This is a genomic window from Mesorhizobium sp. Mes31 (assembly GCF_024519675.1).
Lineage (GTDB): Bacteria > Pseudomonadota > Alphaproteobacteria > Rhizobiales > Rhizobiaceae > Mesorhizobium.
This window is the reverse complement of record NZ_JALJRL010000015.1, coordinates 1-55,162: the sequence shown is the minus strand read 5'-3', so window position 1 is coordinate 55,162 and position 55,162 is coordinate 1. Positions and strand designations below refer to the sequence as shown.

Below are 55,162 nucleotides of genomic sequence, written 5' to 3'. Positions count from 1 at the left end.
CCGAGCTGAAGAAGCTCCTGTCGGCGCCTGATCCGTCGCGGGCGCTGCTGTGGATGCGCCAGGCCGGCGTGCTGACCAGCGCGCTGCCCGAGAGCGAGAAATGGGGCATCGATGCCATCCATGGGCTGACCAAGGCCGAGAAGGATCTGGGCTGGGCGGCGGATCCGCTGCTCAGGCTGGAGGCGATCGTGCCCCCGGATGCGGCGCGCATGAAGACGCTCGCCGACAGGCTGAGACTGTCGACGGCGGAGGCTGAGCGCCTGCGCCACTGGGCGCTGGCCACTATCGTCGAGCCGAAGACGACCGAGGGTGAACTGGCGAAAAGGCTCTATCGCGGCGACCGGCAGGGCTTCGTCGATCGCCTGCGGTTATCGCTGGCCGCGGCCCGGGTGCGTGCCGTCGAGGACAATGATGCCCTGCTCGAAGCCGGCGGCTTTTCGCGCCTGCTGGCCTTTGCGCTCAAATGGGAAAAACCGCTGTTTCCGCTGAAAGGTGCCGATTTGACCGCGCTCGGCGCCGTTCCTGGGCCGAAGCTCGGCGAAATCCTCAAGAACCTCGAGGCGGAATGGATAGAAGCCGGATTTGCCCCCGATCGCGGCGCGTTGCTCGAACGTGCCGCGAAGGCGCTTGAAACTTAGAGCGGTTCGCCGTTTCACCGAAACGGCAAACCGCTCTAACTCTTTGTTTTGACGCAATTCCCCAAGGAAAGCGCTACGCGCTTTTCTCGGAAAAACCGTTCCACATTTTTCCTGGAATTGCTCCAGAGCCTGGCCGGACGGCCGTGCCTGCGGTCTGACGTCGCCGATCAGAACCACCATGACCGAGGCGGCGATTTGACCGGGCGAAGCATCGCTCGTCTACCTGATCGCTACGGGAGCCAGGGCCCGCGAAAGGCTTGCCTCGCCCTTGCCATAGACGGCGGCGTTGTAGTTGACCAGCGTGTCGGTACGGGCCGTATTGAGCAGATCGTTGGTGATCTGCGTCGCAGTAGCCTTGGTGAATTTGCTGCCGATGATCGCAGCGTATCCCGAAATGATCGGCGCGGCGAAGGAGGTGCCATAAAGGCCTGTCTTGTCTCCGGTAACACCGACCACAAGGAAGTGGCTTTGCACAAGCGTGTTCGAGCCGGCATAGTTGGAGTACCAGGCAAGCTGGGCCTTGTTGGATGTCGTGCCATTCGTGGATAATGCGCCGACGAAGATCGCCGAGGCTTTGCCAACCAAAGCGAGGTCGAGATAGTCCTGCTGACCGCCCGCGACACCGCCCACGGCAACCGCATCGTTGCCCGCTGCCTTCGAAACAACGGCCGTTCCCTTGGTGGCATAGGAGATGATGGAGGCTTCCTCGGGGCTCCATCCGATCTGGTTCGGGCGGTAGCCCGCTTTGGCGTACATGCCATAGCTCAGGTTGAGCACGTTCAGGCCAGGCGCCAGGCTGACGGCCGAGCTTGTTGAGAAGTCCTTCGACCTGATGGTCGCCAAGGGCGCGATCATGCCGGCTTCCTCGCGCGTCCATTCACCGTGGCGCTGGTTTTGAACCCCGACACCGAAATTGCCGGAGAAGCGCGACGTACTGGAGAAATCATCGACGATGGTAATCGTGACGCCCTTGCCCTTGTATCCCGCAGCCCAAGCGGCGCCAACGTCGGGGCTCATCCACCCCTGCACCACTTGTGTGCCCGCAGCAGGGATCGTTGCGCTCACGCATGTGGACAGGCCGCCGCCGTGGCACAGCGCGGCCATCTCGTCCGCATTGACCGCCTCCTGTGCCGACGCCATTGGCGCCGACAGGATGGTGAGAGCCGTAGCGATACCGAATTTCAAGCAACTACCTGACATGCTCTTACTCCGTTCAAACAAGAATCAAGACGGGCGATCGCGAATTTCGGGGCGAGATGATTTTCTCATTTGCATCCTCCCGGCGATCAGAAAGTAACACGGTAATTCAGCCAGAGGTGCTGGCTCTCCGGTTTAGCGTTAACCAGATATTTCAAGGTTTCCTCTGGCGCCATCTCGCTGGCCGCGAGCCGGCAATTGACGCTGTAGGTGCCCAAATCGCCGTAGTTCGCTTCGCAGGGCTTTTCGGTGAGCTTGCCGCCGAGGGTCGTGGTGAGCGACAAGGAAAGAGTGCTGTTCGGACCCGGATGCATCTGCGTGAGGAAACCCAGCTTGAGGCTGGGCTCGATGCGATATTTCTCGCCTTCTTCTCCGGTGCCAAATCCCCAAAGGATGCCGGTGTCCTGCGTGATCTGGGTCAAAAGGTCGACATGCATGTCGACCCAGTTCGCGTGGTACCATTGGGTGAACGATACCCAGCTTCCGTTCTGCAATTCATAACCGCCGTCGCCCAGGCCACGCGCGCGATCGCTGAGCGGCGAGCCTTGATGGACGTCGACCAGCGATGTCGTCATTTCCTGGGCAATCGCCGGAGACGCCGCAAGGAGCCCGTACAGCAGCAGCGCCGTCGTGCGGAAACTCACTCGATTGCCGGACCTTTCGCGCATGCGCGAAACACCTCGCCCCACCGATTCCGGACCAGTGCCTGGTGGCGACGGGCTTCTCTTGCAGCCCTACTGTAGCCGGATTATCCGCCCGACAGTGGCACGGGTTCGGTTACCGCAGTGTTTATTTTAGCCGATGCAAATATGATTTTTGGCCCCGCAGGGCCTGCACCGCGCCGCGTCGTTTCTGCGGCGCGCTTGCCCAGATCGCCCGCGACGGCATCGAGCGCCCATCGCGGGCGTCTCAGCCAACGTCCATTGTCTGCTGGTGCCCGTTTGCCGTAGCTGACAAGCCCAGGCCGCGCAAAACCTACGCGGCGTCGCGGACCTTCTCGATGCGCGAACGGATCGCCTCGATCATCGTCTCGCGGATGACCGTCTCGCCGTGCGTTTCGCGCATGTGATCGACGGCACGGCGCATGACCTCGGCCTCTTCGTCGGCACGTGTGTGCCAGTCACAGCCGGGAACGAGCGACCCGCAGTGAAATTCCTTCATTGGATTTCTCCTTTTTCCTCCGTGGAGCCTGGTCGGGGCTCCGGGTTTTTTGGCTCATGTCCAATTCCAGGGTTGGATCTTCGGACCACGAGCGGGCGGACAGCATAACACAGATGGGGTGGTATTGGTTGCGGTCAACGGCAAAAGGCGGAGCAGCGCTGCTCCGCCTTCTTACGCTACCCCAAAACAGGGCCAGAGATCGTCTCGTCCTGCTCGGGCGGACCGGCCATCACTTCACGATCTTGACTGCCTCGGCAACCTTGTTCTTGCCGCTCATGTCCCATGAGACTCTGACCTTTTCACCGACCTTCAGGCCAGGATTCTTGAAGGTCTCGGGAAGCGTAAAGGTAGATCCGTTATCGAGCACAAGGCTCATGGCCGTCGCGTCGAAGGTCTTGATCGTCCCGGTGGTGTGCTTGACGGCGGCGAATGCCACCGAACCGGAAGCGAGAAGGGCAGCCGCGGCAACCGAAACAATGATCTTGCGCATTGGAAAGTACTCCTGGAAAGAGCGGGCATCCTTTTGACGAGCATGTCCCGCATCATCTGGGCCGTCCGGTCGCGTCGGGTCGCGGCTCGCCTTGTCTTGGCGCAATTCCGAACGGGAAACCGTTTCGCACTTTCCCGGAATTGCGCTCTGGCGAACCGCCGGCGCTTCCCGACCCGGCCCGGCAGATAGGCCAGTCTTTTCAAGCGCCTATTAGACGAAAAAGAAATCTTTCGAGGCGGCGTGCGCCACATTCCATGCCCATTTCGGGCGAATGGGACATCAATGCGACCTCACATCCTGCTCACCGTTTTGTTACGGCCAGCGAACCTCGGGCGGCAGGCTGGACAGGATGGAGGCGACATTGCCGCCAGTCTTCAGGCCGAAGATGGTGCCGCGATCGTGAAGCAGGTTGAATTCGACATAGCGGCCGCGACGGATGAGCTGTTCGTCGCGGTCGCCGTCGGTCCAGTTCTCGTTGAAATTGGCGCGCACGAGATGACCATAGACGACGAGAAAAGAGCGCCCGACATCCTGGACGAAGTTGAAGTCGGCATTCCAGCCGCCTCTGTCCTCGCCCGAATGCAGCCAGTCAAAGAAGATGCCGCCGGTGCCGCGCGGTTCGTTGCGGTGCGACAGATAGAAGTACTCGTCGCACCAGGCCTTGAATTTCGGGTAATCGGCGACGGTGGCGTTCTTCTCGCAAGCAAACTGCATGGCGCGATGGAAGGCGACCGTATCGGGATCTTCCTGGCTGCGGCGGCGGTCGAGCACCGGCGTCAAATCGGCGCCGCCGCCGAACCATTGTCTGGATGTGACCACCATGCGCGTGTTCATGTGCACGGCCGGAACGTTGGGGTTCCACGGGTGCGCGATCAAAGAGATGCCGGATGCCCAGAAGCGCGGGTCTTCCTCGGCGCCCGGCATCTGCTTTCTGAATTCGGGCGAGAACTCGCCATAGACGGTCGAGGTGTGGACGCCGACCTTCTCGAAGACGCGGCCATGCATCATCGACATGGTGCCGCCGCCACCGCGACCCTCGTCGCGTTCCCAGGGCGTCTTTTCGAAACGGCCTGGCGACCACGAGGCCAGCGGACCCCCAAGATCCTGCTCGATCTGTTCGAACCCGGCGCAGATGCGTTCGCGCAGCGCCTCGAACCACAACCGCGCCTTCATCTTCTTCTGTTCGATGTCGGCGGGCAGGCCTGCCGGTATTTCGGGTCGTTCCAAGTGGCGTCTCCGGTTGCGGGCGGCGAGTCCTACAAATGACTCGTCTTTTGCCGGCGCGATCCCTAATCTCTTGAGGGACAGGGTCAAGTCTCTTTGGTTTCGCGCATGATCCTTTCCGAAACTCGATTCCGATTTCGGGGTCATGCGCTACGGTGCAAGGAGTTGTTTCGTGCGCACCCCGGCAAGACCGCCGCTGGATGGCCTGAAGAAAAGGCTCGACCAAAGCCGTGCCGAGCGCGCGCGCATGCCGCGCGACGGGTTCCTGCGCGAGACCTTCCTGCTGCCGCGCTCCGATGCGCGGCTCAAGGCCAAGGAATGGTTCGAGCGCTTTCCCAAGCAGGCCTACTGGACCGAGATCGAAAGCTGGTTCGAGCGGCCAGGGGACCTCATCGAATTTACCATCAGGCGATTGCCGGCGGCTGACTGAAGCGCGGCGTGCTCCCGGCAAGGGGGCTCAGCCCGCCACCAGTCGCCTTGCGCCGGTGCCTTCCCTTGCCAGCCGGTCGCCCTTGTTCCTCAGCGGGCATTTGTCGATCGACATGCAGCCGCAACCGATGCAGTCGGTCAGCCCGTCGCGCAGTTTCTTCAATTGGGCGATCTTGTGGTCGAGCCCGTCGCGCCAGGCGGTCGACAGCAGGCTCCAGTCGTCGCGCGTCGGCGTGCGGCCCTCGGGCAGCGAAGCCAGTGCCGCGCCGATCTCGGCCAGCGAGATGCCGACCTCCTGCGCGACCTTGATGACCGCCACCCGCCGCAGCACGTCGCGACCGTAGCGGCGCTGGTTGCCCGATGTGCGGTGGCTGCGGATCAGGCCTCGGGTCTCGTAGAAATGCAGTGCCGACACCGCCACTCCGCTGCGCGCGGCCACTTGGCCGACCGTCAATTCCGTTACCGGCGCCATCCCTGATTTTTCCGCTTGACCTCAACTTAAGTTGAGCTTGTAGCGAATAAAGCCTGGATGTGCAAACGAAGGAGAAGGCGATGTGCGCCTGGGTGAAGATGACGGGTGGCGAACTCCTATCCGAGCTGCCGGATGGCTTCGCCCGCCACCATGGCAACGGACAGCGCGACGTTGATGCTGCGCGCCGCGCCCTGCATGGGGATAGTCAGCCGCGCATCCGCCGCCTGATGGACAGGATCCGGCACGCCTGCGGATTCGCGGCCGAACAGGAGAATGTCCCCCTTGGCGAAGGCGAAGCTCGTATAAGCGGTCGAGGCTTTGGTCGACAACAGCACCAGCCGGCGCGAACCCGCCTTGCGCCAGTCCTCGAAGGCGTGCCAGTCGACATGCCGGGTCAGGTCAGCCATTTCGAGGTAATCCATGCCGGCTCGCTTGAGCGCCCGGTCGGAGAGCGGAAATCCGGCCGGTTCGATGACATCGACGCCGAGCCCGAGGCAAGCGGCGAAGCGCAGGATTGTGCCGGTATTGCCGGCGATATCAGGCTGGTAGAGCGCGATGCGGAGACGATTGTTCATTTCCGCGTCCTTCTAATAAGTGGCAGATCGGCCACAGCGGCTTCGCGGTTTTGGAAATTCCTGGACCTGCGGGTGGCCATTTTCTGCGAAGTCGGGTATGTCAGGTCCATTGTCAACCCGAACCGATGGAGGGGTAATTCATGATGACCATGCACATCCAGCGCCCCTCTCGTGGGCTTACCTGCCTGCTGGCGGTTTCGGTACGACGATTCTCCTGACTCTCTAAGACTTGATCGCACCGATTCCCGCCGAAACGCTTTTTCGGCACCCGAAGGAATCCTGCGATGTTTTTCAAACTGTCAAAGGGGCTGATCGCCCCGCCTGAACGTGTCCAGACCGACACGTGCTGTCGTGTCCAGACCGACGCCGGTCGTCGTGTCCAGACCGACGCAATGCGCGCCTCCGGCCGAATGCCGGCGGACGATGTTGCTTCGCCTTTTCATCTCTATTTTCATACGGAGGACGGACCGATGTTCGATCCCTACAGAATACCTGGCTCAAGGAGCCTGCATATCCACCGGCTGCCGACCTGGGCGCTGCTGATCGGCGAAACCTATTCGTCGGCTGTTCACGCCGAGGTCCGCCGCCGCCCGCATCCTGGCATGCTGCCGGATGTCGATTTCTCGCGCGCGGTTCCCGACCCGAGCCGGCCGTCGCTGGTGCGCCGGATCATCCGGCTGGTCCGGCCCGGCCCGAAAATCCGGGTCGTGGACAATTCGCCGTCAGGATCGTCAAGCGCGGCTGTCGGCGAAAAGCCGGCGAACCCCTATATTGCGCGAAGCAGGGCCGACGGTCCGGATGATTCCGGACCGTCGGCCCTCGACGCCATGCGGTCCGGGGACTTCGTACGTTCGCGTGCCGCGTAGGCGGAAAACAGGTTTCATGAGCATGACCTATGTTGTTGTTTAGCTGGTTTGAAAAAAAGCTCGATCCGTTCCCGGCAGCGGAACCGGTCGAGCCACCCAGGACGCTGGTTGCCTTCTGCCTGCACTACACGCGCGGCGCCTGGCCCTATATCCTTGTCGATGCGGTGCTGGTGACGGCCATCGCCATCGCGGAAGTGTGGATGTTCGGCTTTCTCGGCCGCATCGTCGACTGGCTGTCGGCCCAGAACCGCGAAACCTTCCTGCAGACGGAGGGTTGGAAGCTGGCCGGCATGGCCTTCATCGTGCTGTTCGCGCTGCCCGGCACGGTATGGCTGCATTCGCTGCTCAACCAGCAGACGCTGATGGGTAACTATCCCATGCGCATCCGCTGGCAGGTGCACCGCTACCTGCTGAAGCAGTCGATGAGCTTCTACCAGGACGAATTTGCCGGCCGCATCGCCACCAAGCTGATGCAGACGGCACTCGCCGTACGCGAATGCGTCATCAAGGTGATCGACGTCTTGAACTACGTCATCGTCTATTTCCTCGGCATGCTGTTCATCGTCGGGTCGGCCGACTGGCGTCTGGCCGCTCCGCTCGGCGTCTGGCTGGTCGGCTACATCCTGTTGCTGCGCTACTTCATCCCCAGGCTGGGCAAGGTCGGCGAGGAGCAGGCCAATGCACGTTCGACCATGACCGGCCGCGTCGTCGACAGCTACAGCAACATCCAGACGGTCAAGCTGTTCAGCCACGCACGCCGCGAAGCATCCTTCGCCAAGGAGGGCATGGCCGGCTTCCTCGACACGGTCTACCGGTCGATGCGGCTGGTGACCGTGCTTTTCGGCTCACTCTACATTCTGAACGCGTTGCTCTTGTTCTCGGTCACCGTCATCTCGCTTTGGCTTTGGCTTGGGCAAGCCGTGACGATCGGCGCGGTCGCCGTGGTCATCGGCCTGGTGCTCAGGATGTGGGGCATGTCGCAATGGATCATGTGGGAAATGTCGGGCCTGTTCGAGAACATCGGCACGGTCCAGGACGGCATCGCCTCGATCTCGCTGCCGCGGCTGGTCGAGGACAGGCCCGATGCAAAGGACATCACCGTTTCCAGGGGTGAGATCCGGTTCGAGGATATCCGCTTCCACTACGGCAAGCAGAAAGGCGTGATCGAAAACCTGTCGCTGGCGGTGAAGCCGGGCGAGAAGGTTGGCATTGTCGGCCGCTCGGGCGCCGGCAAGTCGACGCTGGTCAACCTTCTCTTGCGTTTCTACGATCTTGAAAGCGGAAAGATCCTGATCGACGGCCAGGAGATCGCGGCGGTCAAGCAGGATTCGCTGCGTGCGCAGATCGGCATGGTCACGCAGGACACCTCGCTGCTGCATCGGTCGGTGCGCGAGAACATCCTCTATGGCCGGCCCGACGCCAGCGAAGCGTTGCTTGTCGAGGCAGCACGGCGCGCCGAGGCGCTGGATTTCATTGCCGGGCTTTCGGATGCCAATGACCGCAAGGGGTTCGATGCCCATGTCGGCGATCGCGGCGTCAAATTGTCCGGCGGCCAGCGGCAGCGCATCGCCATTGCTCGCGTTATGTTGAAGGACGCACCCATACTTATCCTTGACGAGGCGACGTCGGCGCTGGATTCCGAAGCCGAGGCGGCGATCCAGGAGAATCTCTACAAGCTCATGCAAGGCAAGACCGTCATCGCCATCGCGCACCGGCTGTCGACCATCGCGGCGATGGACAGGCTGGTGGTGATGGACAAGGGTCGTGTCATCGAGGAAGGTTCGCACGAGGAACTCGTCGCCAAGGGCGGGCTCTACGCGCAGCTCTGGCAGCGCCAATCGGGCGGGTTCCTGCTCGAGGACGGCCCGGCCGACGCCGCCAATGACGCACTTGCAAAGGGCCAAGCTGCCGAATGATGATTGCCGTCTATCGCTGGTTCGAGAACTGGGTCTATCCGTTCAGGGAGCCGGCGAACCTTCGGCCACCATCGAGCGTTGGCGGGTTTCTCTGGCACTATGTCGGCCAGGCGAAGTTCGCCTTCTTCGCCATGCTGGTCATCGGCGGCATCGCGCCGCTGGTCGAGGCCGGCCTGTTCTACTTCGTCGGGCGGCTGGTCGATATTCTCGACCAGCTTCCCGGAGAACGCAGCTGGCATGCGCTGTGGAATGCCGCCGGTCCTGAACTGGTGTTCATGATCGCGGTGGTGCTGGTCATCCGCACCATCGTCGTCGGGCTGTCGGCGCTGGTCGACGAACAGACGATCACGCCCGGTTTCTACAATCTGGTGCGCTGGCAGGCTCATCGCCATGTGTCGCGCCAGTCCTACGCCTTCTTCCAGAACGATTTCGCGGGCCGTATCGCCACCAAGGTCTGGCAGGCCGGGCAAGCCACCGGCGACCTGATGGAGAGCTTCATCGAGGTCGTCTGGTTCATGGTCGTCTACACGGTGACGACGCTGGCGCTGGTCGCGGGGCTCGATCTCAGGCTTGCGGTGCTGGTGGTGATCTGGATCGCCGCGTTCGGCTGGCTGGCCAAGCTCTATCTGCCGGCAATCCGCAAGCATGCCGAGGCAACCGCCGAGGCGGGCTCGATGATCAACGGCCGCATCGTCGATTCCTATTCCAACGTGCAGACGCTGAAGCTGTTCGCGGCCGACGGCGACGACCGCTACATCAGGAACGGCTTCGACATCTATCTCGACGCGCTGCGTCCCTTCACCCGCCGGCTGACCGGCGTGCGCATGGCGCTGACGACGCTGTCGGGCATCATGATCACGGCGATCGGCTGCTTTGCCGTCTATCTCTGGGTCGAGGGCTCGATCACCGTCGGCGCGGTCGCCTTCACGCTGTCGCTGGTGCTGCGGCTCAACATGCTGCTCGGCCGGTTGATGATGCAGCTCAACAGCATCCTGCGGAACCTCGGCGTGCTGGAAAATTCCAAGGCGCTGATCTCGCAGCCGCTCGGCCTCACCGATGCGCCCGACGCGAAGGAGCTTGTCGTGGCCGGCGGACGCATCGACGTGAAGAAGGTCGAGTTCCACTATGGCAAGGGGTTCGGCGTGCTCAACGGCATCGACCTCGTGGTGCGGCCCGGCGAAAAGGTCGGCCTGGTCGGACCGTCCGGCGCCGGCAAGACGACGCTCGCCAACCTGATCCTGCGGCTTTACGATCTAGAAGGCGGATCCATCACCATCGATGGCCAGGACGTCTCCAAGGTTACGCAGAATTCGTTGCGTGCCAATATCGGCGTCGTCAGCCAGGACACCGCACTGTTCCACCGCTCGCTGCGCGACAACATCAAGCTCGGCATGCCCGATGCGACCGACGCGCAAGTGATCGCCGCGGCGAAGAAGGCCGAGGCGCACGACTTCATCCTTGGCTTGCGCGACAACAGGGACCGTGCCGGCTACGAGGCCTTTGTCGGCGAACGCGGTGTCAAGTTGTCGGGCGGCCAGCGCCAGCGCGTGGCGATCGCCCGTGTCTTCCTCAAGGATGCGCCGATCCTGATTCTCGACGAGGCGACTTCGGCGCTCGATTCCGACATCGAGGCGGCGATCCAGGAGAATCTCAGCAGGCTGATGGAGCACAAGACGGTCATCGCCATCGCCCATAGGCTGTCGACGATCGCCGCACTCGACCGCCTCGTGGTGCTCGACGGCGGCTGCATCGTCGAACAAGGCACGCATGACGAGCTGGTGGCGCTGGACGGGCTTTATGCGCGACTGTGGAAGCGGCAGTCCGGCGGCTTCCTCTATCACGAGGACAGCGTGCTCGAAGAGACGCGGCCGGCAGAGTAGGGCATGGGTGCATCGCCAGAGGCCGGCCCAAGGGTCGGCTATGTGCTCAAGCGGCTTCGGCCAACCATGCCGGGCTTTGACACGCTGAAGGACGAGAGCCGCTCGGAAGGCTATTGGATGCTGGTGCGCCTGGCGGATGGCTGGGCCAAGGGCAGCAACAGGTTCCTGAAGCGCGGCGAGGTGCTGTTCGGGGCATGGCATGGCAAGGAACTCGCCGGCGTATGCGGGCTGAACATCGATCCTTATTTCGAGGGCAGGGACCAAGGGCGGGTCCGGCATCTGTTCGTCAGTGCGCGTCACCGCCGCAGCGGCCTTGGCCGGATGCTGGTCGAGACGGTCATCGACAGGGCACGTCACTATTTTGCCGCGCTGAACACCCGCGCCCCGCAAGAAGCCTTCGTCTTCTATGAACGGCTTGGCTTTCATCGCGTGGAAGGCGAAGAATTCGTCACGCACCGCATGATTTTCGGGAAAGGGAGCTGAAATGTCCTTGCGTCCGCCATCTCGTCTTGCCGGCACCTCGGCCGCCGAAGCCGCCTTCGACGCACTCGGCCATGAGATCCTGGCCGAGAAGGCGGCGGCACTGGGCCGCGCCGGCCAGCGGGTCGAGGAAACGCTGGCCCGGCTGCGCGACAATGCCGACGAACACCTGCGCCCCCGGCTTCTCAAGGAGGCCGCAGAGGCGGTTCACGGCTATTTCATCCAGCGCGAGCTGTGCGGGTTGCGAAAGCACGATGGCGTCATCCGCGAATACAACATCCCGAAAGCAGTGCTAGTCAGGCTCGGCGCGAAATAGGTCTGTTTTGTTTGACCATGATCTTTGCCGAAAACAGGGTTCCACTTTTCGGGATCAGGGTCACTCCAGCCATTTGGTGATGAACGCACCGTTCTCGTGGATGTCGGTCGTTTCCAGCGGACCCGGGCCGAGATTGGTGAATTTGTGTGGCGTGTTGGGTGGAACGATCAGGATCTGGCCGGCGGAGGCCTCGAACTCCTGGTCGCCGACCGTGAACAGGGCGGTTCCCTGGCGGATGATGAAGATCTCTGCGTAGGGATGCGTGTGCAGCCGCGGGCCGCCGCCCATGTCGGGCAGATAGTTGAAGATCAGGCAGGAGTTGGAGCCGTAGGCGCCGCATTGCAGTTCGCCCTTCCAGTGGTCGGAGCGAACAGCCCATTCCTCGCGATCGATGACATGCGCCATGCGGCCAAGGATAGATCACACCGGCGTCTTGTGTCGAGGCAAACGAGAACACCGGATTTGCGGTTGTTTCCCGGTTGTTTAACGATGTTCGACGGCTATTCGACGTCGCTTTACCCGATGGCGGATTTTGTCCCCGCGACAATCTGCCCATGTGCCTTCACCCGTCTGGACAAAAACGGGCTTCACGCATAAACCGAAGTCCAAATGCCGGAGGAATTCGCTAGCCTGTTCGCCATGCGCTGTCGGGTTGGCGTGAATGAGCGGGGAACAAGGCTCGGCCACCGGCGCGGAAGAGGCGAAAGGATCAGGCACCCGTGAGCGCAACCGACATCCACGATCCCAACCGTCGAGACTTTCTCTACGTCGCCACCGGCATGGCCGCGGTGGTCGGCGCGGGTGCCTTCGCATGGCCGTTCATCGACCAGATGCGCCCCGATGCCTCGACGCTGGCGCTCGCCTCGGTCGAGGTCGACGTCTCCTCGCTGACGCCGGGCATGTCGCTGATCGTCAAGTGGCGCGGCAAGCCGGTCGTGGTGCGCAACCGCACCGAACAGGAAATGAAGGACGGCGAGGCCGTCAAGCTCGCCGATCTCAAGGATCCGATCGCGCGCAACGCCAATCTGCCTGCCGATGCCCCGGCGACCGACGCCAACCGCACCACGCCCGGCAAGGAAGCCTGGATGGTGATGGTTCAGGTCTGTACGCATCTGGGCTGCATCCCGCTCGGCCAGGAAGGCGATTTCGGCGGCTGGTTCTGCCCGTGCCACGGCTCGCAATACGATACGGCCGGCCGCATCCGCAAAGGTCCGGCGCCCGAGAACATGGCAGTGCCGGTATTCAAGTTCATTTCCGATACCAAGATCCTTATCGGTTGAGGCAGGGGATATTTCGATGAGCGAGGGACACTCGACCTATACGCCCAAGACCGGTCTCGGACGCTGGTTCGACGCCCGCATGCCGCTGCCGCGGCTGGTCTATGACAGCTTCGTCGCCTATCCAGTGCCGCGCAACCTCAACTATGCGTGGACGTTCGGCGGTATCCTGTCGATCATGCTGGTGGCGCAGATCCTGACCGGCATCGTGCTGGCCATGCACTACACGGCCGACACCAATCTTGCCTTCGGCTCGGTCGAGAAGATCATGCGCGACGTGAATTCGGGCTGGCTGCTGCGCTACCTGCATTCGAACGGCGCCTCGTTCTTCTTCGTCGCCGTCTACATCCACATCTTCCGTGGCCTCTATTACGGCTCCTACAAGGCGCCGCGCGAGTTGCTCTGGATCCTCGGCTGCATCATCTACCTGCTGATGATGGCGACCGGCTTCATGGGCTACGTGCTGCCATGGGGCCAGATGAGCTTCTGGGGCGCCACCGTCATCACCGGTTTCTTCAGCGCCATTCCGCTGGTTGGCGACTGGATCCAGCAGCTGCTGCTCGGCGGCTTCGCCGTCGACAATCCGACGCTCAACCGCTTCTTCTCGCTGCACTATCTGCTGCCGTTCATGATTGCCGGCGTCGTCGTGCTGCACGTCTGGGCGCTGCATGTCGTGGGCCAGTCGAACCCGACCGGCATCGAGGTCAAGTCGAAGACCGACACCGTCGCCTTCACTCCCTACGCGACCATCAAGGACGCGTTCGGCATGATCGTGTTCCTGTTCTTCTTCGCCTATTTCGTCTTCTACCTGCCGAACTATCTCGGCCACCCGGACAACTACACGGTCGCCAACCCGCTGAAGACCCCGGCCCACATCGTGCCGGAATGGTACTTCCTGCCGTTCTACGCGATCCTGCGCGCCATCACCTTCAACGTCGGGCCGATCAACTCCAAGCTCGGCGGCGTGCTGTGCATGTTCGGCGCCATCGCCATGCTGTTCCTGGTGCCGTGGCTCGACACCTCGAAGGTGCGCTCGGCGGTTTACCGGCCTTGGTACAAGCTGTTCTTCTGGCTGTTCGTGGCCGATGCCATCCTGCTTGGCTGGCTCGGCTCGCAGCCGGCGGAGGGCAGCTATGTGTTCATGGCGCAGATGGCAACGCTGTTCTACTTCGCCTTCTTCCTGATCGTGCTGCCGGTGCTCGGCCTGATCGAGACGCCGCGAAGGCTGCCGAACTCGATCACCGAGGCTGTGCTCGAGAAGAACAAGGGCGGCAGCGGACATCCGGCGGGCGCCACGGCCGCGCCAGAGACCAAGGGCTGAGCGGTAGAGAATCTAAGGGGATTTGGCATGAAGAAGATTCTCACCTCGCTGGCGCTGATTGGCCTTGTGGCCGCCGGCACCGGAGCGATCGCGGCCGAAGAGGCACACAACGCGGCCGCGCCGACGCATTTCCCGATCAACGAGCCGAAGGAAATGAGCTGGAGCTTCACCGGCCCGTTCGGCACCTATGACAAGGCGCAGCTGCAGCGCGGCCTGAAGGTCTACAAGGAAGTCTGCTCGGCCTGCCATTCGATGAATTTGGTGGCGTTCCGCACGCTTTCGGACCTTGGCTATTCCGAGGCCCAGATCAAGACGCTGTCGGCCGAATACACGATCCATGACGGTCCCAACGATGCCGGCGACATGTTCGACCGCCCCGGCAAGCCGTCGGACCATTTCCCGGCGCCATTCGCCAACGAGGAAGCCGCCGCTGCCTCCAATGGCGGCGCTGCCCCGCCCGACATGTCGCTGCTGGCCAAGGCGCGCGGCGTCGAGCGCGGCTTTCCGCAATTCGTCTTCGACATCTTCACCCAGTACGATGCCGGCGGCCCCGACTATATCCATTCGCTGCTGACCGGTTACGACCAGACGCCGCCGGCCGGAATGGTCATCCCGGAAGGCACCCACTACAATCCGTACTTCATGTCCGGCGTGTCGCTGAAGATGCCCAAGCCGCTCTCCGACGGCCAGGTGACCTATGACGACGGTTCGCCGCAGACGATCGATCAGTATTCCCGCGACGTGTCGGCTTTCCTGATGTGGGCGGCCGAGCCGCACATGGAAGACCGCAAGAAGACCGGCTTCCGCGTGCTGGTGTTCCTGCTGCTTTTCGGCGCGCTGGTCTATCTCACCAAGCGCAAGGTATGGGAAGGCGTGGCGCACTAAGCCGCGCCGACGGAGCGATCATGCAAGGGCGCCGGAAGGCGCCCTTTTTGCTTGCTGGAGCGGGCATTGCCGGCGACGGAGCAGTCGTTGCCGTCTTGGTCGAACAAGTCCGTTGGCACGGCGCCATGTGATTGGTATGCCACGCAGGATCAGTGGCGAAGGATCGTCAACGACATGGCGTTTGGAATTCGATGATGCGGCTGCGCGACTGTCACAATTTTTCAGACTTCCGCCGCATGGCGCAACGGCGGCTGCCGGGGCCGATCTTCGACTATATCGACGGCGGGGCCGACGATGAGGTCACCTATCGCCGCAACACCAAAAGCTTCGAGACCTGCGACCTGGTTCCCAACGTCCTGCGCGGGGTGAGCGAGATCGACATGTCGGTCACGGTCATGGGCCAGAAGCTGGCGATGCCGGTCTATTGCTCGCCGACCGCCTTGCAGCGGCTGTTCCATCATCAGGGCGAGCGCGCGGTCGCCAGGGCCGCGGCCAAATACGGGACGATGTTCGGCGTCTCCTCGCTTGGCACCGTCAGCCTCGAGGAGGCGCGCAAGATCAGCAGCGGCCCACAGGTCTATCAGTTCTATTTCCACAAGGACCGCGGCCTCAACAGGGCAATGATGCAGCGGGCCAAGGAGGTTGGCGTCGAAGTGATGATGCTGACCGTCGACAGCATTACGGGGGGAAACCGCGAACGGGACAAGCGCACCGGCTTTGCCATTCCCTTCAAGCTCAACCTCGCCGGAATGCTGCAGTTCGCGATCAAGCCGGCCTGGGCGATCAACTATTTCACCCATGAGGGGTTCAAGCTGCCGCAACTGGACGAGCATGTCGACATGGGCGGCGGCACGATGTCGATCAGCCGCTACTTCACCGAGATGCTCGACCCGTCGATGACGTGGGACGACGTCGCCGAGATGGTCAGGCTGTGGTCGGGTCCCTTTTGCCTCAAGGGCATCATGTCGGTGGAGGACGCCAGGCGTGCCGTCGAGATCGGCTGCAGCGGCATCGTGCTGTCGAATCATGGCGGCCGGCAGCTGGATGGCTCGCGGGCGGCTTTCGACCAGCTAGCCGAGATCGTCGATGCGGTCGGCGACCAGATCGACGTCATCATGGATGGTGGCGTGCAGCGCGGCACGCATGTGCTGAAGGCGCTGTCGCTCGGCGCCAAGGCTGTCGGCGTCGGGCGCTACTATCTGTTCCCGCTCGCGGCGGCCGGCCAGCCGGGCGTCGAACGGGCGCTCGAACAGATGCGGGTCGAGATCGAACGCGGCATGAAGCTGATGGGCTGCAGTTCGATCGAACAATTGTCACGCAAGAACCTGCGTTTCCGGTAGCCGGCAGGGAAGGGGCCCGCATGGATGCGGAAGATCGCCACGCCGGCGAGGCCAATCCTTTGCCGGATGCGCTTGTCTCGACGGCCGCATCGCGCTAGCCGTTGTCGGTCGCGAGGGGTTACGACCGACCCTCGCGGCAGCTTGTACCTGTCAGCCGAACCTGGATCATCCGGAGCCGCCCCATGAAACCTTCGCTCGAAGACACGCTGCTTGCCGCGATCCGCACCATTCCCGACTATCCCAGGCCCGGCATCCTGTTTCGCGACATCACCACGCTGCTCGGCAATGCGCGCGCTTTCCGCCGCGCCATCGACGAGCTGGTGCATCCCTATGCCGGCCAGAAGATCGACAAGATCGCCGGTATCGAAGCGCGCGGTTTCATCCTTGGCGGCGCCGTCGCCCATCAGCTTTCGGCCGGTTTCGTGCCGATCCGCAAGAAGGGCAAATTGCCTTTCGAAACGGTGCGCGTCGCCTACAGCCTGGAATACGGGCTGGACGAGATGGAGATGCACAAGGACGGCGTTTCACCGGGCGAGAAGGTGATCCTGGTCGACGATCTGATCGCCACCGGCGGCACGGCGGAGGCCGCGGTCAAGCTGCTGCGCCAGATCGGCGCCGATATCCTTGCCGCCTGTTTCGTCATCGACCTGCCGGATCTCGGCGGCCGCGCCAAGCTGGAAGCGCTCGGCGTGCCGGTGAGGACGCTGATCGGGTTCGAGGGGGTTTGAGACCGGTTTGCCGATGGCAAATTGAAAGGTCCAGTGGACCTGTCGAAGGTCTCGAACGCCCGGAGCTATAGCGAAGGGCAGGCAGGCAACACGGTCACCAGCGCTGGTGCCGCCCTCATCCGCCCTTCGGGCACCCGCAAACGGGGCGAAGCAAGAGACTACTCCACCTTCACCAGCACGGCGCTTTCGAACTCGAGCACCTTGTCGCCGGTCGAATCGAAAGCTTCCGAACGCAGCGCCAGCAGCCGCCAGCCGGGACGTGAGGCGATCGGGCGGTGGGAAAGCGCCGTCCGGGTAAACGTGACGGTTTCGCCAGCATAGACGGGCTTCGGCCATTTGAGGTTCTTGAAGCCGGGCGAGGGGCCGAATTCGGGCATCGGGCCAGGACCGTTCCACTCAGCGCCCTCGGCGTCCATGCGTTTTTCGAGATTGTACCTCATCCAGGTTGCGGCGGTGTGCCAGCCGGAGGCGCACAGGCTGCCAAGCACGCTGTCCCTTGCGGCCTCCTCGTCGACGTGGAAGACCTGAGGGTCGTATTTCCTGGCGAATGCCTTGATCGCCTCGGGCTCGAATTTGTGCGAGCCGAGCGTGACGGTGGTGCCGATGCAGAAGAACTCGTCGATGGTCACGCGATGGCCTCACGGGTCAGGAACATGCAGGTATTCTCGAATTCGAAGACGCTTTCGCCGCGCTGGTTGAACAGTTCGCTGCGCATGGTGACCAGCCCGATCTGCGGCTTGGACCTGGATACGCGCCTGGCAAGCACGGTGGTGTTGCCGGAAAGCGTGTCACCGGCCAGCACCGGCTTCTTCCACTTGACGTAGTCGACGCCAGGCGCGCCTTGCGAGGTCGAGTCCAGCAGGAACGCATCGCACAGCATGCGCATGAACATGGCGCAGGTATGCCAGCCGGAGGCCGCCAGCCCGCCGAGGATGCTGGCCTTGCCGGCTTCCTCGTCGAGATGCATCGGCTGGGCGTCGAACTCCTGCGCGAATTCGATGATTTCGGCGGCGCTCACCAGCTTGGTGCCGAGGTCGAGTGACGTGCCCTCGACGAAATCCTCGTAGGTCCAGGTTTTTGCAGTCATGGTCTGAAATCCGGCTCAGGAACCCGCGATCCCCAGGATGGGGGTTTCCGGATGCAGGCCGGAGGGCATTTGGTCAAGCGATTTCTACTGCGCCAGCCTGTCGGCACCCAACCGCCAACAGCGTGATCAGAGCCAGCCGCGGCGGCGGAAATACCAGAAGGGCAGGATCGCCGACAGCACCATCATGGCAATGGCGAAGGGATAGCCCAGCTCCCACTTCAACTCGGGGATGACATCGAAATTCATGCCATAGATCGAGGCGACCAGCGTCGGCGGCAGGAAGATGACGGCGGCGACCGAGAAGATCTTGATGATGGCGTTCTGCTCGATCGAGATCATGCCGAGCGTGGCGTCGAGCAGGAAGGAAATCTTCTGCGACAGGAAGGTGGCATGGTCGGCAAGCGACAGCACATCGCGCGACAATGTCTTGATGCGCGCCTTGGTGTCCTTGCTCATCTTGGTCCGGGTCGAGGCATGAGCGAAGAAACCGGCGAGGCGCTGCAACGAAATCAGGCTGTCGCGGATCGAGGAGGCGATGTCCTCCTTGCGGCCGATGGCCTTCAAGAGTTCCTGGAAATCGCGGTTGCGCTTGGACACCTTGGTCGAGGTTGCCTGGAAGATGTCACGCGAGATCGCCTCGATGTCGCGGCCGGCGCGTTCGAGGATATCGGCGAGGCGGTCGACGATCGCCTCCAGCAGGCCGATCAGGATGGTGTCGCCGCTGGTGCAGCCAGTCGCCACTTTCTCGGCGCGCTGCGGAAAGGTCTTGAACGCCTTCGGTTCGTGGTAGCGCACGGTGATCAGCCTCGTGCCGGCGAGAACGAAGGTAACCGGCGACATCAGCGGATCGTCGACCTCGGTCTGGGCAGGCAGGGTGGCGGTCATGAAGTAGGCGCCGTCCTCGACATAGAGGCGGCTCGAAATCTCGATCTCCTCCATCTCCTCACGCGTTGGAATGGCCACGCCAAGCCAGCTCTCGATCGACGCTTCCTCTTCCTTGGTCGGGTTGAGAAGATCCGCCCAGACGACGGCGTCGCCGCTTGCCAGGAGATCATCGACGACGCGCAGACGATCATTGTCGACGACGAAGGCCTTGATCATCGTCGGGTCTCCCTTTGGGGACGCTCGTGGTCGTTGCAGGTCGAGTGCGACCGCCCTTAGACCCGGCGCCAGGGGCAGTCAAGCGGTGTGAAACGACGGTCCATCGCGCGCACAGGTGATCCGGCCACTGGCGTCGCTGCCGATCCTTGGCCAGGACCTGGTCGGCCCATCGCCTCCGCGCCAAAGTTGGGATCGATGTCATGGAGTTGGTGGCCCGCATCGCCGCCTGCGCCGTCGGCCTATATGCTGCACGCCACGCAGTTGGGATGGAGCGCAGCAACGGCGCGCTAGCCGATAGTGAAGACTAAGCGCTCAAGCCATTGCTTTTCAAGTAATTCCTAAATCGGCCCGGAATCCGTATCTTTCGAGTTTATATCAATTTTCTTAAAGTTAAAATAAAATCATCTGGCCGTTGTTAGTAGAAATTTATAAATAATAATGTGCGAAAATCATTAGTGACACCGAATATAGCAAAGAGTACACTGGGGTAATCATACGATTTTTTTGATCCTGTTTGGCCGTTTAAGATTGTCGACTCGAAACAGTCGGCAAAACTGGAGGGTTTGCCCAATGGACGAAATCGTACCGGTAATCCTTGGATCTGTATTAGGAGCACTGGTCTGGTGCACCTCGGTTGGCCGGATGCGTTCCGTGCTTGCCATTCTTGCGGTCTTCGCGGCAGGCGCTTTCGCCACTATACTGAGCGGGGAGATCCAGCTCAGTTGGGTCTATTTCCTGATTGATTTCAGCGAAGCGGCGCTTGGCCTCGCAATTGGCATTGCGCTTGTGCATTTCTTCCGGCGAAGCCGGGCAGGGAGCGCTTCAGTACGAAACTAGTTTCCGGACTGCAAATTTAGGATCGTTTTCATCGCGGACGTTTCGTCCGTTGGGAGGAGTGCGCCATGAGCACGGACGAACGACGCCCGGAGGAAGCCGGTTTCATATTCCGGGGCAAGGCAGTGCCGGACAAAGATCGTTCAGGCCGTGATGGAGGTGATGCCGAACGCGGCTCCGCGCCGGAAAAAACAATTAGGATCCATATCGACGAGGTGATGCACAGCACCGCCGAATTACGCGGCCTGCGCGGCCGCGACGCTTTGGTCATTACCGAACACAAGGCGACCTTCGAAGGCGGCGAGGAATTCGTCTTCTTCACCGACGTCGTGTCGCTGGGCGATGATCTCGTCGTTCGCGAACTCGGCCACCGCCGCGCTACGTCGGAAGCGCGTGAGGAGACCGCCGAGATGCTGCGTGCCGCCGCTGAACGACCACTGGCCGAACGCGTGCGCCATGCCGACCTGATCGTGACAGGCGAGGTCACGGCTTCGAGGGTGCTCGAGCGTCCGTCTCCGCCGCGCTCGGAGCATGATCCGGAATGGGGCATCGCGCGCGTAGCCATACGGAGCGTCCACAAGGGGAAAAAACCGAAGGGAGAGGTCGAAGTCCTCTTCGCCAATAGCCATGACATCGCCTGGTACAAATCGCCGAAGCTGCATGAAGGCGAACACGGCATCTTCCTGCTGCACCTGGCTGAGCAAGGGGACGAAGACGACCATCCGCACGACCTGCCCAGGCCCATCCACAAGGCGATCGATCCGCTCGACTTCCTGCCCGCGGACCGCGAGGCCGAGGTGCGGCGCCTGATCGATCAAGAGGGAGGTCGCTGAGATGTCGGACGTCCTCACAATCGTCAACATGATCCCCAACCTGTCGAGCGGGGAGACCAACCAGGACAGCGAACCCAATCTCGCGGTCAATCCCGCCAATCCGCTGGAGATCGCCGGAACCGCTTTCACGCCGAGCCCCAATGCCGGCAGCAAGAACTCCCCCATCTTCTTTTCCAACGATGGCGGCTCCACCTGGAGCCTGAAGGACCTGATCGCCGGTACACCGGTGCGCGACCAGACGCTGCGCTTCGCGACGACGAGCGGCAACCTCTACGCCGGCGTGCTGTGGGGCGGCGGCGGCATCGCGTCGATCAACTTCGACATCTTGCGGACCAACGACTTCTCCGGCGCCACGACGATGTTCAGAATGGCGACGCGCAAGAACGACGACCAGCCCTTCGTACAGGCGGCGACGGTTCCTTCCGGCCCGGGCGCCGGGAAAGACCGCGTCTATGTCGGCAGCAACGACCACGCACCGGCCAACATACCGGCAACGGTCGACCAGTCGCTTGACGCGGCTATCGCCGCGCCCGCGACCAGCACTTTCGTCATCGAAGGCCGTACCGTCGCCCGCGATGGCTTCCAGACGCGGCCGGCCATCCACCTGAACGGCACGGTCTACGCGCTGTTTTACGCCGTTCTGCCCGGCTTCGCGTCCTTCGACGTGGTGGTCGTGCGCGATGACAACTGGGCAAGCGGTGCCACGCCGTACACCGCGCTGACCGATCCGGGCGACCTCAACCAGGGCCTGCGCATCGCCACGGGCGTCAACAACCCGTTTCTGAGCCTCAACATTGGCCAGCAGCGTATCGGCGGCGATCTTTCGATCGCGGTCGACCCCAACAACAGCGCGGTTGTCTATGCCTGCTGGGGTGACCAGACGGGTGGCACCTATACGCTGTATGTACGCAAGTCCACCGATTCCGGGGCAACCTGGTCTGGCAACCTGCGCAGCATCGCCAATGCGACCAATCCGGCGCTGGCCATCAACGAGGCGGGCCGGCTCGGCTTCGTCTACCAGCAGGTCACCGGCTTGGCGCCCAGCCAGCGCTGGGAAACGATGCTGGAACTGACGACCAATGATTTCGGGTCGATCAGCACCTACACGCTGGCCACCACGCCGGCCAGTACGCCGGCGGCGAGTTTCCAGCCCTATATCGGCGACTATCTCTACATGATGGCGGTCGGACGCTCGTTCTATGGCATCTTCAGCGCCAACAACACGCCCGACAACGCCAACTTCCCCAACGGCGTCAAATTCCAGCGCAACGCCAATTTTACCACCAAGACGCTGCTGGGCACGGACAACGTCACCCCGGTGGCGGTATCCATCGACCCGTTCTTCTTCAAAGTCGCGCCCGGAACCGGCAGGGTCGTCACCGGCATCGCCGACAAGGCCAATTTCGGCCATGTCTGCCTCGGCTCGTTTGCGGACGAGGAACTGACCATCGACAATGGCGGCACGGCAATGCTGTCGATCACCAACATTGTCTCCTCGTCGCCGGACTTCGTCACGCCGAGCGTACTATCCTATCCGATCAAGCTCGGTGTCGGCGACGCCATCGATCTGCCGATCCGGTTCGAGCCGACCAGCCTCGGCCTCAAGGCGGCGACTATCACCGTGTTCAGCGACGATCCGGCCGGGCCGCACAAGGTCCACGTATCGGGCCTGGCGCAAGGGCCGAAGCTCAACCTCCTGATCGCCGACGCCGGCAATTTCGGCAAGGTCTGCGTCGGGTCGTTCCGCGACGAGCCGCTTATCCTCAACAATGGCAGCCATTGCGGATTGACGGTCACCGGAGCGGCATCGTCCTCGCCGGACTTCCTGGTTCCCGAGGCGTTGTTCTACCCGCTGCTGATCGGGGCCGGCGCATCGCTGCCACTGCCGATACGCTTCGCGCCGAAGAGCTTTGGCGCCAAGGGGGCGACGATTACCGTCACCAGCACCGATCCCGGCAGCCCACACGACATCGTGGTCAAGGGCGAAGCGCCGAGCGGCAAGCTCGCCGTTACCGGGTCGCTCTGCTTCGGCGGGGTCAAGGCCTGCTGCCGGGCTGAGCGGGTAATCTCGATCTGCAATGTCGGCGAATGCACCCTGCACGTGACGAGCGTCGCCTTCAAGCGCAAGAGCCATCACTGGAAGCTGGTCCACAACCCGTTCCCGGCGACGCTGCATGCTGGTTCGTGCTTGGCGCTCACCGTCTGCTACAAGGCAAACGAGAAGTGCCCGCGCGCCTGCGAACTGATCATCACCAGTGACGACCCGAGGATGCCGGTCAAGACGCTGGACGTGATGGCCTATACGATCTGGGAGGAATGTGGCTGCAAGCGCGAAGGTCACGAGCACCACAAATGCGGTTGCGAAAAATGCTGCGACGATTGCTGCGACGACGACGATGGTGACGAGGAGGACGACGAATAGGTAGAGCGCATCGCGCGTTACATCGAGGACAATCGCCGCGTCGGACCGTGCGCGGCAGAATCGTCGCGCGCTGGGGATTTGTCAGCCAGGCAGATCAGGTGTTGAACTTGAACAGCATGATGTCGCCGTCCTGGACGACATATTCCTTGCCTTCGTCGCGTGCCTTGCCGGCTTCCTTGGCCGCCACTTCGCCGCCCAGCGTGATGAAGTCGTTGTAGGCGATGGTCTGGGCGCGGATGAAGCCGCGCTCGAAATCGGTGTGGATGACGCCGGCCGCCTGCGGTGCCTTGTCGCCCTTGTGCACGGTCCAGGCGCGCGTCTCCTTCGGCCCGACGGTGAAATAGGTGATGAGGTGCAATAGCTCGTAGCCGGCACGGATCACCTTGTTGAGGCCGGGCTCGTCGAGACCGAGCGAGGACAGGAATTCCATCTCTTCCTCGTCGGAGAGTTGGGCGACTTCGGCCTCGATCGCAGCCGAGATGACGACGGTGCGAGCGCCTTGTGCCGCGGCCATCTTTTCCACCGCCCTGGTGTGCTCGTTGCCGGTGGCGGCATCGGCCTCGGAGACGTTGCAGACGTAGAGCACGGGATGCGAGGTCAAAAGGTTGAGCCCCTGCAGGATGCGCAGGTCTTCCGCCGATATGCCGTTGAGCAGGACGCGGGTCGGCTTGCCGGCTTGCAGCAGTTCGAGCGCTGCCTCCATCATCGGCAGCACGGTCATCGCTTCCTTGTCCTTGCTGCCGGCGCGCTTGCGGAATTGCACGATGCGGCGCTCGAGGCTGTCGAGGTCGGCGAGCATCAGCTCGGTCTCGACGGTCTCGGCATCGGCGACGGGGTCGATGCGGCCCTCGACATGGGTGATGTCGTCATCCTCGAAGCAGCGCAGCACATGCACGATGGCGTCAACCTCGCGGATGTTGGCGAGGAACTGGTTGCCCAGCCCTTCGCCCTTCGAGGCGCCGCGCACCAGGCCGGCGATGTCGACGAAGGAGATGCGGGTCGGGATGATCTCCTTCGACTTGCCGATGGCGGCGATCTTCTGCAGGCGCGGGTCGGGCACTGCCACCTCGCCGGTGTTCGGTTCGATGGTGCAGAACGGATAGTTGGCGGCCTGCGCCGCCGCCGTCCTGGTCAACGCGTTGAAAAGCGTCGACTTGCCGACGTTGGGCAAGCCAACGATGCCGCATTTGAAACCCATTTTGTCCGGTCCTATCGGGAAATCGAAATTTGATCAGGGCTATGGGCGATCGGGGTGACGAACGTCAAGCCCTAGCTGTGTTCAGCGGGTTCGCCATGCCGGCTCGCCACACGACGTATCGGCCCTGTCACGCGCTTGGCTTCGCTCAATCCTTGCCGAACAGCTTCTTCAGCATGGCGGCCATCGGGCCGGATTCCGGCAGTTTGGCGGGCACTTGCTGCGGGCGCGCCTGGCGGATGTGGCTCTGGGCTTTCGGGCTTTGGGCCTTCGGCCCCTTGGGCGGCGGGCGGTCGTCGTCGCCGGTCGGCACGAGCTTGTCGCGCAAAGCTAGCGTCACCCGGTTCATGAAGGAATTGTCGTCGCCCTTGGCCAGCAATCCGGCATCGTCGGCTATCGTGTCGAGCAGCACGTCCAGCCATTCGCGGTCGGCCTTGGCGAAGTCGCCGAGCACATGGCCATGGACCATCTCCTTGACGCCGGGATGGCCGACGCCGATGCGTACACGGCGATAATCCTTGCCGACGTGCTGGTCGAGCGAGCGGATGCCGTTGTGGCCACCGGAGCCGCCACCGACCTTGACCCGAACCTTGCCTGCGGCAAGATCGATCTCGTCATAGAAAACGGTGAGCGCTGAAGGGCCGAGCTTGTAGAAGCGCAGCGCTTCGCCGACCGACTGGCCGGACAGGTTCATGAAGGTCTGCGGCTTGATCAGGACGATCTTTTCACCGCCAAGCGTGCCTTCGCAAATCAGCCCCTGGAATTTCTTCGACCAGGGCGAAAAGGAATGGCGGCGGGCGATAGCGTCCGCCGCCATGAAACCGACATTGTGGCGGGTGTCAGCGTATTTCGCGCCCGGATTGCCGAGGCCTGCAAAGACAAGCATCGTCTGCTCCGGGCGGGAAAGAGTTACTTCTCTTCGGCGGCAGGCGCCGCCTCAGGTGCAGCCTCGACCGTCTCTTCCGTCTCCGGCTTCATCGCCGACGAACCGGCAACGGTCGCGATGGTGAAGTCGCGGTCGGAGATCACCGGCTTGACACCGGCCGGCAGCTTGACCGCCGAGATGTGGATCGAGTCGCCGATGTCGGCGCCGGTGAGATCGACGGTAATGAACTCCGGGATCGCATTGGCCGGGCAGTGGAACTCGACTTCGTGACGCACGATGTTGAGCACGCCGCCGCGCTTGATGCCGGGCGACTTGTCCTCATTGATGAAGTGGACAGGCACGTCGACATTGACTTCGGTGTCCTTGCCGATGCGCAGGAAGTCGACATGGACAGGGAAATCCTTGACCGGGTCGAGCTGGAAGTCCTTCGGCAGGACCTGGATCTTCTTGCCGTCGACATCGATCGTGGCGACCGTGGTCAGGAACCCGCCGCCATGGATCTTGTAGTAGATGTCCTTGTAGGTGAGGGCGATCGCCAGGGGAGGCTGCTTGTCACCATAAATTACTGCAGGCACTTTACCGTTGCGGCGAACTGCACGGGCGGACCCCTTACCGACCTGTTCACGCGCTTCGGCCTTGAGCTCGTAAGTATCGTGGCTCATGGCATTTCCTTTCGGTTTGTTCTGGAGCGTTCGCGGAGGGCAACGTGCCTGGACCGTAAACGTCGAAAGCCGCCGGGTGAGGCGGCCTTCCGCCGCGTTGCCTCCAAGGGTGTCTACGCGGGTGGCGGCTCTATAGCGGAAGGCGGCTGGCGGCGCAAGCCGGAGGCAGGCAAGGGCAATGTTGCGCCTTGAATTTTCTGTCTTTGCGCCGTGAGCGGACATTTCCATGTCGTCTCCGAAGCTCCGCTCGGGCTTCGTCCAGGCCATTTCCGGCGGCTTTGTGAGCTCGATCCACCGGTTAGATGTTCTCGCGTGTATACACCTCAAAAGGCAAGATCGTCGTGAAATTGCCGGTCTCGTTCGGGGCGGCGACGGCGCGGACCATGCCGGCCAGTGCTTCCTGGGCGATGCGGGCGAGCGGGTGCGAAATGACAAAGGTCAGCGTGCCGTCGAGCAGCGCCGGGCGGGTCGACTCCATCAGCTCATAGCCGACGACGACAATGCTACCGGCGCGACCGGTGGAGCGTAGGGCCGCGATGGCGCCGGTGATGCCGCCACCGGCGACATAAAGACCGGACAGATCCGGATTTTCGTTCAACAGCTTTTCGGTCATCTCCTGCGCGATGGCACTCGATTCGAAGGTCAACAGCGGCTCCAGCAGCGTGAATTCAGGCGCATGCTCGCGAAAATAGGAGCGAAAGCCGCTTTCGTTCATCTCCTGGCAGCGATAGCGGTGATTGCCGACAAGGATGCCGAGCTTGCCGGGCGCGCGGCAGACATGCTCGAAAACCCAGGCTGCGGTGCGCCCGACCTTCCAGTTGTCCAGTCCGATATAGCGCACATTTCCCGTCGCCGAGATCTGCGAGATCAGCGCAAACACCGGCACGTTGCGGGCATGCAATGCATCCACCGCCTGGGTGACGAGGGGATGCACCGCGGCGACGACGCCGACGGCATCGCATTCGTCGCCCAAGGCCAGCATCCGCGAGGCGACATTCTGCGGCGACAGATCGTCCAGAAACTCCGTGCGCAGCTCTATCTCGCAGTCGGGCATCGTTTCGGTTGCCAGTCGCAGGGCCTCGGCCATGTTGCGGTAGAAGGCACGGCCGGGCTGGTGCAGCAGGAAGCCGAAGCGGTAGCGCGGCCGCGCGGCCGCCACGCGGCTGCGTAGCGCGCCCATGCCATAGAAGCCGATCTGCTCCGCCGCCAGCCTGACGCGCTCGCGCGTGCCCTGGCGGACGGCGCCCGAGCCGCTCAGCACCCGGTTGACGGTGGCCACCGAAACATTCGCCTCGGCGGCTACATCCTTGATCGTTGGCCGCTTGCCTTGATCCATTTTATCTCATCAGCCTGTAGCAATTGATACAAAGATATCATTCGTCCTGCAAGGTTGATACGAATGACACAATCAATTTGGAACAAACATTCTATTCTTGATTCATTTTGGATCAAGATGTTTATCTCCTGGAACGCAAGCAAGGCGGAAGCACCGCCAGCCAGGGATAACAGCAGCACAGCGCAGACAAGGTTCTCGCCCACCGCCCTCAGGCGGTGTGAGGCAGCGTGCGCGTGCGGCCATCCCAAGGCATGGCGGGTGGAGGAATTGCATGGACGATCTCAAATACGGCGTGCGCGACAAGCGCGGCGACTGGAAGCCGAACGGACGCATCGAGGGGGCGCCGTTGTGGAACTGGCCACCGAAACTGCCGAAGATCCTGGCGTGGCTGCCCGGCTATATCTGGCCGTGGAATGCCTTCCACATGGCCACGGCGCTGATCTACTGGTTCTATGTCGTCCCCAGCGGCGAGACGATGAAGACGATCAACTGGGGCTGGGCGCTGTGGCTCTACGCCGTCAACGCCGCCGCGATCCTCGTCTTCTACGGCATCTTCGAGCTGCGCTATTACATCAGGCGCACCCAGGCGACGCGGTTCAAATACAACCACAAGTTCCCCGCCGATGCGCCCTCCGACGTGTTCTGGTTCCAGAGCCAGAACATCGACAACTTCCTGCGCTCGTTCTTCATATCCATCCCGCTGTGGACGGTGGTCGAGGTCGTCTTCCTCTGGTGCTTTGCCAATGGCTACGTGCCGTGGATCGGCTGGCAAGACCACCCGGTCTATCTTGCGGCGCTGGTGCTGATCGCGCCGGCCATCCACGAGGTGCATTTCTTCTTCATCCATCGCCTGATCCACTGGGGACCGCTCTATCGCTGGATCCACTCGGTCCACCACAATTCGATCAACCCGTCGCCCTGGTCGTCGCTGTCGATGCATCCGGTGGAAGGGTTCCTTTATCACGCGGTCGCCTTCTGGCACCTCGTCATCCCGTCCAACCCGATCGTTGCGCTGTTCCAACTGCATGTCGCCGGCTTCGGTGCCGTCAATGGCCATCTCGGCTTCGACAAGCTCGAGGTGAGCGAGGACACCGCCGTCGATAGCCACGCCTACACGCACTACCTCCATCACAAATTTTTCGAGGTGAACTATGGCGGTGACGGGCTGATCCCGCTCGATCGATGGTTCGGCACCTGGCACGACGGCACCAAGCAAGGCGACGCCATGATGGACGCCCGCTTCCAGAGAAAGAAGGAACGTATGAACGCCAAGGCCGCAGCGAACCATTGATCGCGTGATGCGACGCGCAACGGGAGAGGTGGGCGTCCGCAGATAAATTCACTTTTTCTAAACCCGTCTGATGACGGCAACTGGGAGGAGACGACATGAAGCGTACAAGGAAACTCTTGACGGCGATGATGACGGCGGCCGTGGTGGCGACAGGCGCCACAGGAGCGATGGCCGATGGGGCGAAGATCTTCGTCATCGGCGGCAAGGCGGACGACCCGTTCTGGTCGAAGGTCAAGAAGGGCGCCGACGATGCCGGCAAGGTCGCCGAACTGACCGGCGGCTCGGTGACCTGGCTCGGCCCGCAGAACTACGACAATCTTGGCCCGGACGCTGCCAAGCTGATCCGCACCGCGCTCAGCCAGAAGCCGAGCGCCGTTGTCGGCCCCGACTGGGTGCCCGAGGCCATGGACGACGCCTTCAAGGAAGTCGTTGCCGCAGGCGTGCCGCTCATCATCTACAATTCCGGCGGCATGGACGCGGCCAAGCGGCTCGGCGCCATGAATTATGTCGGCAATGAAGAGTACGCGGCTGGTCTAGGCGGGGGCGCCTATTACGGCAGCCATGGCGCCAAGAACGTGCTGTGCGTCAACACACTGCCGGGCGCGACCAACACCGAAGACCGCTGCAAGGGCATTGCCGACGCCATCGCCAAGACCGGCGGCAAATCCAGCCAGCTGCCGCTGCCTTCCTCCAGCTTCGGCAACCCGACCGCGGTCGCCGAGGCGATCAAGGCCGCCGTGCTGAAGGACAACACCCTCGACGGTGTCATCACCATCAGTGCCGGCGACGCCAACAGCGCAGCCAACGCCATCAGTCAGGCCAATGTCGGCGACAAGGTCAAGCTTGCTTCGTTCGACATGGATGAGACGGGCCTGCAGCGCATCAAGGACGGGACGCAGATGTTCTCGATCGACCAGCAGCCTTACCTGCAGGGCTATCTAGCTGTGTCGCTGCTGAACGGCTTCGTCAATTACGGGCTCGACCTGCCGACGAAACCGGTACTGACCGGACCGGGGATCGTCGACGCCGCCAATGTCGATGCGACGCTGGCTGGTGCGGCGGCCGGCGCCCGATAACACTGCCTCGCCTTCTCCCCTTGTGGGAGAAGGTGGATCGGCGCGTAGCGCCGAGATGGTTGTGGGGTGTTGGAAGAAGCTCCAACGCCTCACTCCGCCTAGCCCCCTCATCCGTCGCCTTTGGCGACACCTTCTCCCAAGGGGGAGCCATGTTCAAGCCAGGGACATTTCGATGACATCCCAAGCCCATCACCAACACGCCACGGCAGCCACCGCGCCGCCAGCCTCGCATTCTTCGATGCCCTCGATCGGCAGCCTGGTGCGCCGGCCCGAGGTGGGCTCGCTGATCGGCATGATCGCCGTTCTGGTCTTCTTCTCGATCTTCGGCGGCGCCAATTTCATGTCGGCCGGCGGGTCCGCGAGCTGGCTCAACGTCGCCTCGGAACTCGGCATCATCGCACTCCCGGTTGGGCTGTTGATGATCGCCGGACATCTCGATCTCTCCGTCGGCTCGATGGTCCCCGCCAGTTCGATGACCATTGCCATCATCTCGGGTCACTACGGCCTGCCGATCGTTGTCGGCATCCTCGCCGCGCTTGGCCTTGGGCTCGTAGTCGGCTTCATCAACGGCGTGCTGGTGATCCGTACCAAAGTGCCGTCCTTCGTCGTGACGCTCGCCACGCTGTTCGCATTGGCCGGCCTGACACTCGGCCTCTCGGTCATCCTGTCCGGCAGCACCAGCGTCGCGCTGAAGAGCGGGCCGACCGCCAAGCTTTTGTTTGGCGACTATCTCGGCGGCAAGTTCCAGGTGACGCTATTCTGGTGGATCGCGGCCATCCTCATCGTCGGCTTCATCCTGAATTTCTCGCGTTTCGGCAACTGGATCCTGGCCATGGGCGGCGACGCGGTGAGCGCCCGCAATGCCGGCATCCCGACCGACCGGGTGACCATCGCGCTGTTCATGAGCAGCGGGTTGTGCGCCTCCTTTGTCGGCATGTCACAGGCGATCCTCTACAACAGCGCCCAGGTGGCCGCCGGGCAGTCGTTCATCTTCAACTCGATCATCGCGGTGGTCATCGGCGGCGTGCTGCTCACCGGCGGGTATGGCTCAGTGGTCGGCATCGTGCTCGGCACGCTGACCTTCTCAATCGTGAACCAGGGCATCTTCTACACCGGCTTCGACGCTAACTGGGCGAGCCTGATCATCGGCGTCCTGCTGCTGGCGGCGGTGCTGATGAACAACACCTTCCGCACCATGGCGCTGACCTATTCGCCGCGCACCAAACCGAGGGCACGCCGATGACGACGCCCCTGCTCAGACTGACTGGGATCAACAAGTCGTTCGGTCCGATCGACGTCCTCCACGACATATCGCTCGAGGTCAACAGGGGCGAGGTGCTGTGCCTGCTCGGCGACAATGGTGCCGGCAAGTCGACGCTGATCAAGATCCTCTCCGGTGTCCACAAACCGACGTCGGGCACGATGGAAATGGACGGCAAGTCAGTCGCCTTCGACAGCCCCCGCGACGCCAGCGACCATGGCATCGCCACCGTCCACCAGTTCGGCGGGACATTCCCGCTGATGAGCATCGGCCGCTCCTTCTTCGTCGGCGCCGAGCCGACGCGGCGCTGGGGACCGCTGACCATCTACGACCGCAAGCGGGCCAATGAGATCGCCGTCACCGAGATGCGCCAGCTCGGCATCACCCGCATCGACGATGGCGATCGCCTTGTCGGCGGGCTGTCCGGTGGCGAACGCCAGGCGCTGGCGATCGCGCGCGCCGTGCATTTCGGCGCCAGCGTGCTGATCCTCGACGAGCCGACCGCGGCCCTTGGCGTCAAGGAGGCAGCGCACGTGCTGCGCATTGTCCTGCAGGCACGCCGCAAGGGCATCGCGGTGATCTTCATCACCCACAATGTCGTCCATGCGCTGACCGTTGGCGACCACTTCGCCGTCCTCATCAGAGGCTCCAAGGCCGCCGACTTCCGCAAGGGCGAGAAAAGCCGCGAGGCGATCACCGACCTGATGGCGGGCGGCGAGCAGATGGCCGAGCTTGAAGCCGAGATTGAGAGCTTCAGCGCAACGCAGTGAAGACGCCCATCTCCTCCTCCCGGGCATCTTCCTGTGCGGCCGGCGGAATGCGTGGTTCCGCCGGCCGCCTTTTCAACCAACCAAAGACAGGCTTGCAGGAACCAGCAATGGCAAAGTGGATTGATGCGTGCGCGACCGACGACATCGACGAAGAGGACGTCATCCGCTTCGATCACGAGGGCCGGACATTTGCCATCTACCGCAGCCCCGAGGATGCGTTCTTCTGCACCGACGGGCTGTGCACGCATGAGAAGGTGCATCTGAGCGAAGGTCTGGTTATGGAATACAAGATCGAATGCCCGAAGCACAGCGGCGTGTTCGACTACCGGACCGGCGAAGCGTTGCGCGCACCGGTCTGCGTGAACCTTAAAACCTACACCACGAAGGTCGAGGACGGCCGCGTGTACATCGAGGTCTGACATGTCCGATACCTTCACCCTTGCGGCTTGCGCTGAGATGCTGTGGCGCGACCGGCCGATGGAATGGCGCGTGCGGCGCCTCACCGAAATGGGCTTCCAGGTCGGCTTGTGGAACTGGCCCGAACATGATCTCGCCATGCTCGAGAAATCCGGCGCGACGTTCTCGATCATGAACGGCTATCTGCGCGGCAGGCTTGCCGATGACGAGGGCGCCGCCGAACTCTTGAGGACAGCGAAGGAGACGGCGGCGGTCGGCAAGCGCCTCGGCGTCGCACGGCTCAACCTGCACGGCACCGGGCTGGGCGAAGGCGGCCTGCCGGTCACACCTTGCGAGACCGTCACCGGCGCGATGTGGCTCAAGGCGCGTGACACGCTGAACCGCATCGCGGACCTCGCCGAGGCGGAAGATGTCACATTCACGCTGGAGAACCTGAATCTTCCGGTCGACCATCCCGGCGTGCCGTTTGGGCGCGCGCAGGATACGCTTGCGCTGGTGTCGAGTGTCAATCGGCCGGGCCTGCGCCTCAATCTCGACCTCTACCATGCGCAGATCGGCGAAGGGAACCTGATCGAACTCTGCCGCGCCTGCCTGCCGTGGATCGGCGAGGTGCAGGTGGCCGACGTGCCCGGACGCATGGAGCCCGGTAGCGGCGAGATCAATTACAAAGGCATCGCCCGTGCGCTGAAGGACATGGGCTATCGCGGGCCGGTGGGCATGGAGGCGTTCGCCTCCGGCGACCCCGAGGCGGCCTTGCTAGCCTTCCGCGAAGCTTTCACCGTCTGAGGAACGAAATGGTCACCAAGAGCATCCGTCCCACCGTCGCCGACATCCGCGCCATGAAGGGCCGCGGACAAAAGATCTCCATGCTCTACGTCACCTCGCTCGAGGAGGCGGCGGCAGCGGACGCGGCCGGCGTCGACATGCTTTCGATCGAGGGCCGCTTCTTTTCGCCCGAGATGCGCGAGGCGGCCGGCCGCTGCTTCGTGCAGGTCGGGCTGCCTTACGGCCCCGCCGGCAACCTGGTCACGTCGGAGGATTATCTGAAAACCGCCTATCACTTCATGCGCATCGGCGGCGACTGCTTCTACTGCGCCGCCTCGCTCGATATCCAGAAGACGCTCTGCGACAACGCGGTGCCTGTTGTCGCCCATGTCGGCCTGATCCCTTCGCAATGCACCTGGACCGGCGGCTTCAAGGCAGTCGGCAGAACGGCCGAGAGCGCGCGTGCGGTGTGGGATCACGTCAAGCGCCTGGAGGCCATTGGCTGCTTCGGCGCCGAGCTGGAGGTGGTGCCCGACCGGATTGCCGAATTGATCACGAGGAATACGCCCATGATCATGCTTGGCATGGGCGCCGGGCCACATGCCGACGCACAGTATCTTTTCAGCGAGGACGTGCTTGGCCACACCGCCGGCCACAAGCCGCGCCATGCCAAGACCTACCGCAACTTCGCCGCCGAGTATGATCGGCTGCAGCGCGAGCGTGTCGCCGCCTATCGCGAGTTCATCTCGGACGTACAAACGGGCGCCTATCCCGAGCCTCAGCACGTGGTTCCCATCACCGACGAGGAATTTTCGACCTTCAGGACGGCCCTCGGCCTCTGAGCACGCCGATCATGGCGGCCGCAGGATCGGATCTTCCGGGGATAGCGGCTTGCGTCTTGCAAAAAGCGGATGCGGCCGCCACACCGGATCGGACGATTGCCGTCCATCGGACGTTTCTCGACGAGGCGAAATCGGCACGCCGGACCGGCTATTGATTGCCGCTCAGCGCATTGCGCAGCGCCTGGATCTGCCGGTTCAGGGCATCGAGCTGTGCCAGCGTCATGCCCGAGCGTTCGATCAAGGTCTCGTTCAGGCAGTTGCACTGGACGAGCAGCGCGCGGCCGGCGGCGGTCAGATCGACCTGCACCTGGCGCTCGTCGATCTGGCTGCGCTGCCGGGTCACCAGTCCAGCCTGCTCCATTCGCTTCACCAGCGGCGTGACGGTGCTCGATTCCAGGGCAAGCCTGTGCGCGATGGTGCCAACCGACATGCCATCGGCTTCTCCCAGCGCATTGAGCACCAGATACTGCGGATAGGTGATGCCCATCTCGTCCAGCATCGGCTTGTAGGTGCGATTGATCGCCATGCTCGTGGCGTAGAGCGTGAAACAGAGCTGATTGTCCAACGGGAGAGGCACGACGCATTCCTTCTTGCCGACATCGGCACAAACTCCATACCACGAAAAATGATATCGCGATACATAATTCCATGGACAAGGGCTGCAAGCTGCGCTAGCCATATTGCTATCGCGATATTGATTATCGCGACAATCAATTATAGGAGATTGAGATGACCTCACAATCCAAGCCCGGCTCCGGCAGCGGCACGATCACCACCAAGGACGGGACTGAAATCTACTACAAGGACTGGGGAACCGGTCAGCCGATCGTCTTCCATCACGGCTGGCCATTGAGCAGTGACGACTGGGACGCGCAGATGCTGTTCTTCCTGGCACAAGGCTATCGCGTCATTGCCCATGACCGGCGCGGCCATGGCCGCTCCACGCAGACGGATATCGGCAATGAGATGGACACTTACGCCGCCGATGTTGCAGCTCTGGCGGCGCATCTGGACCTCAAGGACGCCATCCATGTCGGCCATTCGACCGGTGGCGGCGAAGTGGCGCGCTATGTCGCCCAGTACGGCTCGGGGGGCCGTGTCGCCAAGGCGGTGCTGATCGGCGCGGTGCCGCCAATCATGCTCAAGACCCCAGCCAATCCCGGCGGTCTGCCGATCGAGGTCTTCGACGGCTTCCGCTCCGGCGTCGCGGCCAACCGCGCCCAGCTTTACCGGGATGTCCCGGCCGGCCCGTTCTATGGCTTCAATCGTCCGGGCGCGGCAGTGTCGGAAGGCGTCATCGACAATTGGTGGCGTCAGGGGATGATGGGCGGCACCAAGGCGCACTATGATTGCATCAAGGCCTTCTCGGAAACCGACTTCACCGAGGACCTGAAGACAATCGACGTGCCGGTGCTGGTGATGCACGGCGACGACGACCAGATCGTCCCGATAGCCGACTCGGCGCTGCTGACGATCAAGCTGCTCAAGAAGGGCGAGCTCAAGATCTACAAGGGCTTCCCGCATGGCATGGCCACGACCCATGCCGACATCATCAACGCCGACCTTTTGGCCTTCTTCAAGGCCTAGAATCGTCCACTTGGCAAGAACGAGAGCACCCGCAATCAGGCGGGTGTTTTCGTGTCAGGGTTTCAGGCTATGCTCAGGCCGCCGTCGATCAGCATTTCCGCACCGACCATGAACGGGCATTCGTCCGAGGCCAGAAACACCACTGCGTTGGCAATTTCCTCGGCGGTTCCGAACCGGCCGGCAGGTACCAGGCCGACCACCGCTTTCGCGCGGGCCTTCGCCGCTTCGGGGTCCAGCCCTAGTTTGTCGTTGAGCGGCGTGTCGATCGGACCTGGGCTGATCACATTGGCGCGAATGCCGCGCCCTATCAGTTCGCCCGAGAGTGTTCGCGCCAGCGAAATCATACCGGCCTTGGCCAGCGCATAGACGTGCGTTCCGGCCATTCCCATATGCGCGTTGACCGAGCCGCTGAGGATGATCGACGACGGATTCGAAAACAGCGGAACAAGCGCCTTGACCAGGAAGTACGGCCCCTTGAGGTCGACATCGATGCTCCTGTCGAACGCCGCCTCCGTCCAGTCGCCAAGCGGACGCAGATCGACGATGCCGGCGTTGAGGAAGAGAGCGTCGAGCTTGCCGAAGGTCTCCCCAATCTGCCGTGCGATGTCGTTCTGGGCTGCTGCATCTCCGGCGTCGGCGGCTATGATGAGCACATCTCCGCCCAAGATAGTGCGCGCTTCCTCGAGACGGCCGGCATTGGTGCCGGTGATAGCGACGCGCGCGCCTTCCTCGATGAAACGTCGCGCTGTCACCAGACCGATGCCGCTGGTGCCGCCCGTAATCAATGCGACCTTGCCTGTAAGTCTGGACATAAGAATTGCCCTTTCTCGATTCGGAGCGCTGCGCATGGATCAACGCTGGGCCCGGTATCTTAGTTTAACTTGAAGGCATTCGCTGACCCAAGCCCTGCCGTCAGTGATGAGGATGTCCTAACAGCCTTTTCACCCGGCGAATGGTGAAGGAATCGTCGAGGGCGCGGCAGCTGCCACGCCCTCGTGTCAAATCCGGAAGATCAGTTGATTTTTAGCTGGTAGCTGCCTGCGCCGTCCTGGCCTCCTTCATGTTCGGCAGGAACACCGTCAGCAGTCCGAGGAACGGGAGATACGAGCAGATCTGGAAGACGAAATCGATGCCCTTCATATCGGCGACGACACCGAGCACGGCGGCGGCGATGCCACCGACGCCGAAGGCGAAGCCGAAGAAGATGCCGGCGATCATGCCGACGCGGCCCGGCACCAGTTCCTGCGCGAAGACGACGATGTTGGAAAAGGCCGACGACAGGATCAGCCCGATCAGCACCGTCAGCACCATCGTCCATTCCAAATTGGCGTAGGGCAGGGCCAGCGTGAAGGGCAGCACGCCGACGATCGAGAACCAGATCATGGCCTTCTGTCCGTAGCGGTCGCCGAACGGACCGCCGAGCAGGATGCCCAGCGCCGAGGCGCCGAGGAACAGGAACAGCATGACCTGAGACGTCTGCACCGACACACCGAACTTGTGGATGGAATAGAAGGTGTAGTAGCTGGCCAGGCTGGCGATATAGGCGTTCTTGGTCAGCACCAGCAGCGTCAGCACCGCCAATGCCCACATCACCTTGCGGCGCGGGAAGGGCGAAACGAAGCTTGCCGCCTTGCGGGTGCCCTGCGTGGCGCGCAGACGGCTGTACCAGCCGCCGACCCGCCACAACACGAATATGCCGATCAGCGAGCCGACGGCGAACCAGGCGATGCTGGTCTGGCCGAAAGGCACGACGATGAAGGCGGCCAGCAACGGGCCCATGGACTGGCCGAAATTGCCGCCGACCTGGAACAGCGACTGCGCCAGGCCGAAGCGGCCGCCGGAGGCGAAGCGGGCTATGCGCGAGGATTCCGGGTGGAAGATCGCCGAGCCGATGCCGATCAGCGAGGCGCCGACCAGCAGCAGTGCATAGTGCCCGGCATAGGCCAGCACGATCAGGCCGATCAGCGAGGAGGCCATGCCATAGGGCAACGAATAAGGCATCGGCCGCTTGTCGGTGACCATGCCGATCACCGGCTGCAGCAGGGACGCGGTCACCTGGAAGGTGAAGGTCAGGAGGCCGATCTGCCAGAAATCGAGACCGTAATTCTCTTTCAGCAAGGGATAGATGGCCGATAGCAGCGACTGCATGATGTCGTTGATGCAATGGCAGAAGCTCACCGCCAAGATCACGGTGAAGGCCGTCGCCTGGGCTGAAGCGTGGCTGGCGGTCGCGGGCGACGCGACGGCGGTGGCTGTTGTATCGGTCAAGACTGGCTCCGTGGTCTTTTTGGCGGGCACGCCGGCAGGCAGCTTTGCGGGCGCTCCCGCAGCCGCCTTATAGGCTGGTTGCCAGGCGACTTCTTTCGTGGTTTGGTCCAATAGTTTCGCAAGTGGGCCATAGCCGATGCCGCATGGCAGGGAAATCTTTCACGCAGGCAATGCCGATCTCGAGCAATTGCACGAGCGTCGTTGGCTGTGGCTTGAGCAAGTGGCCGGGCCGGCGGTGGCTTTGCCGACCGAATATCCCGACGGCTACCACGTGCCGCGACACCGCCACAGCCGCAGCCAGCTGCTGCATGCGCTGGTCGGCGTCGTGCTGGTGACGACGCGGCACGGACGCTGGATGGTGCCGCCCGATCACGCGATGTGGATTCCGGCCGGCACCGAGCATTCCGTCGAGATGCTGGGCGATGTGTCGATGCGTTCGGTCTATGTCATGCCGCAGGCTATTCCCGGGCTGCCGGAGGGGTTGCGCGTGGTCGGTGTCACCGACCTGATGCACAGCCTGATCGTGGAATCGGAAAAGCTGCCGCAAGGCGGCGAACTGGAAGGCCGCGGCGGGCTGATCATGAAGCTTTTGCTGCATGAGATTCCGACCTTGCCGGAGCGGCCGCTCGGCCTGCCGTTCCCGTCCGACCCCAGGCTGGCGGCGCTCTGCCGGCGTTTCATCGCGGCACCTTCGCCGCATGCGACGATCGACGAATGGGCGGATGCCGCCGGCATGAGCCGCCGTTCCTTCACCCGCGCCTTTCATCGCCAGACCGGATTGTCGCTGTCGACATGGCGCCAGCAGGCCTGCCTGTTTGCGGCGCTGCCGAGGCTCGCCGATGGCGAGCCCATCACCAGGGTGGCGCTCGATCTCGGCTATGACAGCGTGCCGGCCTTCATCACCATGTTCAAGCGCATGCTGGGCGCGTCGCCACGCGGCTATATGCGCGGCGCGCGCGACAGCGGTGAAGGGGCGCGTCGCCAACCCGGTCCGGCTCGGCTGGAGAGCCCCTGATTTCAGGCTGATGCCCGGCTTCGTCTTCAGCCTGCGACCGGCTCCGGCAGGCGGATGATCTCCTCGCCCAGGGGAGCGGAAGCCGGTGCGCGGCCACGGCCATGTTGCCGTGGCGAACAGCCCATCACCCGCTTGAAGGCGGTGCTGAAGGCACTTTCGGATTCGTAGCCGAGCGACAGCGCGATTGCCGAAACAGGGTCGCCGGAACTCGCCAGCCGGTCGCCCGCCAAAAGCATGCGCCAGCGCGTCAGGTAATCCATCGGCGAGGCGCCGACACTCGCCTTGAATTTCAGGGCGAAGGTCGACCGCGACATGCCGGCGCGTTCCGCCAGTGTCTGCAATGTCCAGCCATGCGCCGGATTGTCGTGCATGGCGCCGATCGCCGCGCCGATCTGCTTGTCGGCCAGGGCAAACAACCAGCCGACGCCGCCTCGCAACCCCTCTGCCATATGCAGGCGCAAGGCCTCGATCAGGATCATGTGGGCGAGGTGCTCGACGATGAGGAAGCCACCGGGCTGGCGCTCACGCAATTCCTGCATCATCCGCTCCACCGGCCAGCGCAGTGCCGAATGGTCGGCATCGCTGCGGATGTGGACGATGGGCGGCAGCATCCGCAAAAGGATGCCGGCATGGTCGCCGGAAAGGGCGAAGCGGCTGCTGACCAGAAGGAAATCGCCGCCGCCGTTGTGCGAGGTGACGCCACCGGTGCGGGCCGGGGAAAAGATCGTGCGGGCGTCGACCGCCGGCAGGTCCATGTCGCTGGCAAGACGGAAGGGCCGGCCGCGCGGCAGCAGGAAGCAGTCGCCTGTCTCGAGGCGCACCGCGTCAGTGACGCCCTCCACGGACAGCCAGCACTGGCCGGACACAACGGCACCGCATTTGATTGCTGCCTGCTGGTCGGGAAACTGGATCGACCAGTCGCCACCGGCCTCCAGCCCGGCGGACAGGTAATTGCGCGGCTTCAGCAGCGACAGCACGTCTGAGAGCGGATCCATGAGCATTCCGGACGATTGCGAAGATAATACGGACTTTACAGCATAGATCGTATTACCTCAATCCCGTATCTCCGTTGGCAACGGGTGCCTGTGCGGTCTCGAACGAGCCAAAGGAGATATCACCATGCGTGTATTTGTGACCGGTGCCACCGGTTTTGTCGGTTCCGCTGTCGTGCGGGAGCTTGTTGGAGCGGGTCATCGGGTGCTCGGTCTTGTGCGCTCGGACGCAGGCGCCAGGTCGGTTATCGCCGCGGGCGCCGAGGCGCATCGCGGCGATATCGAGGATCTGGAAAGCCTACGCAGCGGAGCCGCCCAGTCGGACGGTGTGATCCATACCGCCTTCAACCACGACTTCTCGAAATTCGCGGCGAATTGCGAGGCGGACCGGCGCGCCATCGAGACGCTTGGCGGGGAACTCGAAGGTTCCGAAAGGCCATTGCTCGTCACGTCCGGGCTGGCGGTGCTGACGCAGGGCAGCATGGCGACCGAGGACGACGCGCCTGTTCCGCCTTCTGCTTCCTATCCCCGTGCTTCGGAAGTGACGGCTGAGGCGCTGGCGGCGCGCGGGGTGCGCGCCTCGACGGTGCGTCTTTCTCCCTCCGTCCACGGCGACGGCGATCACGGCTTCGTGCCGATGCTGATCGGCATCGCCCGTCAGAAGGGCGTTTCGGCCTATATCGGTGATGGGACCAACCGCTGGCCGGCGGTGCACCGGCTCGATGCCGCCAGGCTCTTCAGGCTGGCGCTGGAGAGGGGAGTCGGTGGAGCCAGATACCATGGCGTCGCCGATCAAGGCGTGCCGACGCGGGAGATCGCCGCGATCATCGGCCGGCGCCTGAACCTGCCGGTCGTGTCAAAAACCCCGGAGGAAGCGGCCGACCATTTCGGCTTCCTCGCGCACTTCTTCGGCATGGACTGGCCAGCTTCCAGTCAGCAGACGCGGGATCTGCTTGGATGGCAGCCTCAGCAGCCGGGGCTGATTGCCGATCTCGACCGCCCCAGCTATTTCGAAAGCTGAAGGCTGCTCCGGCCTAGTCGAACAGGCTGGACACCGATTCCTCGGTCGCCGTGCGCGAGATGGCTTCGCCCATCAGGTCGGCGATCGAGATGACGCGGATGTTGGGGGCGTCGAGAACGCCCTGCGTCGGCTGGATGGAATCGGTGATCACCAGTTCCTGCAGCTTCGAGCCGCTGATGCGGGCGACGGCGCCGCCCGACAACACGCCGTGGGTGATGTAGGCGGTGACGCTGGTGGCGCCGTTGGCCAGCAGCGCATCGGCGGCATTGCAGAGCGTTCCGCCGGAATCGACGATGTCGTCGATCAGCAGACAATCCTTGCCGGCGACCGCGCCGATGATGTTCATGACTTCCGATTCACCGGGTCGCTCACGGCGTTTGTCGACGATGGCGAGTTGCGCGTCGAAGCGCTTGGCGAGCGCACGGGCGCGTACCACGCCGCCGATATCGGGCGATACCACCACGACATTGCCGAGCTGCTTGTATTTTGCCTTCACGTCGCGGGCCATCACCGGCACCGAGAACAGGTTGTCGGTCGGGATGTCGAAAAAGCCCTGGATCTGGCCGGCATGCAGGTCGAGCGTCAAAACGCGGTCGACACCGGCGCGGGTGATCATGTTGGCGACCAGCTTGGCCGAGATCGGGGTGCGGCCGGAAGCACGACGATCCTGCCTTGCATAGCCGAAATAGGGAATCACCGCCGTGATGCGTTTCGCCGACGAGCGCATGAAGGCATCGATCATGATGAGCAGTTCCATCAGGTGATCGTTGGTCGGGAATGAGGTCGACTGGAGGATGAAGACATCCTCACCGCGCACATTTTCCTGGATTTCGACGAAGATCTCCTGGTCGGCGAAGCGCCTGACACTGGCCTTGCCCAGCGGGATGTTGAGATAGCGGGCGACCGCTTCGGCCAACACCCTGTTGGAATTGCCTGCGAAGAGTTTCATGCACCGTTCCTGGTGAGGGATTTCATCGGGCTTTTAGCGGCCCGCGCCGGTATTGCAAGCGTCGTGATCGGGAATCCGCCGGCTAATCTCAAGAAAGCTCCGCACCATCGCCAGCCGGCAACAGGAAGCATCGGACTCCCGCTGCTCCCTCTTCTCGTTTGAGCATCGGATTTTCCCAAAACCGTTTCCACTTTTGGGTCCGATGCCTAGCCTGCCTTGCCGCCCAGCCAGTCCGCGAACTGGTCGATGGTCTGGTCGGCGATCGCCTGCATGGTGGCCGGCGCGACCGCCTTCCAGCTGTCGCCGCCGTTGGCCGAAGGCGCTTTCAGCTGGCCGTTGATGCGGTGCAGGCGGTTGCCGGCCGGGTCGTAGACGTCCCAGACATAGATGACGGTGGTGTCCTTGCCTTCCGAAATCGCCGAGAAATAGCCTTTGAGCACATGGGTCGCGGTCTGGTCTGCGCTGCCGGCGAGCGTGATGCCGCGCTGCCTGGCGCGCGTCTGCAGTTCCGCCGTCAGCGGCGTCGCGGCTTCAACCGAGGCGCCGACGATCGGCGCGATCTGCAGGCGGGTCTTGGAAAGGATGGCGGCGCTCTGGGCAGGCGTGAGCGGTGTGGTGGCGGTTGCAGGAGCGCCCGCCGTGGTGGTGGCTGGCGCGGGCGCCGCGGCTGCCGTGTTGCCTTGCGTGGCGGGCAGCGCCTGCGTCGAGGTCGCCGGCGGGGTGATCGCCGAAGGCTCGAGGACATCCTTGGCGTTGGTGCAGGCGGCCAGCGCGAGCGCCACGAGCAATGACACGGTCGTCACATGCGATCGTCTCATTTGCCTCATAACTCCTTGGCGAAGAACGCCTCCCATTATGGATTCACTGTACGATCAAGTCGAGATCATGGCGGGACAGCGGCCTGGGTTGGGATTCGGTGGTCAGGTAGGTGCGGCCAAGCGTCATCGCCGTCTCGGTGTCGGAATCCATGATGATCATGTGGGCGAACAGCGTCATGTTCGGCGCGATGGGCTCGGGGTTGCCCTGATAGAACATCGGCATGTCCATCCAGGACGGCGTGAAACGGGCGCCGACCGAGTAGCCGCAGGCGTTCAGCCGGTGCTTGGTCAGGCCGTGCGCTTCCATGGTGCGGGCATGGGCATCGAACACCTCGCCGAAGCTGTTGCCCGGCGTCATCGCCTTCTCGACGGCCAGGAGGGCGGCGCGGGCGGCGTCGAACAGTTCCTGATGGCGCTTCGAGACCTTGCCGGTCAGCACCGTGCGCATCATCGGCGCATGGTAGTGGTTGAAGACGCCGGCCCATTCGAGCGTCAGCTGGTCGTTCTTGGTGAGCTTGCGGCGGCCGGCCTTGTAGCGGCACAGCAGCGCGTCGACGCCGGAGCCGATGATGAACTCGTTGGCCGGATAGTCGCCGCCGCCGGCAAAGATCGCGCCCTGCATGGCGGCCAGGATCAGGGCTTCGTCGCCGCCCTGCTTGATCAGCGGCAAGGCCGCGTCCAGCGCGTCGTCGGAGAGATTGGCGGCCTTCTCGGCCTTGGCAACCTCGGCCGGGCTCTTGAACAGGCGCAGCCGGCCGACAATGCCGGACGCGTCGGCGATCTGGCCGAAAGTCTGCAACTGCTCGTCCAGCCGACGGCCATTGTATGCGGTCAGCCCATGGGTGTCGTATTCGACGCCGATGCGGGCGCCGAGCAGGTCGAGCTCGTTGAGCAGATTGCGCAGGTCGACCGCCGGATTGGCGCCATTGCGGTCGGTCCACAAGACGATGTTGTCGATGATCGAGGTGTGGCGCGCCTGGCGCAGGTCGGCCGAACGGGTCAAAAGCACCATCGAACCGTCGGCCTTCACCACCAGGCACTGAAAGAAGCAGAAGCCGAACGTGTCGTAGCCGGTCAGCCAGTACATGCTCTCCTGCGCGAACAGCAGGATGGCGTCGAGCTTCTTTTCGGCCATCTCGATCATCAGCCGGTCGCGCCGCGCGTCGAATTCCGATCGTTCAAAATGCAGCGCCATTATTGCCTCTCCAAAACGATTGCCGAAACCTGCCGGCCGTAATCGGGCTCCTTGCGGTGCGTGGTGCGCCGGTAGGAGTAAAACAGATCCGCCTCGGCATAGGTGCAGCGGCCGAGACCCTCGGCCGTCACCCCGGCCCTCGCGAGCCGGTCGACCGTGTAGCGGTTGAGGTCGAACATCGCATGGCCGGCGTTGGCGGAGGGCGCGAAATAGCCGATGTTTTCGGCGTCGGCCTGGACGAAGCGGGCGACGAATTCCGGTCCGACCTCGTAGTTCTCGGGGCCGATCGAGGGGCCGAGCACGGCGACGATGCGTTCGCGCCGGGCGCCGAGGCGTTCCATGGCGAGAACCGTGTTTTCCAGCACACCAGTGAAGGCGCCTTTCCAGCCTGCATGTGCCGCGCCGATGATGCGCGCCTGCGCATCGGCGAACAACACCGGGCCGCAGTCGGCGGTGGAGGCGCCGATGGCAATGCCCGGCTGGTCGGTGACGATGGCGTCGGCCTTGGGCCGTTCGCCGGCAAAGGGCTCCCGGACAATGACGACATCGGGCGAGTGGATCTGGTGGGCGGTCAACAGGTGGCTCGCCGGCACGCCCATCCAGGCGGCGACGCGGCCGCGGTTCTCGGCGACAAGCGCCTGGTCGTCATTCGATCCGGTGCCGATGTTGAGGCCCCGGTAGATGCCGCTGGAGACGCCGCCCGTGCGGGTGAAATAGCCGTGGCGGATGCCTTGCGCCTGCGCCTTGTCCAGCAGGGGCGACCGAACGGGATCCGGTTTGGTCTGATTCAGCATGCGGGCGTTGTTGTCCGTGTGGGCGGTTTCGTCAAGAAAAAGTCGGGACAAAGCGCGGCCGGGGGGGCGACCGCTCTTTTACCGGACGGGAGATTGGGAGGGGCGGCGTCGAAAAGTCAATCCGCCGCGGCAAAGGGGCGGACGGCCACGCCACGCGGCAGCACGGCAAGCACCTTGAACAGCTCGCCCATGGCTTGCGGGCCGGCGAGGCGCTCGACGTCGTCGACGATCTTTTGGCGGGCTTCCTGGGCGGCATCGGCGCCGAGCCGGCCGGCGCGCTCGAGAATGCCCATGCCGAGCAGGAAGTGGCCCTGCGTCGACAGATGGGCGTCGAGGCCGTGCGCGCGCACGATCGCGGCAAGGGCGGCGAAATCGACATGGGTCGTGAGGTCGGCTTCGCCCGGATTGGCCAGCACATCTTCGTGATCGTGCCTGCGCAAGGCCTGCAGCGTGTCGCCGACACCCGGCTGGAGGTGGCCATAGTCGAGGAATAGCCCGGCGCCGCCGTGGGCGGCGATGCGTTCGGCGATGGCCGCCATCAATGCGGCGCGGGCAGGCGCCACTTCGACGATGGCGCCTTGCGGCGCGCCGGCGGCATCCTCAGGCAGCAGCGTCGGGTCGACCGAGCCGGCACCGGCGAAGAAGCCAAGGTTGTCCCCATCATCCAGGCCGACCATGCGCTCGCGCCAGCCGGCGCCGGCGCGGACGAACTGGCGGATGGGCACGGCGTCGAACAATTCGTTGCCGACGATGAGAAGCGTCTGTTGCGGCAACGTGTCGATGGTTTCGTGCCAACGGACCGCGAACGGTGTCGCGGCAAGCGTCTGTTTCTGGACCTCGGTCAGGCGCGGGCTGGTCTCGATCATGGCGAAGGCGGCGCCGTTGGCCAGATCAGGATCAAGCCGCGACAGGGTGCGCAGCATGTCCTTCATCAGCGTGCCGCGGCCGGGGCCGATCTCGGCGATGGTCACCGGCATCGGCCGGCCGCTGGCCAGCCAGGCCTGGTAGAGCCAGACGGCGACGAGTTCGCCGAACATCTGGCTGATCTCCGGCGCGGTGATGAAGTCGCCGGCGGTACCGAAGGGTTCGCGCGTCGTGTAGTAGCCATCCGCGTGGTCGAACAGGCACAGCGCCATGTATTCGTTGACCGGGATCGGCCCCAGCGCCTCGATCAGGTCGACGATGCGGGCCTTCAGCCGTGTCATGCCGGCTGTGACTGGGGCACCGGCTTGGCGGTCACCATCGCCCAGATGCCGGCCAGCACCATCGGCGACGACAGGATCATGCCCATGGTCAGCCAGTTGGTGCCAAGGAGATAGCCGAGTTGCTGGTCGGGCTCGCGGAAGAACTCGACGAAGATGCGTGACAGGCCATAGCCGCAGATGAAGGCGCCGCCGACGAAGCCCGGCGTCTTCAGCTTGAGGCGCGAATGGGTGAGGATGCGCAGCACGAGGAACAGCACAAGCCCCTCGAGCAGGGCCTCATAGAGCTGGCTCGGATGGCGGGCAAACGGCCCGCCATTGGGGAACTCGATCGCCCACGGCACATCGGTCGGCCGGCCCCAGAGTTCGGAATTGATGAAGTTGGCGACGCGCACCAGGCCAAGGCCGACCGGCACGCCGGCGGCAACGACATCGAACAGCGACCAGGTGCGGATGCCGCGCCTGATGGAAAACAGCGTCATGGCGAGGGTGACGCCGAGCAGGCCGCCATGAAACGACATGCCACCTTGCCAGACGGCGAAGATGTCGAGCGGGTGGGCAATGTAGCGCGGCAGGTCGTAGAACAGCACGTAACCGGTGCGCCCCCCCAGCACGACACCGATGGCCGCCCAGACGATGAAATCGTCGAGGTCCTCCGGCTTCATAGGCAGGATGCCGTTCGGCCACAGCCTGGCATTGGCGGCGAGCCGCTTGGCATACCACCAGGCGAACAGGATGCCGACGATGTAGCCGACACCGTACCAATGCACCGCCAGTGGACCGATCTGGATGAGGATCGGATTGATGTTGGGAAAGGGCAGGGAGGCCAGCGGCAGCAGGAAATATTCGTTCAACGGGGAGCTCTCGGTTGCGAAACGCGTTTGCGCGCGGACCATGCGGCAGTGTTTTGGCAGGGTCAAGGCAAGGTGATTGCCGTCAATTGCCGGGATCGGATCACCCTCGCGGGCCTATCGCCATACAGGTGGCGGGTTCAATCCTCAGGCTTGACGGCAACCATCCGCCGCAACGCGTCGTTGATCCTGTCCTGCCAGCCGGGACCGTCTTCCTGGAAATGGTCCAGCACGGCGCGATCGATCCTGATCGACACAAGCTCCCTGACATTTGGTGCGGACGAGGGTTCGCGAATTGGTGCGGCCGGTTTCCTGATCGGCTTGAAGGCAGCCTCGGCGGCTGCCATCGGATTTGTCGGTCGGCGCGGGGGCGTTGCCATTTGTTTGACCCTGACTGGAGCGTGCTTGACGCAAGACGAGATGAAAGCGTCACAATAGGCGACTTGGCGCCATTACGTATAGGAGCCGTTCGAAAATGCTTGCGGGCGCGGGCCTCCTCCCCATCGACATGCTTTCTAGCCGCGCATTAACGGTTGCGGTCGAGTGCCGGCGCAGATCAGGTGGTTGCCGTCAATTGTCGGGGAACAGGACAGGTCCAAGGTCCATCGCTCCGTGCAGGATGTGCAGGATCTCCACGGTTTCTGCGCCAACGCGATAGAAAATCAGATAGTTGCCGTGGACGCGCCGCCGAATGCCCGAGGATCGATGCCGCTCGAAAAGTGGATACCGCTCCGGCATGGTACGCAACTCGAGGCAATCATGACGTAACTCCTGGATGAATGTCACGGCCCGAAACGGGTTGTCCAGCGCGATATGGTCGCCAATGACTTCAAGGTCTGCCTCTGCTTGATCGGTGAAGACCAGCCGCTTCACTTGCTCTTCTCTGCCATCGCCTTGTACTTGGCCTCTAGGCGATCCAACACTTCGTCGGCTGGCTTCACCCGCCCGGCATCGGCATCCGAGATACCTTTGGCGAGGGCTGCGTCGAGGGCGGCAAGGCGCTTCTCCCGCTCTTCGACAAGGCGAACGCCTTCGCGCAGCACTTCGCTCTTTGAATTGTAGCGACCGGTGCTGACAAGTTGGTTTACGATATCTTCGAGACGGGTGCCCAAGTCTGCGCTAATGGCCATGGTGGTGCTCCTGAGAACTGCTCCCAAACAATAATAGTTATTGACCGGATTTGCCAGTGTTTTGGATAGGGTGGGTCCGACTTGATGAAGCAGTGGCTTCAACGTTCTTGCATTCGACGCGCGGCACCACTACGTCATTTCGAGCAAGCGAGGATTTGCCATGTCGACCGGACCGAACCGCATTCTCGATGAATTCGCCAAGTTGATGACCGACGCCGCGGGCGCGGCGCAAGGCGTGCGCCGTGAGGTGGAGACCGCCTTCAAGGGACAGGCCGAGCGCATCCTCAACTCGATGGATGTGGTGCAGCGCGAGGAGTTCGAGGCCGCGCGCGAGATGGCCGCCAAGGCGAGGGACGAGAATACCCGTCTTGCCGCCCGCATCGAGGCGCTCGAAGCGAAGCTTGCCGAATTGACCGGACAGGCCGCACCAGCGGCGGCGGCAAAGCCCCGCGCAAAAAAATAATCGTTAAACTTTTCCACAAAGCATAATCCTGAAAAGCGCTTTGCCGTGAATCGCTTAACGGCATTGCATGAATCTTTGTGACAGCGGCTTTCCACATGCGAATGACGCAGTGCGAAAAATTGGGCTGTTCACGCGACTCCCGATCAATAGACTGAATTTGTTGCATGATTCGGAGCAGGGTCATGCGGCCGGGCGGTGGGGTCCGGTCTGGGGTCTTTGTGTCGAGAAGTCCTGGCCGTCCGAGTTCTAGACAAGATTGTTCGTTGTGTGTGCCCTCCCGCGGAGCGTGTGGCGGCGCTCCTCAGAACGACAGGAAGCATTCCATGGAACTTCTCGAACTCGAATTCTCCCGCGAAATCCATCCGGTGGATGTTATCGAGCAGGTCGCCCACAACAACGACTGGTCCTTCGAACGGGCTGGCGACGACGAGATTTCGATCTCGGTTGCCGGCAGCTGGACCGACTATCACGTCTCCTTCTCCTGGATGGAGGATTTCGAGGCGCTGCATCTGGCCTGTGCCTTCGACATCAAGGTACCGGAGACCCGTGCGCTGGAAGTGATGCGGCTCTTGTCGCTGATCAACGAACAGATGCTGTTTGGCCATTTCGACCTCTGGGAGCAGGAGGGCGCGATCATGTTCCGCCAGTCGCTGCTCCTGGCAGGCGGGGTCGAGCCTTCGAGCCAGCAGGTCGAGGTGCTGCTGTCGTCGGCGCTGGAAGCCTGCGAATGCTATTTCCAGGCGTTCCAGTTCGTCGTCTGGTCGGGAACCTCGGCCAAGGACGCGCTGGCCGGCGTGCTGTTCGAGACCTACGGCAACGCCTGAACCAAGCAAGACAGAGATGAGTTCGAGCAGCGAGCGCAAGCCCGAGATCAGTTTCGCCGATTTCGATCGTGTCGACATCCGCGCCGGCACGATCGTCGAGGCCGAGCCGTTTCCGCAGGCGCGCAAGCCGGCATTCAAGCTGAAGATCGATTTCGGCGCTGACATCGGCATCAAGAAATCGTCGGCGCAGATCACCAAATATTATGCGCCGGAGACGCTGATCGGCCGGCAGGTATTCGCGGTGGTCAATTTCCCGCCGCGCCAGATCGGCCCGTTCATGTCGGAAGTGCTGACGCTCGGTTTCCCCGACGAGGAGGGCGCCGTAGTGCTGGGCGCCATCGAGCGCCGGGTGCCGGATGGCGGGCGATTGTTCTAGAGCCTGTCCCATCCCGATGGAATCGGGATGGGGCTCTATCTCTTTGTTTGAGCATGATCTTTCCCGAAAACCGGGTTCCACTTTTCGGGATCATGCTCTAGCTTTCGTCCTCCTCGGGTCTGCGCGGCGGCTTCGCCGTCGCTTCGCCCGTGGATGACCAATAGAGGGTCAGGCCGCCAGCTTCCGCGTGGTGCCGAGCGCTTCCTCGACCGTATCAAGGAACATTTCCGCGCAGGCTTTCCAGCTGTAGCGCATGGCGCGTTCGCGCGCGTCGGCACGGTCGACGTTGAGCGCGGCGAGCGCTGCCTCGCGCAGGTCGTTCGAGACCGCGCCGCCAAAGCCGTCGCCGACAATGTCGATCGGCCCGGTCACCGGATAGGCGGCGACGGGCGTGCCGCTGGCCAGCGCCTCGATGATGACGTTGCCGAACGTGTCGGTGCGGCTGGGGAAAACGAAGACATCGGCCGAGGCATAGATCTCGGCCAGTTCGTCGTTGGGGCGGTGGCCGAGGAAATGGGCCTGCGGGTACTTCGCCTTGAGCCTGGCAAGTTCGGGACCCTCGCCGACGATCACCTTGCTGCCGGGCAGGTCGAGATCGAGGAAGGCGGAGAGGTTCTTCTCGATGGCGACGCGGCCGACGCAGAGGAAGATCGGGCCGGGGAAGCCGAGATCCTTCTTCTTGTCCGGCCGGAAATGGTTGGTGTCGACGCCGCGCGTCCATGGCCGCAGCTTGGTGAAGCCGCGCGCCGACAGATCGTCGGCAAGCGACTGGGTGGCGACCAGCGTGCCCTGGCCGGAATTGTGGAAATCGCGCAGCCAGCGATAAGCCCAGCTTTCCGGCACCGGCAGGCGGGCGCTGAGATATTCGGGAAAGCGCGTGTGATAGCTGGTGGTGAATGGACGGCCGGCATTGCGGCAATAGCGCCGCGCCATGATGCCGAGCGGACCCTCGGTGACGATGTGGATGTGGTCGGCCTTGCCGGCTTCGATCAGCCGCGCGACGTGGCCGGGCGTGGTCAGTGCCAGCCTTATGTCGGGGTAGGTGGGCAAGGGCAGCGTGCGAAAGATGTTTGGGGTCAGGAAATCCACCGCGACGTCGAAGGATTTCAGCGTTTCGGCAAGCCGCTCCAGCGTGTGGACGACGCCATTGACCTGCGGGCGCCAGGCGTCGGTGACCATCAATATGCGCATGGCGGCCCTTTGCTCGAAAGGTCGACGTTTGCCTTGAGGCGATGCCGGAACGGCGACCAGCTTGCCGCCCTCGCTTCGCTCCAGCGCACCCGGGCGGGCACGGGGTCGAAGTGAGGCGGCAGGGCCGAATCAAGGGTGGTCGCGCGCTTCATGCGCGCTCTTCACCATGGTTTCATGACGGGCGGATGAAGCCTGGCGCCTGGCCTGCCTAGGCGGGTACCTTGATCACGGCGCGCAATCCGCCGAGCGGGCTGTCGTCCAGCGTGATGTCGCCGCCATGGCTGCGGGCGATGTCACGAGCGATCGACAGGCCGAGCCCGGTGCCGCTGGCATCGAGGTTGCGGGCCTCGTCGAGCCGCACGAACGGCTTGAACACGTCCTCGCGCCGGTCGGCGGGAATGCCCGGACCATCGTCGTCGATGGTGACCAGCAGTGAGCCGCGTCCATGCGTGGCGTTGACCTCCACCGTCCTGGCATAGCGGAAGGCGTTGCCGATGACGTTGGACATCAGGCGGGCGAAGGCGTTCGGCCGCACATGCACATCGCGGTCGCCGGTGAGCGTCGTCGACAGCTTGCGTTTGCGCAGCCTGGCCTCCTCGTCGAGCTTCTGGAAATAGGCTTCGAGGTCGAAACGTCCGGCGTCTTCCGAAGCCTCGCCGCGGGCAAAGGCGAGATAGCCTTCGAGCATCGACTGCATGTCGTCGATGTCCTGATTGAGGGCTGCCTTGGTCTCTGCCTTGCCGCCGGCCAGCGCCAACTGCAGCTTGAAGCGGGTGAGGATGGTCCTGAGGTCGTGGCTGACGCCGGTCAGCATGGCGGTGCGCTGTTCGATCTGGCGTTCGATGCGCTCGCGCATCTGGATGAAGGCGAAGCCGGCGCGGCGAACCTCCTCGGCGCCGCGTGGCCGGAAGTCGCGCGGCATCGGCCGGCCCTTGCCGAAGCTTTCGGCGGCTTCGGCAAGCGTCAGGATCGGCCGGATCTGGTTGCGCAGGAAGGGAATGGCGATCATCAAAAGCACCAGCGAGGTGCCGACCATCCAGATCAGGAAGATGTGTGTGTTCGAGGCATAGGCCTGGCTGCGCCGCACGAAGACGCGCAGCACCTTGCCCTCGAGCTGGACGCGCACCTCGACGATGTTGGAATTGCCCACCGTGTCGATCCAGAACGGCCGGTTGATCTGGCGGGTGATCTCGGCCGAGAGAACGTCGTCGAGGATCGAGAAGAATGGTTTGGGTCCGGGCGGCGGCAACGGATCGGGCGGCAACAGGTCGACCTTCAGCTGCATGCGGTCCTGGGAGATGCGGATGATGTTGGCGTAGTCGGCGTCGTGCGGATAGGTCTCGATCATGTCGATGATGGCGGCGATGTCGCGCACGGTGGCCTGCGACAGGCGCTGCGTCACGGTTGCCCAATGGCGCTCCATGAAGACGAAGGCGACGACCGATTGCAGCAGGATCATCGGCGCGATGACGATGATCAGCGAGCGGGCATAGAGCCGCTTGGGCATGTAAAGCGAAACGAGGCGCCAGAACCGGTTCCAGATGCGCGGCACCGTCTTCAGCGTCCGCGTCGCGCGTGCGCTCAAGCCGCCATTCCCCGGCTGTTCCAGTTCCGTGGTTGCCATTCGATCTTTTCGCTCAACCGCGGCCGCTCAGCAGGCCGCGGGCGGCATTCTATTCCACGCTGAGCCGTTCTGGAACAGCCGTTTGAGTTCAAGTGGTTAGGCTGTCAAACGCTGGTTTGTCGGTGATTGATAACAAAGGCTTTATTCCCGAATTGTCAAATCTATGGTGCCTTCACGCTCCCGGCTCTGCGCCGGTTCGGTGGATAGACATTTTCCTCACATCACTACTTCCTCGTTTCAGCCCGGCCGGGACGATGGGCGACGATGCTCATCTTTTCATTCCATAACCACCAACCATCGGCAAATTTACACCGCGCCGTATGGCGGATAAAATCGGGCACAGGCGATCGGTGTCCCAAATGAAGGGTCTACTGGGGATCAAGGTGCTCGGCCAACTGGTTGTCCTACGGGACGACCGGGAGATCGCCCTGCCTCCGTCGAAGAAAACCCGCGCCCTGCTCGCCTATCTGGCGGTGACGAACCGGAGGCAGCGGCGCGACCATTTGTGCCAGATGTTCTGGGACATCCCGGACGATCCGAGAGCTTCGCTGCGATGGAGTCTCTCGAAGCTCAGGCACATCATCGAAGACAACGGTGACTGCCTTAGGGCGGATCGAGACAGCGTGCTTTTCGACACCACCGGTCTCGACGTCGATCTGCTCGGCGTCGCTCACATGACCGCCGGTGATGTGCGCTCCCTCGACACCCAGCGGCTGGAGACGGCAGCTGCCTTGTTCCGGGGGCGGTTTCTCGAGGACCTGGAACTGCCGCGCTGCCCAGTGTTCGAGGCGTGGCGCACATTCCATGGCGACGCCTTGGATCGCACCCGATTGATGATCCTGCAGGCGCTTGTCGAGCGGCTGCGCTCGGACCCGGAGCGGGCGCTTTCGCACGCGGAGACACTGCAGTCCCTCGACCCGACCAACAAGCAGATCGCCTTGGAGGTTAGATCGCTGGCCACCGAGGCCAGGGAGCGCGCGGTGCAATCGCCACTGGCGCGGGAGGAGCATCAGGCGTCGGCCGAAGGTCCTGCGCCAGGCATCCAGCGTTCCCAGGAGATACACTATTGCAGCAGCCCGGACGGCGTCCGGATCGCCTATGCGGTTTCGGGCAGCGGCCCGCCCCTGCTTCGCGCGGCGCACTGGATGTCGCATCTGCAATATGAATGGGAAAGCCCGGTGTGGCGACACTGGATCGATTCGCTTTCGACCGGGAATACCCTGATCCGCTACGATGAGCGCGGGAACGGCCTCTCCGACTGGAACGTCGGCGATTTCTCCTTCGAGGCCATGGTCACCGATCTGGAAAGCGTTGCCGACGCAAGCGGTCTCGACAGGTTCCCGCTGCTCGGCGTCTCCCAAAGTTGCGCCATATCGATCGCCTATGTGATCCGGCACCGCGAGCGCGTCTCGCGCCTCATCCTTTACGGCGGCTATGCAAGGGGCTGGCGAAAGCGTGGGGACAGCCACCAGGTCAATACCCATGAAGCCATGACCACGCTGATCCGCGAGGGGTGGGGCAAGGACAACCCCGCCTTTCGCCAGTTGTTCACCGAAACCTTCATTCCGGGGGCAAGCCGCGAGCAGATGGCCTGGTTCAACGATCTCCAGCGCCACACCGCCTCGCCGCTTAACGCAAGCCTGCTGCACTCGGCCTTCGGAGACATGGATGTCTCGGCGGTGCTCGGGCAGGTAAGCGTTCCAACGCTGGTGTTGCACGCCAGAAACGATGCCGCGGTGCCGTTCGAGGAAGGCAAGACGCTGGCGGCCGGTATACCGGGCGCGCGCTTCGTCGACCTCAACAGCGCCAATCACATCCTGCTTGCCAACGAGCCGGCCTTCACCGATTTCCTGCGGGAAGTCAGGTCCTTCATGGCCCACCCCGAGTGAGGGAAAGGCCGGGCCGGCGCTACCGTGGCTTGGAATTCCTACGGTCATTTCAACGCCCGGCACAACACTCCCTCTAACGCCAGGCGGCGACCATCGGCGCCAGTCAGGCAAATGGAGGTACCGAGATGAAGATCCATACAGTGATCGGCGGAGGCGGCGTGAAGCTGCATGTGCGCGAATGGGGCAAGGCCGATGCTCCAGCCATCCTCTTCATCCATGGATGGTCGCAAAATCACCTGTGCTGGAAGAAGCAGTATGAGAGCCGGCTGGCGGAAAGCTTTCGCCTCGTCGCCTTCGACCTTCGTGGCCACGGCATGTCGGAAGCGCCTGAGGCGCAGGAGCAGTATACGGAACCGAAGCCATGGGCGGACGATATCGCTTCGATCATCGACCAGCTCCGGCTCGAACGGCCGGCTCTCGTCGGCTGGTCCTATGCGGGCTTTATCATCTGCGACTACCTGCGCACATACGGTCAGGACGCGATTGCAGGCATCAACTTCGTGGGTGCGGCGGTCACGCTCGACCGCGCGGTGTTCGGGGTCCTGATCGGCCCGGGTTTTCTCGACCACGTGCCCGGTGCGACGGCGGACGACCTTCCCTCCAACATCCGGGCGATGCGCGAATTCGTGCAGGGCTGCACCGCGCAGTCACTGTCGAAGGACGAATATGAGGCCGCGCTGTGCTGGAACATCGTCGTGCCGGCAAGAGTGCGGGCCGCGCTCGTTACTCGCGCGATCAATTCCGACGACGTTCTGGCCACATTGCGCAAACCCGTGCTGATGACCCACGGCCGCGGTGATACCGTGGTTCTGCCGGCAATGGGCGAGCACATCCTGCAGATATGCTACACGAGCAGCGCGTCTTGGTATTCCGAAGTCGGACACGCCCCTTTCATCGAGGACGCCTCCCGCTTCAATCGCGAACTCGCCGACTTCGTGCGGAGCGCTAGAGCGTTTCCTGTTTTGAGAGAATCGTAGGATTCCCAAATCAGGTTGTTTGT

At 63.0% G+C, this 55,162-nt stretch carries 60 protein-coding genes (1 of these 60 cut by a window edge); 30 read left to right on the top strand and 30 right to left on the bottom strand.

The window, feature by feature from the left end; genetic code table 11:
- Window positions 1–638: the 3' portion of a CCA tRNA nucleotidyltransferase gene (locus NR193_RS23450; protein ID WP_256753130.1), read on the top strand. It extends 625 nt beyond the left edge of the window; 638 of the gene's 1,263 nt are visible here — the last part of the coding sequence; the start codon falls outside the window, past its left edge; the stop codon is at window positions 636–638.
- Window positions 639–857: 219 nt separating this feature from the next.
- Here NR193_RS23450 and NR193_RS23445 read toward each other — a convergent pair whose 3' ends face one another.
- From NR193_RS23445 to hemF, 5 genes are all read right to left on the bottom strand, one after another.
- On the bottom strand, window positions 858–1,742 hold the full coding sequence (locus NR193_RS23445) for a S8 family serine peptidase (protein WP_256753129.1): 885 nt from the start codon (window positions 1,740–1,742) through the stop codon (window positions 858–860).
- A gap of 182 nt (window positions 1,743–1,924) precedes the next feature.
- Entirely contained in the window at window positions 1,925–2,503 is a 579-nt protein-coding gene (locus NR193_RS23440; RefSeq protein WP_256753128.1) for a hypothetical protein, read from the bottom strand.
- A 307-nt stretch (window positions 2,504–2,810) separates the two neighbouring features.
- Entirely contained in the window at window positions 2,811–2,996 is a 186-nt protein-coding gene (locus NR193_RS23435; RefSeq protein WP_091579087.1) for a DUF1059 domain-containing protein, read from the bottom strand.
- 229 nt (window positions 2,997–3,225) lie between these two features.
- On the bottom strand, window positions 3,226–3,486 hold the full coding sequence (locus NR193_RS23430; protein ID WP_256753127.1) for a DUF1344 domain-containing protein: 261 nt from the start codon (window positions 3,484–3,486) through the stop codon (window positions 3,226–3,228).
- A 312-nt stretch (window positions 3,487–3,798) separates the two neighbouring features.
- A complete protein-coding gene (gene hemF, locus NR193_RS23425) occupies window positions 3,799–4,713 on the bottom strand; it encodes an oxygen-dependent coproporphyrinogen oxidase (RefSeq protein ID WP_256753126.1) in 915 nt (304 codons plus the stop codon).
- A gap of 169 nt (window positions 4,714–4,882) precedes the next feature.
- Between hemF and NR193_RS23420 the strand changes: the two genes are divergently transcribed.
- On the top strand, window positions 4,883–5,140 hold the full coding sequence (locus NR193_RS23420) for a hypothetical protein (RefSeq protein ID WP_256753125.1): 258 nt from the start codon (window positions 4,883–4,885) through the stop codon (window positions 5,138–5,140).
- A gap of 27 nt (window positions 5,141–5,167) precedes the next feature.
- Here the strand turns inward: NR193_RS23420 and soxR are convergent, their stop codons facing one another.
- Window positions 5,168–5,611 (bottom strand): redox-sensitive transcriptional activator SoxR, encoded by a 444-nt coding sequence (soxR, locus tag NR193_RS23415; protein ID WP_256753124.1) that lies wholly within the window; start codon window positions 5,609–5,611, stop codon window positions 5,168–5,170.
- Window positions 5,612–5,727: 116 nt separating this feature from the next.
- Window positions 5,728–6,186: a tRNA (cytidine(34)-2'-O)-methyltransferase gene (locus NR193_RS23410; protein ID WP_256753123.1), complete on the bottom strand. Its 459-nt coding sequence runs from the start codon at window positions 6,184–6,186 to the stop codon at window positions 5,728–5,730.
- A gap of 284 nt (window positions 6,187–6,470) precedes the next feature.
- Here NR193_RS23410 and NR193_RS23405 point away from each other — a divergent pair, with 284 nt between their 5' ends.
- From NR193_RS23405 to NR193_RS23385, 5 genes are read left to right on the top strand one after another with little or no spacing between them, the layout of a single operon-like run.
- On the top strand, window positions 6,471–7,052 hold the full coding sequence (locus NR193_RS23405; protein ID WP_256753122.1) for a hypothetical protein: 582 nt from the start codon (window positions 6,471–6,473) through the stop codon (window positions 7,050–7,052).
- A 29-nt stretch (window positions 7,053–7,081) separates the two neighbouring features.
- Window positions 7,082–8,968, top strand: coding sequence for an ABC transporter ATP-binding protein (locus NR193_RS23400; protein ID WP_256753121.1), 1,887 nt, complete (start codon window positions 7,082–7,084; stop codon window positions 8,966–8,968).
- Window positions 8,965–10,848, top strand: a complete 1,884-nt coding sequence (locus NR193_RS23395; RefSeq protein WP_256753120.1) for an ABC transporter ATP-binding protein — start codon at window positions 8,965–8,967, stop codon at window positions 10,846–10,848. Before NR193_RS23400 ends, NR193_RS23395 begins: the two co-directional genes overlap by 4 nt.
- Window positions 10,849–10,851: 3 nt before the next feature.
- The gene (locus NR193_RS23390) at window positions 10,852–11,331 is read left to right on the top strand and encodes a GNAT family N-acetyltransferase (RefSeq protein WP_256753119.1); all 480 of its coding nucleotides are present in this window, start codon (window positions 10,852–10,854) and stop codon (window positions 11,329–11,331) included.
- A 1-nt stretch (window position 11,332) separates the two neighbouring features.
- Window positions 11,333–11,644, top strand: a complete 312-nt coding sequence (locus tag NR193_RS23385; protein ID WP_256753118.1) for a DUF6665 family protein — start codon at window positions 11,333–11,335, stop codon at window positions 11,642–11,644.
- Between the two features lie 60 nt (window positions 11,645–11,704).
- On the opposite strand, the gene NR193_RS23380 is transcribed toward NR193_RS23385, so the two are convergent.
- Window positions 11,705–12,049, bottom strand: coding sequence for a cupin domain-containing protein (locus NR193_RS23380; protein ID WP_256753117.1), 345 nt, complete (start codon window positions 12,047–12,049; stop codon window positions 11,705–11,707).
- A 314-nt stretch (window positions 12,050–12,363) separates the two neighbouring features.
- Between NR193_RS23380 and petA the strand changes: the two genes are divergently transcribed.
- The 5 genes from petA to NR193_RS23355 all read left to right on the top strand — a co-directional run bounded on the left by petA (window position 12,364) and on the right by NR193_RS23355 (window position 17,195).
- Entirely contained in the window at window positions 12,364–12,924 is a 561-nt protein-coding gene (petA, locus tag NR193_RS23375) for a ubiquinol-cytochrome c reductase iron-sulfur subunit (RefSeq protein WP_091579102.1), read from the top strand.
- Between the two features lie 16 nt (window positions 12,925–12,940).
- Window positions 12,941–14,242: a cytochrome b N-terminal domain-containing protein gene (locus NR193_RS23370; RefSeq protein WP_256753116.1), complete on the top strand. Its 1,302-nt coding sequence runs from the start codon at window positions 12,941–12,943 to the stop codon at window positions 14,240–14,242.
- Window positions 14,243–14,269: 27 nt separating this feature from the next.
- The gene (locus NR193_RS23365) at window positions 14,270–15,127 is read left to right on the top strand and encodes a cytochrome c1 (protein WP_256753115.1); all 858 of its coding nucleotides are present in this window, start codon (window positions 14,270–14,272) and stop codon (window positions 15,125–15,127) included.
- A 194-nt stretch (window positions 15,128–15,321) separates the two neighbouring features.
- A complete protein-coding gene (locus NR193_RS23360) occupies window positions 15,322–16,467 on the top strand; it encodes an alpha-hydroxy acid oxidase (RefSeq protein ID WP_256753114.1) in 1,146 nt (381 codons plus the stop codon).
- 182 nt (window positions 16,468–16,649) lie between these two features.
- Window positions 16,650–17,195 (top strand): adenine phosphoribosyltransferase, encoded by a 546-nt coding sequence (locus NR193_RS23355; RefSeq protein WP_256753113.1) that lies wholly within the window; start codon window positions 16,650–16,652, stop codon window positions 17,193–17,195.
- A gap of 158 nt (window positions 17,196–17,353) precedes the next feature.
- Here NR193_RS23355 and NR193_RS23350 read toward each other — a convergent pair whose 3' ends face one another.
- From NR193_RS23350 to corA, 3 genes are all read right to left on the bottom strand, one after another.
- Complete coding sequence (locus NR193_RS23350) at window positions 17,354–17,824, bottom strand: MaoC family dehydratase (RefSeq protein ID WP_256753112.1); 471 nt, start codon at window positions 17,822–17,824, stop codon at window positions 17,354–17,356.
- Window positions 17,821–18,282: a MaoC family dehydratase gene (locus NR193_RS23345; protein ID WP_256753111.1), complete on the bottom strand. Its 462-nt coding sequence runs from the start codon at window positions 18,280–18,282 to the stop codon at window positions 17,821–17,823. The genes NR193_RS23350 and NR193_RS23345 overlap by 4 nt, the downstream gene beginning before the upstream one ends.
- 126 nt (window positions 18,283–18,408) lie before the next feature.
- The gene (gene corA, locus NR193_RS23340; protein WP_256753110.1) at window positions 18,409–19,383 is read right to left on the bottom strand and encodes a magnesium/cobalt transporter CorA; all 975 of its coding nucleotides are present in this window, start codon (window positions 19,381–19,383) and stop codon (window positions 18,409–18,411) included.
- Between the two features lie 570 nt (window positions 19,384–19,953).
- Between corA and NR193_RS23335 the strand changes: the two genes are divergently transcribed.
- From NR193_RS23335 to NR193_RS23325, 3 genes are all read left to right on the top strand, one after another.
- Window positions 19,954–20,220 carry a hypothetical protein gene (locus NR193_RS23335; RefSeq protein ID WP_256753109.1) on the top strand — a complete coding sequence of 89 codons (267 nt, stop codon included), beginning with the start codon at window positions 19,954–19,956 and terminating at the stop codon, window positions 20,218–20,220.
- Between the two features lie 65 nt (window positions 20,221–20,285).
- The gene (locus NR193_RS23330; protein ID WP_256753108.1) at window positions 20,286–21,050 is read left to right on the top strand and encodes a hypothetical protein; all 765 of its coding nucleotides are present in this window, start codon (window positions 20,286–20,288) and stop codon (window positions 21,048–21,050) included.
- A 1-nt stretch (window position 21,051) separates the two neighbouring features.
- Window positions 21,052–23,472, top strand: a complete 2,421-nt coding sequence (locus NR193_RS23325) for a choice-of-anchor D domain-containing protein (RefSeq protein WP_256753107.1) — start codon at window positions 21,052–21,054, stop codon at window positions 23,470–23,472.
- A 94-nt stretch (window positions 23,473–23,566) separates the two neighbouring features.
- Here NR193_RS23325 and ychF read toward each other — a convergent pair whose 3' ends face one another.
- The 4 genes from ychF to NR193_RS23305 form a co-directional block, all read right to left on the bottom strand.
- Window positions 23,567–24,670, bottom strand: a complete 1,104-nt coding sequence (gene ychF, locus NR193_RS23320) for a redox-regulated ATPase YchF (protein WP_091579114.1) — start codon at window positions 24,668–24,670, stop codon at window positions 23,567–23,569.
- Between the two features lie 145 nt (window positions 24,671–24,815).
- Complete coding sequence (gene pth / locus NR193_RS23315) at window positions 24,816–25,553, bottom strand: aminoacyl-tRNA hydrolase (protein ID WP_256753106.1); 738 nt, start codon at window positions 25,551–25,553, stop codon at window positions 24,816–24,818.
- A 23-nt stretch (window positions 25,554–25,576) separates the two neighbouring features.
- On the bottom strand, window positions 25,577–26,215 hold the full coding sequence (locus NR193_RS23310) for a 50S ribosomal protein L25/general stress protein Ctc (RefSeq protein WP_256753105.1): 639 nt from the start codon (window positions 26,213–26,215) through the stop codon (window positions 25,577–25,579).
- 298 nt (window positions 26,216–26,513) lie between these two features.
- Window positions 26,514–27,551: a LacI family DNA-binding transcriptional regulator gene (locus NR193_RS23305; protein ID WP_256753104.1), complete on the bottom strand. Its 1,038-nt coding sequence runs from the start codon at window positions 27,549–27,551 to the stop codon at window positions 26,514–26,516.
- Between the two features lie 271 nt (window positions 27,552–27,822).
- Between NR193_RS23305 and NR193_RS23300 the strand changes: the two genes are divergently transcribed.
- The 7 genes from NR193_RS23300 to NR193_RS23270 all read left to right on the top strand — a co-directional run bounded on the left by NR193_RS23300 (window position 27,823) and on the right by NR193_RS23270 (window position 33,973).
- The gene (locus tag NR193_RS23300) at window positions 27,823–28,842 is read left to right on the top strand and encodes a sterol desaturase family protein (protein ID WP_256753103.1); all 1,020 of its coding nucleotides are present in this window, start codon (window positions 27,823–27,825) and stop codon (window positions 28,840–28,842) included.
- Between the two features lie 95 nt (window positions 28,843–28,937).
- On the top strand, window positions 28,938–29,918 hold the full coding sequence (locus tag NR193_RS23295) for a sugar ABC transporter substrate-binding protein (RefSeq protein ID WP_256753102.1): 981 nt from the start codon (window positions 28,938–28,940) through the stop codon (window positions 29,916–29,918).
- Between the two features lie 238 nt (window positions 29,919–30,156).
- Window positions 30,157–31,161, top strand: coding sequence for an ABC transporter permease (locus tag NR193_RS23290; protein WP_256753210.1), 1,005 nt, complete (start codon window positions 30,157–30,159; stop codon window positions 31,159–31,161).
- Window positions 31,158–31,949 carry an ATP-binding cassette domain-containing protein gene (locus NR193_RS23285; protein WP_256753101.1) on the top strand — a complete coding sequence of 264 codons (792 nt, stop codon included), beginning with the start codon at window positions 31,158–31,160 and terminating at the stop codon, window positions 31,947–31,949. Before NR193_RS23290 ends, NR193_RS23285 begins: the two co-directional genes overlap by 4 nt.
- Before the next feature lie 107 nt (window positions 31,950–32,056).
- The gene (locus NR193_RS23280; protein WP_256753100.1) at window positions 32,057–32,368 is read left to right on the top strand and encodes a MocE family 2Fe-2S type ferredoxin; all 312 of its coding nucleotides are present in this window, start codon (window positions 32,057–32,059) and stop codon (window positions 32,366–32,368) included.
- Between the two features lies 1 nt (window position 32,369).
- Window positions 32,370–33,152 carry a hydroxypyruvate isomerase family protein gene (locus NR193_RS23275; protein ID WP_256753099.1) on the top strand — a complete coding sequence of 261 codons (783 nt, stop codon included), beginning with the start codon at window positions 32,370–32,372 and terminating at the stop codon, window positions 33,150–33,152.
- A gap of 8 nt (window positions 33,153–33,160) precedes the next feature.
- On the top strand, window positions 33,161–33,973 hold the full coding sequence (locus NR193_RS23270; RefSeq protein ID WP_256753098.1) for a 3-methyl-2-oxobutanoate hydroxymethyltransferase: 813 nt from the start codon (window positions 33,161–33,163) through the stop codon (window positions 33,971–33,973).
- A gap of 148 nt (window positions 33,974–34,121) precedes the next feature.
- Here the strand turns inward: NR193_RS23270 and NR193_RS23265 are convergent, their stop codons facing one another.
- The gene (locus tag NR193_RS23265) at window positions 34,122–34,550 is read right to left on the bottom strand and encodes a MarR family winged helix-turn-helix transcriptional regulator (RefSeq protein ID WP_091579119.1); all 429 of its coding nucleotides are present in this window, start codon (window positions 34,548–34,550) and stop codon (window positions 34,122–34,124) included.
- A 152-nt stretch (window positions 34,551–34,702) separates the two neighbouring features.
- Here NR193_RS23265 and NR193_RS23260 point away from each other — a divergent pair, with 152 nt between their 5' ends.
- Window positions 34,703–35,560 carry an alpha/beta fold hydrolase gene (locus tag NR193_RS23260; protein ID WP_256753097.1) on the top strand — a complete coding sequence of 286 codons (858 nt, stop codon included), beginning with the start codon at window positions 34,703–34,705 and terminating at the stop codon, window positions 35,558–35,560.
- Between the two features lie 62 nt (window positions 35,561–35,622).
- Here NR193_RS23260 and NR193_RS23255 read toward each other — a convergent pair whose 3' ends face one another.
- Window positions 35,623–36,372: an SDR family oxidoreductase gene (locus tag NR193_RS23255; RefSeq protein WP_256753096.1), complete on the bottom strand. Its 750-nt coding sequence runs from the start codon at window positions 36,370–36,372 to the stop codon at window positions 35,623–35,625.
- Window positions 36,373–36,583: 211 nt separating this feature from the next.
- Window positions 36,584–37,828: an MFS transporter gene (locus NR193_RS23250; RefSeq protein WP_256753095.1), complete on the bottom strand. Its 1,245-nt coding sequence runs from the start codon at window positions 37,826–37,828 to the stop codon at window positions 36,584–36,586.
- A gap of 136 nt (window positions 37,829–37,964) precedes the next feature.
- On the opposite strand from NR193_RS23250, the gene NR193_RS23245 reads away from it, so the two are divergent.
- Window positions 37,965–38,843, top strand: coding sequence for a helix-turn-helix domain-containing protein (locus NR193_RS23245; protein ID WP_256753094.1), 879 nt, complete (start codon window positions 37,965–37,967; stop codon window positions 38,841–38,843).
- A gap of 26 nt (window positions 38,844–38,869) precedes the next feature.
- Here NR193_RS23245 and NR193_RS23240 read toward each other — a convergent pair whose 3' ends face one another.
- Window positions 38,870–39,838, bottom strand: a complete 969-nt coding sequence (locus NR193_RS23240; protein WP_256753093.1) for an AraC family transcriptional regulator — start codon at window positions 39,836–39,838, stop codon at window positions 38,870–38,872.
- Window positions 39,839–39,962: 124 nt separating this feature from the next.
- On the opposite strand from NR193_RS23240, the gene NR193_RS23235 reads away from it, so the two are divergent.
- Window positions 39,963–40,856, top strand: a complete 894-nt coding sequence (locus tag NR193_RS23235) for an SDR family oxidoreductase (protein ID WP_256753092.1) — start codon at window positions 39,963–39,965, stop codon at window positions 40,854–40,856.
- Window positions 40,857–40,869: 13 nt separating this feature from the next.
- On the opposite strand, the gene NR193_RS23230 is transcribed toward NR193_RS23235, so the two are convergent.
- The 9 genes from NR193_RS23230 to NR193_RS23190 all read right to left on the bottom strand — a co-directional run bounded on the left by NR193_RS23230 (window position 40,870) and on the right by NR193_RS23190 (window position 47,795).
- Window positions 40,870–41,805: a ribose-phosphate pyrophosphokinase gene (locus NR193_RS23230; RefSeq protein WP_019860650.1), complete on the bottom strand. Its 936-nt coding sequence runs from the start codon at window positions 41,803–41,805 to the stop codon at window positions 40,870–40,872.
- A 206-nt stretch (window positions 41,806–42,011) separates the two neighbouring features.
- Window positions 42,012–42,623: a hypothetical protein gene (locus NR193_RS23225; RefSeq protein ID WP_256753091.1), complete on the bottom strand. Its 612-nt coding sequence runs from the start codon at window positions 42,621–42,623 to the stop codon at window positions 42,012–42,014.
- Window positions 42,624–42,666: 43 nt separating this feature from the next.
- Window positions 42,667–43,818, bottom strand: coding sequence for a Xaa-Pro peptidase family protein (locus NR193_RS23220; protein ID WP_256753090.1), 1,152 nt, complete (start codon window positions 43,816–43,818; stop codon window positions 42,667–42,669).
- A complete protein-coding gene (gene pgeF / locus NR193_RS23215) occupies window positions 43,818–44,612 on the bottom strand; it encodes a peptidoglycan editing factor PgeF (RefSeq protein WP_256753089.1) in 795 nt (264 codons plus the stop codon). Before pgeF ends, NR193_RS23220 begins: the two co-directional genes overlap by 1 nt.
- A gap of 116 nt (window positions 44,613–44,728) precedes the next feature.
- A complete protein-coding gene (locus tag NR193_RS23210; RefSeq protein ID WP_256753088.1) occupies window positions 44,729–45,817 on the bottom strand; it encodes a class I SAM-dependent methyltransferase in 1,089 nt (362 codons plus the stop codon).
- Entirely contained in the window at window positions 45,814–46,668 is an 855-nt protein-coding gene (gene lgt / locus NR193_RS23205) for a prolipoprotein diacylglyceryl transferase (protein ID WP_256753087.1), read from the bottom strand. The genes NR193_RS23210 and lgt overlap by 4 nt, the downstream gene beginning before the upstream one ends.
- A gap of 137 nt (window positions 46,669–46,805) precedes the next feature.
- Window positions 46,806–47,045 (bottom strand): BrnA antitoxin family protein, encoded by a 240-nt coding sequence (locus NR193_RS23200; RefSeq protein WP_256753086.1) that lies wholly within the window; start codon window positions 47,043–47,045, stop codon window positions 46,806–46,808.
- Window positions 47,046–47,235: 190 nt separating this feature from the next.
- Window positions 47,236–47,538 (bottom strand): type II toxin-antitoxin system RelE/ParE family toxin, encoded by a 303-nt coding sequence (locus tag NR193_RS23195; protein ID WP_256753085.1) that lies wholly within the window; start codon window positions 47,536–47,538, stop codon window positions 47,236–47,238.
- Complete coding sequence (locus NR193_RS23190; protein ID WP_256753084.1) at window positions 47,535–47,795, bottom strand: type II toxin-antitoxin system ParD family antitoxin; 261 nt, start codon at window positions 47,793–47,795, stop codon at window positions 47,535–47,537. Before NR193_RS23190 ends, NR193_RS23195 begins: the two co-directional genes overlap by 4 nt.
- Before the next feature lie 160 nt (window positions 47,796–47,955).
- On the opposite strand from NR193_RS23190, the gene NR193_RS23185 reads away from it, so the two are divergent.
- From NR193_RS23185 to NR193_RS23175, 3 genes are all read left to right on the top strand, one after another.
- Entirely contained in the window at window positions 47,956–48,258 is a 303-nt protein-coding gene (locus tag NR193_RS23185; RefSeq protein WP_256753083.1) for an accessory factor UbiK family protein, read from the top strand.
- Between the two features lie 323 nt (window positions 48,259–48,581).
- Entirely contained in the window at window positions 48,582–49,082 is a 501-nt protein-coding gene (locus tag NR193_RS23180; RefSeq protein ID WP_013893499.1) for a YbjN domain-containing protein, read from the top strand.
- Between the two features lie 16 nt (window positions 49,083–49,098).
- Window positions 49,099–49,458, top strand: a complete 360-nt coding sequence (locus NR193_RS23175) for a tRNA-binding protein (RefSeq protein WP_091579136.1) — start codon at window positions 49,099–49,101, stop codon at window positions 49,456–49,458.
- Between the two features lie 168 nt (window positions 49,459–49,626).
- On the opposite strand, the gene NR193_RS23170 is transcribed toward NR193_RS23175, so the two are convergent.
- Together NR193_RS23170 and NR193_RS23165 are read right to left on the bottom strand one after the other, a co-directional pair.
- On the bottom strand, window positions 49,627–50,649 hold the full coding sequence (locus NR193_RS23170) for a glycosyltransferase family 1 protein (protein WP_256753082.1): 1,023 nt from the start codon (window positions 50,647–50,649) through the stop codon (window positions 49,627–49,629).
- Between the two features lie 208 nt (window positions 50,650–50,857).
- Window positions 50,858–52,273 (bottom strand): ATP-binding protein, encoded by a 1,416-nt coding sequence (locus tag NR193_RS23165; protein WP_256753081.1) that lies wholly within the window; start codon window positions 52,271–52,273, stop codon window positions 50,858–50,860.
- A 359-nt stretch (window positions 52,274–52,632) separates the two neighbouring features.
- Here NR193_RS23165 and NR193_RS23160 point away from each other — a divergent pair, with 359 nt between their 5' ends.
- Together NR193_RS23160 and NR193_RS23155 are read left to right on the top strand one after the other, a co-directional pair.
- Window positions 52,633–54,162 (top strand): alpha/beta fold hydrolase, encoded by a 1,530-nt coding sequence (locus NR193_RS23160; protein ID WP_256753080.1) that lies wholly within the window; start codon window positions 52,633–52,635, stop codon window positions 54,160–54,162.
- Between the two features lie 125 nt (window positions 54,163–54,287).
- Window positions 54,288–55,139 carry an alpha/beta fold hydrolase gene (locus tag NR193_RS23155; RefSeq protein WP_256753079.1) on the top strand — a complete coding sequence of 284 codons (852 nt, stop codon included), beginning with the start codon at window positions 54,288–54,290 and terminating at the stop codon, window positions 55,137–55,139.
- The last annotated feature ends 23 nt before the right edge of the window (window positions 55,140–55,162 follow it).

Coding starts and splice junctions, on each gene's coding strand:
- NR193_RS23445 (WP_256753129.1), bottom strand. CDS start 1,742: ATGGCCGCGCTGTGCCACGGCGGCGGCCTGTCCACATGCGTGAGCGCA.
- NR193_RS23440 (WP_256753128.1), bottom strand. CDS start 2,503: ATGCGCGAAAGGTCCGGCAATCGAGTGAGTTTCCGCACGACGGCGCTG.
- NR193_RS23435 (WP_091579087.1), bottom strand. CDS start 2,996: ATGAAGGAATTTCACTGCGGGTCGCTCGTTCCCGGCTGTGACTGGCAC.
- NR193_RS23430 (WP_256753127.1), bottom strand. CDS start 3,486: ATGCGCAAGATCATTGTTTCGGTTGCCGCGGCTGCCCTTCTCGCTTCC.
- soxR (WP_256753124.1), bottom strand. CDS start 5,611: ATGGCGCCGGTAACGGAATTGACGGTCGGCCAAGTGGCCGCGCGCAGC.
- NR193_RS23410 (WP_256753123.1), bottom strand. CDS start 6,186: ATGAACAATCGTCTCCGCATCGCGCTCTACCAGCCTGATATCGCCGGC.
- NR193_RS23405 (WP_256753122.1), top strand. CDS start 6,471: ATGTTTTTCAAACTGTCAAAGGGGCTGATCGCCCCGCCTGAACGTGTC.
- NR193_RS23400 (WP_256753121.1), top strand. CDS start 7,082: ATGTTGTTGTTTAGCTGGTTTGAAAAAAAGCTCGATCCGTTCCCGGCA.
- NR193_RS23395 (WP_256753120.1), top strand. CDS start 8,965: ATGATGATTGCCGTCTATCGCTGGTTCGAGAACTGGGTCTATCCGTTC.
- NR193_RS23390 (WP_256753119.1), top strand. CDS start 10,852: ATGGGTGCATCGCCAGAGGCCGGCCCAAGGGTCGGCTATGTGCTCAAG.
- NR193_RS23385 (WP_256753118.1), top strand. CDS start 11,333: ATGTCCTTGCGTCCGCCATCTCGTCTTGCCGGCACCTCGGCCGCCGAA.
- NR193_RS23380 (WP_256753117.1), bottom strand. CDS start 12,049: ATGGCGCATGTCATCGATCGCGAGGAATGGGCTGTTCGCTCCGACCAC.
- NR193_RS23370 (WP_256753116.1), top strand. CDS start 12,941: ATGAGCGAGGGACACTCGACCTATACGCCCAAGACCGGTCTCGGACGC.
- NR193_RS23365 (WP_256753115.1), top strand. CDS start 14,270: ATGAAGAAGATTCTCACCTCGCTGGCGCTGATTGGCCTTGTGGCCGCC.
- NR193_RS23360 (WP_256753114.1), top strand. CDS start 15,322: ATGCGGCTGCGCGACTGTCACAATTTTTCAGACTTCCGCCGCATGGCG.
- NR193_RS23355 (WP_256753113.1), top strand. CDS start 16,650: ATGAAACCTTCGCTCGAAGACACGCTGCTTGCCGCGATCCGCACCATT.
- NR193_RS23345 (WP_256753111.1), bottom strand. CDS start 18,282: ATGACTGCAAAAACCTGGACCTACGAGGATTTCGTCGAGGGCACGTCA.
- corA (WP_256753110.1), bottom strand. CDS start 19,383: ATGATCAAGGCCTTCGTCGTCGACAATGATCGTCTGCGCGTCGTCGAT.
- NR193_RS23335 (WP_256753109.1), top strand. CDS start 19,954: ATGGACGAAATCGTACCGGTAATCCTTGGATCTGTATTAGGAGCACTG.
- NR193_RS23330 (WP_256753108.1), top strand. CDS start 20,286: ATGAGCACGGACGAACGACGCCCGGAGGAAGCCGGTTTCATATTCCGG.
- NR193_RS23325 (WP_256753107.1), top strand. CDS start 21,052: ATGTCGGACGTCCTCACAATCGTCAACATGATCCCCAACCTGTCGAGC.
- ychF (WP_091579114.1), bottom strand. CDS start 24,670: ATGGGTTTCAAATGCGGCATCGTTGGCTTGCCCAACGTCGGCAAGTCG.
- pth (WP_256753106.1), bottom strand. CDS start 25,553: ATGCTTGTCTTTGCAGGCCTCGGCAATCCGGGCGCGAAATACGCTGAC.
- NR193_RS23310 (WP_256753105.1), bottom strand. CDS start 26,215: ATGAGCCACGATACTTACGAGCTCAAGGCCGAAGCGCGTGAACAGGTC.
- NR193_RS23305 (WP_256753104.1), bottom strand. CDS start 27,551: ATGGATCAAGGCAAGCGGCCAACGATCAAGGATGTAGCCGCCGAGGCG.
- NR193_RS23300 (WP_256753103.1), top strand. CDS start 27,823: ATGGACGATCTCAAATACGGCGTGCGCGACAAGCGCGGCGACTGGAAG.
- NR193_RS23295 (WP_256753102.1), top strand. CDS start 28,938: ATGAAGCGTACAAGGAAACTCTTGACGGCGATGATGACGGCGGCCGTG.
- NR193_RS23290 (WP_256753210.1), top strand. CDS start 30,157: ATGCCCTCGATCGGCAGCCTGGTGCGCCGGCCCGAGGTGGGCTCGCTG.
- NR193_RS23285 (WP_256753101.1), top strand. CDS start 31,158: ATGACGACGCCCCTGCTCAGACTGACTGGGATCAACAAGTCGTTCGGT.
- NR193_RS23280 (WP_256753100.1), top strand. CDS start 32,057: ATGGCAAAGTGGATTGATGCGTGCGCGACCGACGACATCGACGAAGAG.
- NR193_RS23275 (WP_256753099.1), top strand. CDS start 32,370: ATGTCCGATACCTTCACCCTTGCGGCTTGCGCTGAGATGCTGTGGCGC.
- NR193_RS23270 (WP_256753098.1), top strand. CDS start 33,161: ATGGTCACCAAGAGCATCCGTCCCACCGTCGCCGACATCCGCGCCATG.
- NR193_RS23260 (WP_256753097.1), top strand. CDS start 34,703: ATGACCTCACAATCCAAGCCCGGCTCCGGCAGCGGCACGATCACCACC.
- NR193_RS23255 (WP_256753096.1), bottom strand. CDS start 36,372: ATGTCCAGACTTACAGGCAAGGTCGCATTGATTACGGGCGGCACCAGC.
- NR193_RS23245 (WP_256753094.1), top strand. CDS start 37,965: ATGCCGCATGGCAGGGAAATCTTTCACGCAGGCAATGCCGATCTCGAG.
- NR193_RS23240 (WP_256753093.1), bottom strand. CDS start 39,838: ATGGATCCGCTCTCAGACGTGCTGTCGCTGCTGAAGCCGCGCAATTAC.
- NR193_RS23235 (WP_256753092.1), top strand. CDS start 39,963: ATGCGTGTATTTGTGACCGGTGCCACCGGTTTTGTCGGTTCCGCTGTC.
- NR193_RS23230 (WP_019860650.1), bottom strand. CDS start 41,805: ATGAAACTCTTCGCAGGCAATTCCAACAGGGTGTTGGCCGAAGCGGTC.
- NR193_RS23225 (WP_256753091.1), bottom strand. CDS start 42,623: ATGAGACGATCGCATGTGACGACCGTGTCATTGCTCGTGGCGCTCGCG.
- NR193_RS23220 (WP_256753090.1), bottom strand. CDS start 43,818: ATGGCGCTGCATTTTGAACGATCGGAATTCGACGCGCGGCGCGACCGG.
- pgeF (WP_256753089.1), bottom strand. CDS start 44,612: ATGCTGAATCAGACCAAACCGGATCCCGTTCGGTCGCCCCTGCTGGAC.
- NR193_RS23210 (WP_256753088.1), bottom strand. CDS start 45,817: ATGACACGGCTGAAGGCCCGCATCGTCGACCTGATCGAGGCGCTGGGG.
- NR193_RS23200 (WP_256753086.1), bottom strand. CDS start 47,045: ATGGCAACGCCCCCGCGCCGACCGACAAATCCGATGGCAGCCGCCGAG.
- NR193_RS23190 (WP_256753084.1), bottom strand. CDS start 47,795: ATGGCCATTAGCGCAGACTTGGGCACCCGTCTCGAAGATATCGTAAAC.
- NR193_RS23185 (WP_256753083.1), top strand. CDS start 47,956: ATGTCGACCGGACCGAACCGCATTCTCGATGAATTCGCCAAGTTGATG.
- NR193_RS23180 (WP_013893499.1), top strand. CDS start 48,582: ATGGAACTTCTCGAACTCGAATTCTCCCGCGAAATCCATCCGGTGGAT.
- NR193_RS23175 (WP_091579136.1), top strand. CDS start 49,099: ATGAGTTCGAGCAGCGAGCGCAAGCCCGAGATCAGTTTCGCCGATTTC.
- NR193_RS23170 (WP_256753082.1), bottom strand. CDS start 50,649: ATGCGCATATTGATGGTCACCGACGCCTGGCGCCCGCAGGTCAATGGC.
- NR193_RS23165 (WP_256753081.1), bottom strand. CDS start 52,273: ATGGCAACCACGGAACTGGAACAGCCGGGGAATGGCGGCTTGAGCGCA.
- NR193_RS23160 (WP_256753080.1), top strand. CDS start 52,633: ATGAAGGGTCTACTGGGGATCAAGGTGCTCGGCCAACTGGTTGTCCTA.
- NR193_RS23155 (WP_256753079.1), top strand. CDS start 54,288: ATGAAGATCCATACAGTGATCGGCGGAGGCGGCGTGAAGCTGCATGTG.